Genomic DNA, 57671 nt, shown 5'->3' with positions numbered 1-57671 from the left:
TTCGAGCAGATGCGCTGTTTTACCACCAGGTGCTGCGCAGGCATCGACCACGACTTTGCCATCTAAATTTGGCAAGAGCGTTGCACACAGTTGGGCATGTTCATCCTGTACGGAAAATATGCCTTCATCAAAACCAGGCAAGTCTGGAATGTGCACATTTTGCAGCATCACAATACCAACTTCAGACACGGTGCAAGCTTCTGCAGCAATCTCTTGTTCGTGCAAAATTTCTAAATAGTCATCACGGCTAATTTGGCGTGTATTGACTCTTAAGGTTAGCGGCGCAGTTTGCTTTAACGTTTGCGTCAGTTGTTCTAATTGTTCAGGCCAATCTTTTTTTAGGCGTTTATACAACCAACTTGGCAAACCATGTGCTTGTGCCAAAGCCATTTGAAATTCCGATGTTTCACGTGAAACACGACGCAGAATCGCATTCACCACACCGCTGAGTGCTTGATAGCCCAATTGTTTGGCTGCAGTTACGGTTTCTGAAATTGCGGCATGACTGGCTACACGGGTGCAAAGCACTTGATATAAGCCAACATATAAACAGGTTTCAACGGTTTCATTGTTGAGTGGTTTTACCAACAGCGGCAAAGTAATGCTTTTTAGGGCATACCATTGTCGCAAGGTGCCCAAAACCAGCTCATGAAACAAGGCGCGGTCTCGTTCTGCGACTTTACTTAAATGTGCAGGTAAAACACTCGCCAATGACTGCCCTTGTTGTGCAGCCAATAGCGTACGGATGACTTGGGCACGCAAGTTCAAATGTGAGTTGCCTGATTCAGAATGGCTCATGCGAGAACTTGTCCTGTTTGAAGTTTTTGAGTTTGAATGATTTGCACAGGATTCAGGGGTTTAGCGCCTGGCCATTGCAACGAGCTTAAGCACACTGCTTGTTGATCGCCACAAGCGACGTGTACGCCTTGTTTGTCTAGTTTTAAAATTGTACCCGCAGCTTTGCCTTGTGCAGATTCATCCGATAATGCTGAACCCCAGACGCGCAAGTTTTGAGTGTCATCTAAAGGGATAAACGCCACAGGCCACGGATTAAAGGCACGGATATTACGGTCAATTTCGGCTGCAGTTTGTGACCAGTTAATTTGCGCTTCGGCTTTCGTCAGTTTGTGTGCGTAGACCGTCAAGGCTTCATCTTGCACTTCACGCGCAGCCAAATAGTCTTGCAATTTTTGCTCTGAAGCCAGTACTTCAACAATTGCTTTGGCACCTTGCTGCGCCAGTTTATCATGTAAAGTAGCAGAGGTGTCTGTGGCAGTAATTGGGCATAGGGTTTTATACATCATATCGCCTGTATCTAAGCCTGCAGCCATTTTCATAATGGTAATGCCTGTTTCGGTATCACCTGTGGCAATCGCACGCTGAATCGGCGCTGCACCACGCCAACGTGGCAATAACGAACCGTGAATATTCAAGCAGCCATATTTAGGAGTATCTAAAACCACTTGCGGCAAGATTAAACCATAGGCCGCAACCACCATCACATCGGCATTCAATGCAGCCAATTCTTGTTGGGCCGCCAGACCTTCTTCAGTAGATGATTTAAAATGCAAAGGTTGATAGACAGGAAGATCGTGTTGTAGTGCCAATTGCTTCACCGCAGATGCTGTGAGTTTTTGTCCGCGTCCTGCTTTACGGTCAGGCTGGGTGTAAACCGCGACAATCTCATGGTCGGTGTTCAGGAGTGCTGCCAAAGCGCTTGCAGCAAATTCAGGCGTACCTGCAAAAACGATTTTCAATGGAAATCAACCCATAGTTTTAGATGACGCGGCAATTATAACAAATTGCAGCCCAAAGGTCGGAACAGGTTGTAATAAATCCACCTTGTTGCTGTGCTGCCTAAATTATTATGATAAAAATTAGTAATGCAAAATTTAAAAATTATTCATGAAAGTTTTGTATTGAATTCAGTATGATCAGCAAACTGCTGTGGGTTTTCGTCACTTTTTATCCATCATAAAGTCGGTAAAGCAGCAGCCTTACTACCTCAAGCTGTAGTAAAATACAAAGATTCTTAAACTGTTTTGCAGTGATACAGATCTTGCAAACAGTATTATTTCGCCAGAATGAATTTCAGATTCATTTCAGCACAACCAAGTTGGAACTTTATAATGCCTGACTATCGTTCAAAAACATCGACACACGGAAGAAATATGGCTGGTGCACGCGGCTTATGGCGTGCAACGGGTATGAAAGACGAAGATTTCGGTAAGCCGATTATTGCGGTGGTCAACTCATTTACCCAATTTGTACCTGGCCATGTGCATTTAAAAGACCTCGGTCAAATGGTGGCAGAACAAATTCAGGCAGCAGGTGGTGTTGCCAAAGAATTTAACACCATTGCTGTTGATGACGGGATTGCCATGGGCCATGACGGCATGTTGTATTCATTGCCATCACGTGACTTGATTGCCGACTCGGTAGAATACATGGTCAACGCGCACTGTGCCGATGCTATGGTCTGTATCTCCAACTGTGACAAAATTACCCCAGGGATGCTGATGGCTGCCATGCGCCTAAACATTCCAGTGGTGTTTGTATCTGGCGGCCCAATGGAAGCAGGTAAAGTCAAAATTCGTGGTAATGAACATGCGATTGACTTGATTGATGCAATGATTGTGGCGGCAGATGACAACTATACCGACGAAGAAGTCGCTGAATACGAGCGCTCAGCATGCCCAACTTGTGGTTCATGCTCAGGGATGTTCACTGCCAACTCAATGAACTGCTTAACAGAAGCCTTAGGTTTATCTCTACCTGGCAACGGCTCAATTCTAGCAACTCACGCCAACCGTAAAAAACTGTTTGATAAAGCAGGTCAGTTGATTGTGGAATTGGCCAAACGCCATTATGAACAAGACGACTACAGCGTATTGCCACGTTCAATGGTTACTAAGGCATCGTATGAAAATGCCATGACACTAGACATTGCCATGGGCGGTTCAACCAACACCGTATTGCACTTATTGGCAGCTGCCAATGAAGCAGGTGTTGATTTCACCATGGATGATATTGACCGTTTATCACGCAAAGTACCTGTTTTGTGTAAAGTTGCACCTGCAAAACAAGACGTTCACATGGAGGATGTACACCGTGCAGGCGGCATCATGTCTATTTTAGGTGAGCTAGACCGTGCGGGCTTATTAGATACTTCAGTGGGCACAGTTCACGAAGCAACATTAAAAGATGCTTTAGACAAATGGGACATTATCCGTACTGAAAATGAAGAAGTGTATAGCTTCTACCGTTCTGCACCGGGCGGCGTACCAACTCAAACTGCGTTCTCACAAGACCGTTACTATTCACGTTTAGATGGTGACCGTGATAGTGGTGTAATCCGTAATGCAGAAAATGCGTTCTCTAAAGATGGTGGTTTGGCGGTACTTTACGGCAACATCGCTTTAGATGGCTGTATTGTGAAAACTGCAGGGGTAGATGATTCCATTCTAAAATTCAACGGTACGGCACGTGTTTTTGAAAGTCAGGATGCTGCAGTGGATGCGATCTTGGGCGGTAAAATTACAGCGGGTGATGTGGTGGTAATTCGCTACGAAGGCCCACGTGGTGGCCCAGGTATGCAAGAAATGTTGTATCCGACCAGCTATTTGAAATCTAAAGGTTTGGGCAAAGAATGTGCCTTACTGACTGATGGTCGTTTCTCTGGCGGTTCTTCAGGTCTTTCAATTGGTCACGTTTCTCCAGAAGCGGCTGAAGGTGGCGCAATTGGTTTGGTTGAAGATGGTGACCGTATCGAAATTGATATTCCAAACCGCAGCATTCATTTGGCAGTCGATGATGCAACCATGGCGGCACGTCGTGAAGCACAGGAAGCCAAAGGCTGGCATCCTGTAGAAGAGCGTCCACGTAAAATTTCAAAAGCCTTGAAAGCTTATGCGATGCACACTACCAGTGCGGCAAAAGGTGCGGTACGCGAAATCTAAGCACCCACTAGCGCATAAATATTAAATAAAAGAGCACTCCAAATATTGGGGTGCTTTTTTTCATGTGCATACTTGTGCCGGATGAAGCATCCAAATCACACGTGGTTTTTCTTGGGCATTTGGTTTTATATCGTGCCTGCTTTCTATACAATGAAATACAGAATAAATTAGATCCGTATGACTTGACAGATCTTGCAAGGAATCCGCTATGAGCAAACAGAATATTCGCGAACATTCAGCCGAAGTTTATGAAGGCATTGAAAATGCACCTGCACGTTCCATGATGCGCGCGGTCGGTTTTAAGGATGAAGATTTTAGCCGTCCATTCATTGGTATTGCATCGACTTGGGCCAATGTCACACCGTGTAATATGCACATTGACGGCTTGGCACGAGAAGCAGAAACAGGCGTGAATCAGGCGGGTGGTAAAGGTATTATTTTCAATACCATCACCATTTCAGACGGTATTTCTAACGGCACTGAAGGCATGAAATATTCACTGGTTTCACGTGAAATCATTGCCGACTCAATTGAAGCTGTGGTGGGGTGTCAGGCTTATGATGGTGTAATTGCCATTGGTGGCTGTGACAAAAACATGCCAGGCTGCATTATGGGACTGGCACGTTTAAACCGTCCAGGCTTGTTTGTGTATGGCGGCACTATCAAACCAGGTGCAGGACATACCGATATTATTTCGGTATTTGAAGCTGTGGGGCAGCATGCCAAAGGTGAAATTAACGAAATTCAGGTCAAGCAAATTGAAGAAGTGGCTTTGCCCGGTGCAGGCTCTTGTGGTGGGATGTACACCGCCAACTCAATGGCATCGGCCATCGAAGCCTTGGGCATGAGTTTGCCGGGTTCTTCGGCACAGGAAGCAGTATCTCAAGACAAATTGCAGGATTGCCAACGTGCAGGCGAAGCCGTTATGAATCTGTTGCGTTTGGACATTAAACCGCGTGACATTATGACCAAGTCTGCTTTTGAAAATGCCATTAAAGTGCTGATTGCTTTGGGTGGTTCAACCAATGGCGTACTGCATTTAATTGCTATGGCCCACTCAGCAGGGGTTGAACTCACGCTAGATGACTTTGTACGAATTGGTCAGGAAACACCTGTGGTGGCAGATGTACGCCCATCGGGTAAATATTTAATGTCTGAGCTGATTGCGATTGGCGGAATTCAACCGCTAATGAAACGTATGCTCGATGCAGGAATGTTAGATGGCTCGTGCTTAACCGTTACTGGTAAAACTTTGGCAGAAAACTTGGCCGATGTTGCTGACTACCCAGCCGATCAGCAGATTATTTTACCGTTTGATGCCCCAATTAAAAAAGATTCGCATTTGGTGGTGTTAAAAGGCAATTTATCGCCAACAGGGGCGGTGGCCAAAATTACAGGCAAAGAAGGTTTGTATTTTGAAGGCCCTGCACGTGTTTTTGAAGGCGAAATTGGTGCAATGCGCGGTATTTTGGATGGTGAAGTCCAAGAAGGCGAAGTGGTGGTGATTCGTGGTGAAGGCCCTAAAGGTGGCCCTGGTATGCCTGAAATGCTAAAACCAACTTCTGCCATTATTGGTAAAGGCTTAGGAAACTCAGTGGCTTTAATTACCGATGGGCGATTCTCAGGCGGCAGTCATGGTTTTGTGATTGGACATGTCACCCCAGAAGCCTATGAAGGTGGGCCAATTGGTCTGGTTAAAAATGGCGATAAAATTTCGATTAATGCCGAAACCCGTGAAATGACTTGGCATGTGTCGGAAGAAGAAATGGCCGCACGTAAAGCTGCATGGGTCAAACCAAAATCAAACTACACCCATGGTGCTTTGGCAAAATTTGCCAAACTGGCATCGGGGGCAGAGAAGGGTGCGGTTACCGATCTGAATTTAGAGGTCTAATTGATCAATTAGATGTGAATTGATATAAATCCTTGTGTAGTATTTAGGGACTAGCGCCATGGTTGTTTTTGTCCATAGACCCTAGACCACAAGGATTTTAATTGTAGAGGTTGATCTCATGTCACTGTTGCGCCGTTGGTTCGATCCGATTCGATCGAGTTGGTTTTATCAAAAACCTTCTCGGCAAGCGGTGTTGCCCACGGAACACGGACTGAGTGTGCATCTGCGTTTAGACGATGTTTACAGCTATTTGGCAGTGCAGCAACTGCCGCAGTTAGAAGACATTTTGGCAGAGGAATTAAAACCTTTAAAGGTGGTAATTTCCAGCCAAAGTGGTGATGCTCCCAATCAAATGTCGGCAGTGGAATGGCAAAACTATTGCATCAATGATGCACAGATTTTGGCCAAGCAACATCGTTTTAGTTTTCACGATACACCCGAACCACCGACTGCAGAAGCCTTGATGCAGGCCGAAGCCATTTTGCGGCATACCCCGCTACGTGGGCAGGACTTTTTGTATTTACTTGAAGATGTGTTCCACATGCTGTGGCAAAAACAGTCGGGTAAATTACGCACCTTATATGCCATGGCCAGCCGTCATCATCAGGTACAGGATTTTTCCGAACGGGTATTTGATGATGCACCTGTATTAGCCAGTTATTTTGAATTTGGCGGACGTAAATACCATGCGGTCGATGATTTATTGCGCTTAACTCGCCGTTTAAAACAACAAAAACTACTCACTGATAATCCTATTTTTTTGATTAATCACATTGAATGGCGTGAACATTTAATTAGTGATGCCGCAGAACTGAACGAAATTCAGGCGCTAGACCCAGAGCTGGATTTATATATTGCCTTGGAAGACCCGATTTCTTGGTTATTGCTGGCTTATATTAAGGAAGAATTGGCGGCCTATTATAATATTCATTTAAATGTGTATCCATTGTCCTATCATGGGCGTGACTGCTTTGACTGGGGACTAGCCACCCGATTGTCTAAACGTACCGATGTTGCGTTTACGCCGTTTTGCCGCCCGACTGAGCAGGCGACTTATCAAATGGCACAACTGTATTACAGTGCGCCTGAAGAACAGCGTGTCGATGCCATATATCGTATTTTGCAGGCGGTATGGACGAGGGGACAGGATTTATCCTTTAAAGCGCATTTTGAGCGTATGCAGCGTGAACTGGAGTTAGATCAACTGACCACAGCGGATGTGACTGAGTTGCTCAAAGAAAATGACATGTTGTGCGAGATGAAATCTCAGCCCGATTTTCCTGTGCTGGAATTGCGCATTGATGGGCAAAGTTATGTATTTAACAGCTTATATCGGGTGTGGATGATTGAAAGTATTTTCAGTAATGTGTTAGAAGAAAAGTATAAGAGTGAAATTGAAAACGAAACTGAAAGTGTAGCCCCAGCCCATGAACAATGAAAAAGTAAACTCATTACAACAAGCACGTGACAAGATTGATCAGATAGATGTGGCTTTAATTGAACTGATTGCATCACGTCAGTTTTATGTCGATCAAGCCATGCGCCATAAACAGACGGTGGAAGATGTGCAATCACCACAGCGAGTGAAAGAAGTCATTGAAAAAGTGCGTACTCTTGCGCTGCAACATGATGTTGATCCTGATATGGTTGAGCGTTTGTACCACGATATGATTCAGCACTTTATTCAACGTGAACTGAAAGAATTCCGCCCTTAAAAAGTTTTTAATGAGTTTGGCGTGATACTTCAAACTCAGCCAATCCTTTCCTTTACGCTGCAAAATTGCGGTGTCTGTATTTATTTTTAGCCTCGAAACAGTATTTTTAAAAATAATATGTTTATTTTTTCTATAGACAGCTTTTAGCGCAAAGCCTTGCCTGTCTTGGCTTTGCTGTTGCTTTTGAAAGCTATGGTAAAAAAAAGATTATGATTTTATTACATTTTTTAACATTGTAAGTTTGCATTATTCTGAAAAGTATATATATTGTATATACATCTTTTGCAAAGCAGTCTTTATTTTGGAGAGATCAGCAATGAACGAGCAAATCAAAAAAATAAAGACAGGCAAGAAAGATGGACAACTTTTAATTCGTATTAATAGTACTGAACGTGATGAATTTATTCGTTTATGTGAAGAACTTGATACTAGTGCTGCTCGTGAATTAAGAAAATTTATTCGTAGTTTTGTGAAACAACACAATGGCAACGAATAGCCTTACTAAGGAGTAATACCATGGCTAAGCAAGTTAAATCTTTGAAGCAACAAATCAAAGCACGTTTGAAAAAGATTTCAAAACATAAAGGCAAATTGAAGCAACTTAAGCAAGAGCTTAAAAAACAGAAATAAGCCAAGTAAAAGCATTATCTCTTAAAAACGGTTCATTCTAGACAGACCGTTTGAGGTAAAAAAAGACCGAACAATCACTGTTGTTCGGTCTTTTTGCATTGTTTCGGCATCTGCTTAGGTTCAAGCAGATGACCGCAAGTTCTGATTAAGAGGGATCACGCAAACTAAAGAACCAGTTCAGGAACAAGGCTGCAAAAGTTGCTGTCCCAATCCCGCCCAAGTTAAAGCTGCCCAATTGCAACGCAAAGTCACCCGTTCCTAAAATAATGGTCACGGCAGCCACCATCAGATTTTTGTTTTTAGAAAAATCGACTTTGTTTTCAATCCAGATTTTCGCGCCAGCAATGGTAATCAAACCAAATACCACAATCGAAGCGCCCGTTAAAATGGCGGTAGGAATGGTATGGATGATTGCCCCAAATTTTGGTGAAAGCCCCAGGAAAATTGCAAAGACCCCCGCCACCACAAAAATAATCGTGGAATACACGCGGGTAACAGCCATCACCCCAATGTTTTCACCATAGGTAGTCATACCCGGTGCACCGACACCACCTGCAAGGGTTGTGGCAACACCATCGGCTACAAAGGCTTTACCAATGTGTGGATCGAGGTTTTCACCAGTCATGGCACCTACTGCTTTAATGTGTCCCAAGTTCTCTGCCACCAAAATGAAGGCAATTGGGGCAATAATCAGCATGGCATTCACATCAAATACAGGCGCATGAAAGTCTGGTACGCCAAACCAAGCGGCTTGCTGAATCGGTGCGAAGTTAATTGGCGTACCCCAACCCATGACATTGGTGACTACAAAATAGATCAGATACGATATGAGCAAGCCAATCAGGAGCAAGAGGCGTTGCAGTAAACCTTTGGTAAATACGGCAATCATGCCCATACATAGCACAGTCACCAAGGCCATCCACATATTAAATGGATTGCCTGCAACCGCTTTGACTGTAACTGGGGCAAGGTTTAAACCAATGATCATTACCACGGCACCTGTCACCACAGGTGGCATCAATTTTTCAATCCAACGGGTGCCTGTAGCCATGACCAAAAAGCCAATCAGGGCATATAAAATACCGCAGGCAATAATCCCGCCTGCCGCGACCCCTATATTGGCATTTAAACCACCTGCTGCACCTGCATAGCCTGTGGCAGCAATCACTACCCCAATAAAGGCAAAGCTCGAACCTAAATAACTTGGCACGCGCCCACCTGTCATGAAAAAAAACAGAATGGTACAAATCCCTGACATTAAAATGGCAAGGTTCGGATCAAAGCCCATTAAGAAAGGTGCAAGTACCGTAGCACCAAACATGGCAAACGCGTGTTGTATCCCCAATACAACGGTTTGTGCAGGCGGTAGATACTCATTGGTCCCTACAGGACGTGCATCAATGCTGCCTTCATAAGGGCGCCATTTGGGAAACCAATTGGACATAAAGTGAGCACTCAAAAGCTAAATTGAGCACATCATACTCTTGTATTGCATAAATTTTTTAAAAATTTTGCGAGGAAACTGACCGGCTGCTTATTTTTAGGATTAAATTTTACTATGTGTTAAAAATTGCATTTAATATAAATAAGTAATTTTATTTATAAATTTAAAGAATGTATTGCTGCATTAGTGGGATGAAAACAGACTAAGAATAAATTTAATTGCACATAATTTAGGCTGGTTTTTTTGCCTCGTAACGCATGTCTTAGTCCATGTCTGCTTTCACGTTATTATGTCCACTGTGTTTGGCTTTATAAAGCATGAGCCTAAGTCATTTCTAAGAGAGAGCAGTAGCCACAAGCAGAGTACAGACTCTGCTTGTTGTGCTATTCGTAGAGGCTTAACCTGTATTGCGTAAGCCTGCTGCAATCCCTGCAATGCTTACCATGAGGGCATGATCGACAGGGGTATGTTCGGCATTCTGTTCTGCCAAATATAAACGACGACGTTTCATCAACTCTGCCTGTAGCAAATGCAGTGGCAATAAATACGGTTTACGCACCCGCATCGATTGATCTAGCACATCATTGCTGCTGAGCAATTGTGATTCGCCTTTGAGGGTCAATAAGGTGGTCACGGCATCACGCAGGCGTTGACGCAGTTGCTCACCGAGTTCTTTCAGGTCTTCGTCATCGGTCAGGTGTGACTCATAATACAATGCAATATTGCTGTCGGCTTTAGACAACACCATTTCCAACATATCAATTAAAGTCTGGAAATAAGGCCAATCGCTGAGCATTTCATCTAAAGTAGCTTTTTGTCCCTGATCAATTGTTTGATTAATTGCCGCGCCTGTCCCTAACCAAGCAGGTAGCATCAGCCGGATTTGCGTCCATGCAAACACCCACGGAATGGCACGTAGGGATTCAATTCCGCCGCTGACTTTACGTTTTGCGGGACGTGAACCGAGCGGCAACATCTGCAATTCTAGCTCTGGCGTAACGGTGCGTAAATATTTCACAAAATGGGGATTTTCACGCACAGTTTGACGGTAGACCTGTACCGAAAGTTCGGTCATGTTATGCATGAGCTCGCGCCATTCTGCCTTCGGCACAGGTGGTGGCATCAGCGTCGCTTCTAAGGTGGCAGCGGTATAGACTTCCAGATTTTGTAAGGCAACCCCTTCAAGTCCAAATTTAAAACGAATCATTTCGCCTTGTTCGGTCACGCGAATTGCACCTGAAATAGACCCTGGTGGCTGTGAGAACAGTGCTTGTTGAGTCGGTGCACCGCCACGGCTGATGGAACCACCACGACCATGAAATAAGGTTAGCTGCACAGCATGTTGCTGTGCTACCGCAGTCAGTTCTTCCTGAGCGCGGTATTGTGCCCAGTTAGCCGACATGAACCCTGCATCTTTGGCGGAGTCTGAGTAGCCAATCATGACCTCATGTTTACCCTGAATATGCTGTTTGTACCAATGCATATTAAATAGGGTATTCATGGTCTGGGCAGCCCCATCCAAGTCTTTCAGGGTTTCAAACAGCGGCACCACACGTAAAGGATGCTGAATGCCTGCTTCTTTTTGCAGTAATAACACCGCCAACACATCACTTGGATATTCCGCCATGGAAATAATATAAGCGCCCAAGCTTTCCTGCGGCTGTGCAGCCAAAGTGCGCATGGTGGCAAACACTTCTTGCACATCGGGATGTTGAATCAGGCTTTTTGCAGGTTCCTGCATGAATTTTGGCAATAATGGACGTTTGCTTTGCAGTTCTTGAAGTAAGAAGTTCTGACGCGCTTGTTCAGTCCATGTTTCAAAATTGCCTAAACCTAAATATTCGGTAATGGCAGAAATGGCTTGGCGATGACGTCCTGACTCTTGGCGAATATCCAGTTTTAGTAATTCAATACCAAAACAATTCACACGGTGTATTAAATCTAGCAATTTGCCGTTCGCAATGTCTGACAATTGACAAGCCGTCAGCGAGCGATAACACAGTAATAAAGGCTGTAACAACTCGTCTTTGTTTTTTATCACCAAGCTGTCATCAGCATCTTTGCCTTGTAATTTTGCTGCTAACCAGTCGCGGGTGGCTTTTAGGCGTTCACGGGTGTCGCGTAAATATTCACGGTACGGCTCTGCATGGGAATGTCCTAAAGCATCTAGCAATTCTGGGCTACATTGCTGAATGGAAAGTTCCCAACGCAGGTTTTCAATATCACGTAAATACAGTTCTGCTGCTTTCCAACGCGATAGCCACAATACTTCTTGGGTGACTTTATGGGTGACATTGGGGTTGCCATCGCGGTCACCGCCCATCCAAGAGGCGAAACGCACAGGCGCAACGTTCAGCGGCAGGCTTTGTCCACAGTGTTCCTGCACAATGCTGTCTAATTCACGTATGAATTTAGGCACTGCATTCCACAGGGTTTGTTCGATGGTGGTAAAGCCCCATTTGGCTTCATCGACGGGAGTTGGGCGATGTTGGCGAATTTCATCGGTTTGCCAAGCTGAGCTGATGAGCTGTTTTAAATCTGCCAAAACTGCCTGACGTTCACGTGGCGTCAGTTTTTGTTGATCCATTTTAGACAGGCAGTCATTAATATCGTCATATTTTTGAATTAGGGTACGACGGCTGACTTCAGTCGGATGCGCAGTTAAAACCAATTCAATTTTCAGTTCGCAGACTTGTTGAAAGAGTGTTTCTGCAGAAATTTGGTTGTCTTTAAACTTGATAAATAAGTGATCTAGCGGGTTTGGAGAAACGCCATTTTCATCAAATTCGCTTTGGCGACGGCTCCGCACCACATGATATTGCTCGGCAATGTTGGCAAAATTCAAAAAGTGGGTAAAGGCACGGGTGAGCGGTAAGATTTCATCATCTTCCAGACTTAAAAACAGTTGTTCGAGTTGTTTTTCAGCTTCGGCTTGTCCATCGCGCGCGCCTTTAGATAAGGCACGAATTTGTTCGACCTGATTAAACAAATCTTGTCCTGCGTGTAACTTGAGGGTTTCACCCAATAAGTTGCCAAGTAAGCGTACGTCATCGCGTAGAGGAGCATCAATTTGTTGAATCATTCGTTGTTCTCCATGTTCTGTGTTTTTCTACTCTGTTAAGACTATACCCCGATTTAGCTACAATCCAAGCGGGCTATCTACAAAAGTTGCATGGATTTTGTGCATCTGAAGTTATAGTGCCAAACGGCAGTATTTAGGAGAGAAATACAGGGCGGAGATGTGAGTCAGTTGATCATTCGTATATGTGTAAGGTGAGAGTTAGATCTCACATGGTGAGGCTGCGAAATTAGCTTGTTCAGCCATAACGCAGCATAAAAATACCAATTGCATCTTCAATAATCTTTTGAGATTGTGCAGCATCGGGCACGGCACGTACACCAAGCAAAACTTCATGGTGACGTAAACCATGCAGTAAGGAAACGATCAACTCAGTTTGCGTTTTTGGTTCATCGGCCTGAATAAACTGCAATGCAACGGCTTGGCGGAAGAAGTTTTCCCACATCGCGCGAAGTTTGGCATGTGAGGCATTGTAAAACTGTAATGCCAACGGATTTTGCTCAGAGGCGAGTTCCATCAATAAGTGTTCTAGCTTAATTGCCTCAGGCATATTCACCAAAGTTAAGGACAGTTCACAGGCTTGGTATAAAGCCTGCCGAAAATCGCTATTTGCGCTTAAGTGCAAGGGCTGTGCTTTGAGCAGACTTTCACAGGTTTCTTCAATGGCACAGGAAAATAGCGTGGCTTTGTCTTGAAAGTGGTTATACACCGTTAATTTGGTCACGCCTGCTTCACGTGCAATCTGATTCATACTAGAACCATGAAAGCCCAACTTTAAAAACAAATGTTTTGCCGACATTAAAATGCGTTGGCGTTTTTCTAAATCTTTTGGTCGTCCGACATGAATCTGCACACGCTCATCCTAATTTGCATCAGTACAACTGGAAAATGACGCTTCAGTTTTAATTAATGTACCCAGTGGTATATTAATTAAAAAATAATCAATTTAATATAGGGGTTTGCACGCACTTCATAAATGGCTTGCGCTGTAGGCTAAAACTGAGCAGATCAGGCATGAAACGCAGGGAATAGCGAGACTATTACCAAGTTTCATAACGCAATCTGAGAAAGTTTTAGCCACAGTCCTTTGGAACAAGCATATTTTTTACTGCTATTACGTTATGAGTCAGTTACTTAGAATGACTAAGTTTCCTGCCTCATGCCTTATATCAGCTAAAAATATGCGCTGTCGCAAACATAGACGAAGTGTCAGCAAACCCTACCGTATTCTGCCCTAAAAAAAACGTTTAAATAAGAGCAAACCTGATGAACACGACTCAGAATCTCATTGCCAGCCTGATGCTGCTGTGCTGTATCACCCTAATTGGATGCAGCAAGCAAAAAACCGAGGTTGAACAGGAAGTCCCTTTGGTGATGGTGACCCAGCCTAGCAGTTTACATCTTGAGCAAAAAAGCTATGCAGGCGAGGTGCAAGCTCGTCAGCAAACGGCTTTGGCATTTCGGGTTGCAGGGCAAGTTACACAGCGTTTTGCCGATGTGGGAGATCACGTCAAAGTTGGGCAAGTCTTAGCAAAACTGGATGTGCAAGATGCAGCATTGCAGCTCAATGCCGCGCGTGCGCAACTGGAAAGTGCGCAATCTGCTGCAAAAATTGCTAGCGATGAGTTACAGCGTTTTCAGCAATTATTACCCATGAATGCCGTCAGTCGCTCGCAATATGATGCAGTCAAAAACCAATATCAACATGCTATGGCACAGTTGAAACAGGCACAGTCCAATTATGCAGTCAGCAGTAATCAAACCGACTATAACCAGTTACGTGCCACAAAAAATGGTGTGATTACTGAACGCAATATTGAAGTTGGGCAGGTTTTAGCGGCAGGGCAGGTCGCTTATCAATTGGCGATTGATGGGGAGCGTGAAGTCGTGATTGGCGTGCCTGAACAAGCGGTGGGTGAAATTCGAGTCGGGCAAGAGGCAACGGTAAGTTTATGGTCACAACCCGATACCCGTTTTGCAGGTACGGTTCGAGAAATTTCCCCTGCGGCAGATCAGTCGCGTACTTTTAAAGTCAAAGTGGCTTTACGTGAAGGCAATGCACAGATTCAATTGGGGCAAAGTGCGCGGGTATTTCTGACTCGCCAAGCCAATCAGGGTTTATATGTGCCTTTATCTAGCGTATCGGCAACAGGGCAACAGGCTTTTGTTTTGGTTTTGCAGCCGGATTCAACCGTTCGCCAAATTCCCGTTACCTTGGGCGCTTATGGACGGGACAGCGTGCCTGTACTCAGGGGCTTGCAGCCGCAAGATTATGTGGTGATGGGTGGGGTACATTTACTGCGTGATCGACAAAAAATCCGCCCAATTAACCGTGACAATCAAGCTGTACAGGCGGTCAATCCAACCGCTCAGGCAGCTCCTGCTGCTACACAGACGGAGCGTTAAAATATGAATTTTAACTTATCCGAATGGGCGTTAAAAAATAAGGGTTTAGTGGTCTACTTGATGCTGTTGTTGGGCATTGTCGGGATTTTTTCCTACTCTAAACTGGCACAAAGTGAAGATCCGCCGTTTACCTTTAAAGTGATGGTGATTCAAACCTATTGGCCAGGAGCGAGTGCCAAAGAGGTATCCTTACAAGTCACTGACCGTATTGAAAAAGAATTGATGAGCACGGGCGATTATGAACGCATCATGGCCTATTCGCGTCCGGGCGAGTCCATGGTGACTTTTATTGCCAAAGATTCCATGCGTTCCAGCCAAATTCCAGATGTCTGGTATAAGGTGCGTAAAAAGGTCAATGACATTCGCCATGAATTGCCACAAGGGGTACAAGGCCCATTTTTTAATGATGAATTTGGCGACACTTTTGGTAATATTTATGTGCTGACAGGCGCAGACTATGATTACGCTACCCTCAAAGAATATGCCGACCGTTTGCAACTACAATTGCAGCGGGTCAAAGATGTGGCCAAAGTCAATTTGGTCGGTTTGCAAGACCAAAAAATCTGGATTGAGTTGTCTAATACCAAAGCCGCACAACTCGGCATTCCTGTTAGCGCGATTCAGCAAGCCTTACAACAACAAAACAGCATGGCAAGCGCAGGTTTTTTTGAAACCAATTCAGACCGTATTCAGGTACGTGTGAGTGGTGCATTGAACAGTGTTGATGAGCTGAAACAAATGCCACTGTTGGTGAATGGCACCACCATTCAACTGGGCGATGTTGCCGAGGTCTATCGTGGGTTTAGCGAACCTGCCCAACCACGTATGCGCTTTATGGGCGAAAACGGCATTGGCATTGCGGTGTCGATGCGTAAAGGCGGAGACATTTTGGCTTTGGGTAAAAATCTGGAAACAGAATTTGCCCGTTTGCAAAAAACTTTGCCTATAGGCATGCAACTGCAAAAAGTGTCTGATCAACCTGTAGCGGTAAAACACAGCGTCAATGAATTTATGAAAGTCTTGGCTGAGGCGGTGATTATCGTGCTTTTGGTCAGCTTCTTTTCATTGGGTTTTCGTACTGGCTTGGTGGTGGCATTTTCCATTCCACTGGTCTTGGCGATGACTTTTGCAGGTATGCATTTGTTTGATGTCGGGCTGCACAAAATTTCACTCGGTGCGCTTATTCTAGCGCTCGGATTATTGGTGGATGACGCGATTATCGCCATTGAAATGATGGCAATTAAGATGGAGCAAGGCTATAGCCGCTTGCAAGCGGCAGGTCATGCGTGGCGAACGACTGCTTTTCCTATGCTGACTGGGACATTGATTACCGCAGCAGGTTTTTTACCCATTGCCACAGCAGCCTCAAGTACAGGGGAATATACCCGTTCCATCTTCCAAGTGGTCACCATAGCTTTGGTGGTGTCCTGGTTTGCTGCCGTGCTATTCGTGCCTTATCTAGGCGATAAATTATTGCCAGATTTTCAGCGTCATGCACAGCGAGCGCCGTGGTATCAACGTCTTTGGGCGCGTTTAGGTAAACAAGCTGAGCCGCAGCCTGTGCTACAGCCAACAGGTGAATTACACGACCCTTATCAAACCCGCTTTTATCAAGTGTTTCGAAGTTGGGTCAATACCTGTGTGCGCTATCGTAAAACTGTCATTGCAGCGACCGTAGCCATTTTTGTCCTGTCGATTGCCATGTTTAAATTGGTACCGCAGCAATTCTTTCCGCCTTCCAATCGGGCAGAAATTTTAGTCGATTTAAAACTCGAAGAGGGTGCATCCTTAACAGCCACAGAAGCAGCCGTTAAAAAAGTTGAAAAGTTCTTGGCGCAACAACAAGGCATCGACAATTATGTAGCCTATGTTGGCACAGGCTCACCGCGTTTCTATTTACCCTTAGATCAGCAATTGCCGCAAGCCAGTTTTGCCCAATTTGTGGTGTTGGCATCGTCCTTAGAAGACCGCAATGAAATTCGTCGTAATTTATCAGAGCAAATTCGCTTGTTATTGCCAGAGGTGCGTACTCGCGTGTCATTATTGGAAAATGGCCCACCAGTGGGTTATCCATTGCAATTCCGCGTGTCAGGAGAAGACTTGGCACAAGTGCGACAATGGGCACAGCAAGTCGCAGCCACCATCAGTGCCAATCCAAACAGTACCAATGTGCATTTAGATTGGGGTGAGCCGAGCAAAGTCATTCAATTGCAGATTGATCAAGACCGTGCCCGTCAAATGGGGGTGTCGAGTCTGGATTTAGCTAACTTCCTTAATAGCTCTATCAGTGGCGCGGCTATTAACCAGTATCGTGAAAAACGTGAACTGATTGAAATCCGTTTACGTGGTGATCAAACCGAGCGCCTAGATGTCGCATCTTTAAGCAGTTTGGCTATACCGACTTCACGTGGAACATCGGTGCCGTTGGCGCAAATTGCACACATTGAATACCGTTTTGAAGAAGGCTTAATTTGGCATCGTAACCGCTTGCCGACCATTACCGTACGTGGTGATATTCGTAGCAATTTGCAACCTGCAACGGTGGTGGCAGAACTGTCTGAACCGATGGCGGCCCTGCGTGAAAAGTTGCCAAGTGGCTATTTAATTGAAGTGGGTGGCACGGTTGAAGAATCGGCACGTGGGCAAAAGTCAGTCAATGCAGGCATGCCATTTTTCCTTGCCGTGGTGATGACTTTGTTGATGATTCAGCTGCGTAGCATGTCCCGTGCATTCATCGTGTTTTTAACTGCACCGCTCGGCATTATTGGCGTGGTATTGTTCCTGTTGCTGTTTAACAAACCCTTTGGTTTTGTGGCGATGCTTGGCACGATTGCCTTATCGGGCATGATTATGCGCAATTCCCTGATTTTAATTGATCAGATTGAGCAGGATATTCGAGCAGGAGAGTTACAGTGGGATGCGATTATTAACGCCACGGTACGCCGTTGTCGTCCAATTGTACTGACCGCTTTGGCGGCAGTATTGGCCATGATTCCACTTTCTCGCAGTATTTTCTTTGGCCCGATGGCTGTGGCAATTATGGGTGGATTAATTGTCGCGACCTTATTAACTCTGTTCTTTTTACCTGCGTTATACGCCCAGTGGTTTAAAGTGAAAAAAAATCCACATAATCTGTAAAAGTGACATAATAACGGGTGCGAAACTTGGAAAATTTCAATATAGTAGCACCTTATATTTTTCAGCCTTTGCATACGTCACAGCATGCGCCAGATTAAAAAATAAAGCATGGCACAGATGGGGTTAAATCACATTATGAAGCAAGATAACTTGGTAAAGTTTCGCCGGTCTGTCGCGATCTCTTACGTGTTTATGTTTTTTGCTTTATTTACTGTGGTGAGTGGTGCATTGGCGTATTGGTATGCCCGTAAAGTGATTGTGGTCGATAGCACTGAAGTCTGGTTACAGGCACAGGCTTTATGGATCATGCGTAATGTGGTGATTTACAGTGTATTGGCATTGTTTGCTGCATTGTGGTTTATTCCATTGGCCTTTTTTCCTTGGGATGCCTTTTTATGGGTCAAAGCCTGCACCGTAGCAGGTGTGGTCTTTGCCGTGATTGCCTTCTTATTTTTAATCAATGCTTGGATTAAAGGGCTATCCAAATTTTTGAAAAATAAAGCCGTATTCTAAGGACTTTTCGCGTTTATTCAGCAGGCAGCTAAAATTTTTAACAGCTTTCCCTTGTAAAACTCAGTTTGACCCCAATTTCAGACTTCAGTTAAGTTTTAAATAGAATTCCGTGAGGAGCATCGCCAGACATGGCTAAACGTGATTATTATGAGGTTTTGGGCGTCTCTAAAACCGCTAGTGATGATGAAATTAAAAAAGCCTACCGTAAGTTGGCGATGAAATATCATCCAGACCGTAACCCGGACAATCCTGAAGCTGAAGAGAAGTTTAAAGAAGCTTCAGAAGCGTATGAAGTTCTGTCAGACAGCGAAAAACGCAGCATGTACGACCGTATGGGCCATCAAGCCTTTGAAGGTGGTATGGGCGGTGGTGCTGGCGGCTTCGGTGGTTTCAGTGCGGAAGATATTTTCAGCCAGTTTGGAGATATTTTCGGTGGAGCCTTTGGTGGGGGGGGGCGTGGCCAGCAACGTCAACGCCGTGGTTCAGACTTACGCTATGTGATGGAATTGACGCTTGAAGAAGCAGTCAAAGGCGTTAAGAAAACCATCACCTTTACAGCACCTGCGCCATGTGAAGCTTGTGATGGTAAAGGCTCGGAAAATCCAAATGATGTTGAAACCTGTCCAACCTGTCATGGTGCGGGTCAAGTACGCATGCAACAAGGGTTCTTCTCGGTACAGCAAACCTGTAGTACCTGTCGTGGTCAGGGCAAAATCATCAAGAATCCATGTAAAAAATGTCATGGTTCGGGGGTGTCAGACCGTCAACAAACTCTTGAAGTGACCATTCCTGCAGGGGTGGACAATGGCGACCGCGTACGCTTAACAGGTAAAGGTGAAGCGATTCGTGATGGTCAATCGGGAGATTTATACGTAGAAGTGGTGGTGCGTGAGCACGAAATCTTCCAGCGTGATGGTGCTGATCTGTATATGGATGTGCCTGTTAGCATTGCCGATGCTGCTTTAGGTAAGGAAATTGAAATTCCGACTCTAGATGGTCGCGTGAGCCTGAAAGTACCTGAGGGAACACAAACGGGTAAATTGTTCCGTTTGCGTGGTAAAGGGGTAAAACCTGTGCGTACCAGTATGCAGGGCGATTTACTCTGCCGTATTGTGGTGGAAACACCTGTGAATTTAACGGCACGTCAGCGTGAATTGTTAAAAGAGTTGCAGACGACGATGGAAGGTGAGGGCAGTCAGTCATCACCAAAGAAGAAGTCTTTCTTTGATCGTTTGTTTGATTAAGGAAACCTAGGTTAGGTATGTCAAAGCACGACCTCATCTAAACTCAAAAATAAAGGCGATCTTGAAGATCGCCTTTGTTGTATCTGCTGTACTCTTATTCGACTTCAGGTACATCAATCTCTAAAACATCCACCATTTCAGTCGTTGCTGTTTCAACGGTAGTTTGTGGTTGAACGGTTGCAACAACCCCATGTTCTGCTGCTGTTTCTTCTAGTTCAGGTGCATCGACTTCAACAGCAAGAGGTTCTTGTAGCGTCACGCTAATACGGACTTTAGACAGGCTTTCAAGCGTATCACCTTCTTGAAGTGCAGGCTCTGCAAATACGGATGCTGTGCTCATGCCCAACAATAATGCCAATACAATTTTCTTCGAATGCATGTAAATCCCCTTTAATTTTTGCAGTTGTTATCATTCGTGCAGGCTAGTCTGCGCATACAAGTTTGCAAATTTGTGAAATAAAATAAAAAATGAGTATTTTCAGATAAATTTTTAGCATCGCTTCGTTAAAAGTTTACCTGAGGTATGTAAAGTGACCATCAGCAGCCCAGTCAAAGTCGCTTTCCGATAAAAATAAACCCAGAAACTTGGCAGACAAACTTAGTCTAGGCAGCGAGTTTTGCTATAGTAAGCACAATTTAGAATCTATTTTAGGAATATGCTATGTCAGCAACTCCACGCATTGGTGTATTAGGCGCAGGCGGCCGTATGGGGCGCATCTTAATTCAAGCCGTTCAAGAAGCAGGCTACCAATTGGCAGCCGCAGTCGAACGCCCAGAAAGCAGTCTCTTGGGGGCAGATGCAGGAGAGCTGGCAGGTGTGGGTACACTCGGTGTGAAAGTCGTGGGCAGCCTAGAACAAGTATTAGCTGACTGTGATGTCGTAATCGACTTTACCGCACCAGCCGCCACAGCACAGCACTTAAAGCTTTGTCGTGAAGCAGGCGTGGCGATTGTGATTGGCACCACAGGCATGAATGATGAACAAAAAGCACTCTTAGAAGAATCGGCTCAACAGACGCCAGTGGTGTATGCCGCCAACTATTCAGTTGGGGTAAACGTATCTATTAAACTGTTGGAACTGGCAGCCAAAGTCTTTGGTGATAGTGTAGATATTGAAGTGATTGAAGCGCATCATCGTCATAAAGTCGATGCACCATCAGGCACGGCATTAATGATGGGTGAGGCTATTGCAGCAACCTTAGGTCGTGATTTAAAACACGATGCTGTTTACTGCCGCGAAGGACACACAGGGCCACGTGAACGTAAAAGTATTGGTTTCCAAACCATTCGTGGTGGCGACATTGTGGGTGAACATACTGCGATGTTTATTGCCGATGGCGAGCGTGTGGAAATTACCCACAAAGCCACCAACCGCATGAACTTTGCTGCAGGTGCTGTGCGTGCTGCAGCGTGGGTGGTGGGACGCGAAGCGCGTAAATACGATATGAAAGATGTTCTTGGATTTAACGAGATTCAGGTTTAAAAACTGCGCAGGAATCCGAAATAGATAAAAATGACTTGAACAATTTTCAATCTGCCGCTAAAACTAGGGTCTGATGTCATGGATGATGACGCATCAGACCCGATCTAAAACTAAAATAAGATGCAAAATAAAATGAAAAAATCTCTGCTGATGCTTGGGTTAAGCACCTGTATTTGTGCGGCCTCTGCACAAAATATTGAACATGCCAAACTGAGCATACATAAAAACAATATTAAAGTCTGGACCTTCCAACAGCAGTCTAGCCCTGTGTTTTTGTATAAGGCCGAAACCACCTTCAATGTACCTTTAGAAAAAGCTGCTGCCTTAATTTTAGATGTTGATCATGCCGTGAAATGGGTGCCTTATGTGGGCAGTGTCAAAGTCTTGTCACGTAATGACCAAAAAGGTGAGTTCTTGCTGTATATGGTGCTGGATTTTCCTTTTCCGCTAAAAGATCGTGATTTGGTGGTCAAAGGCAAAATGAGCAAAGATGCGCAAGGTATGGTTAGTATTAAAAATAAAGCCATTGAGGGGGGCTATCCCTTGAACCCAGATTATGTGCGTATTCAGGATTACGAAGGCGACTGGACATTTCAAAAACTAGGTAATCACAAAGTCAAAGTCAGTACCTATGGCTATGCTAACCCTGAAGGCTCGATTCCTTTAAGTTTTGTGAATATGTTTGTGCAACAGCAACCGTATCAAATGCTGCAAAAAATGAAAATTGAATTAAGCAAAAGCGGTAGTTATAAGGCGTTGCCTGAAATTTTGCGTTAAATAATGGAGTTGCGCTGAATTTTTAATTTTAGAAAAATGGATGAAATCGGTGTCGATCTCATCCACGAAGTATTTCGGTCTAGCGGGTAGAATTAATAAGAAAACAGCCCTTTTTCTAAAGGAAATTCAATGCCAATCGATGCACCACCATCATTGCCATGGACATCTGAATCGCTAATCCAGCCATTCAGTTTAAGTGGAATATCTGGGCGTAAATAGTGTGTCCAAGTCAAATCCAAAGCTTTTAACTGATCTTTTTCAGGGAAAGCTTGGTTAGTTGTGCGGTTTGATTCATTCAATTTGGCAAACAGCATACGTGCATTCACGCGGTTCATACGATCAAAACGAATATCACCACCGACTGAAATCATTTGTCCATCACCGCCGATAGCATGCGCTAAAGGATAGCCATGTTGGTAGAAACCGTCAGTATAGGTGCTGTGATTATAAGTAATACCTTGTGCTGTACCGTTGGTACGGGTGTCAGCCCATTCGGTATAGAGTTGGAACGGCATATTATGATAACTTGATGAATAATCTACCCCAGCCAAATACATTTTTTTTGAAGGTAAGCCGCCTGCTTCATCTTCACCAGCATATTGTGCATAAACACCCATTGGCACTTGTAGCAATGGCTGTAGGTTTAAGCGTGCATCAAAGCCTGCCACTTGGTTAGATGGGTTAGGAGTATCTCCATACACATTATCTTTACCAATCACCGCATCCCAGAATGAGTCAAAACTTTCTGGACGATTTTCACCCCCCCATTGAAAGGCACGTGATGCACCCAATTCCAAATAGGGTAGCGGTTGTGCAGTGACACGTAAACCAATCAATTTGGCATCGGGTACATCATCATAATCATGTAACTGACCTGCAAAGGCTTGATATTGCCATGGGCCAATCCATGATAACCATTTGTTGCTGAAAGCTTGTTGTTCAGCACGTTGCATAGTTACGCCGTAAACTGGGCGGCTAGCATCGCCACGAATTAAACTGCCGTCATGGGCAGGCCCCCAATAGGTTGGAATTTGCCCTGCAATGAGCCATTGATTCCAAAGTTTGGCTGCAATATAGGAACCTTCAACATTGACATCTTGATCGTTATCAATTTGTGGGTCTTTTTCTGCATTGACCCGAATTTTAGCATCCCAGTTTTGATTGCCTGCATTGAGTTCCAAGCCTGCTTGATATTGCGCTTTTTGTTGGTCGCCAAAGGCTTGTGGAATATTTTTTTGATCTGTTTCTGCAAAAAGCGAGGCTTTGAGCAGTTGGTTATTGGCATTTAAATGTGCCACCACTGCATCGATGACTTTTTGTTGATTGTTGTTGCTGACTTTGGCTTGAGAAAGTGCACGTTGAATTTCATCACCACTCATAGGCCAAGTTGACGTACTAATTTGAATGACGCCTTGCTGATTTAGCCAATTTAAATCGGTACGTAAGTTTTGGTCATTTAAGACAATGCCTTGGGCAAAGGTTAAGGATGAGCTTAATGCCAGTGTCGCCAGCAGCGCTTTGGGTGCAAACATGCTTATATATTCTCAGCGTTTATAAACTGTAAACAAGATAGGTTTTTGAGTGGATTTTTGCAATGTGAATTGTTGAGTATTGTTGTAAATTTCAACAGAAAATTCTTCTGTAAAAGGGGGGGAGGTGCACAAGTGGAACTTTGTGTGGAACTTTGTAATGAATGTTCCTCCCTTTTTAAAGGGAGGTTAGGAGGGATTATCAGCGTGTTGACTTAAAATCACATTTTCAATGGTTTGGATGACTGCATCGAGTTCATGCAAAATTTGTAAATTGTTAAATCTTAACACCGTTAAATTTAACTGTGTTAAAGCCTGATCACGTAATAAATCATACTTTAAGCCTTTTTCGTTCAAATGTTGGCTGCCATCGCATTCAATAATTAAACTTGCCGCAGGACAGTAAAAATCTACAATAAAATTCAGAATAGGCTTTTGCCGGTAAAACTGTAAGCCCAAGAGTTGTTTTTGACGCAGTCGTAACCAGAGTTTTTGTTCTGCTTCGGTCATATTGTTTCTTAACTGTCGTGCGTTATATTTTAAATTTTTGTTATAGGGTTGCATGGTTTTTTATTCTTTGTTTTAAAAAGTGGTTTATTTTTAATTAGCTTTCTTGTGACATACATAGCTCATCTTTTTAGATTTTTTTAATCCCCCTCCATCCCCCTTTTTCAAAGGGGGAAGCTAGCACGAGCATATAGCTCACCTTTTTCAAAGGGGAGGCTAGCACAAGCAGAGGCTTTGTAATGAAACATTCCTCCCTTTTTTAAAGGGAGGTTAGGAGGGATTTTAACGTTGGTGGCTTTTGCCTTATAGCTCATCTTTGACAGTGGAGGAAGCCTAGCACCAGCAAAAAGGTTAGATTGAATAAATCAATCCTCATTCTTATTGGCTTTATAGGCATAAGCATAGTTATAACCATAACTGCCACCCGCTTCACGTTGAATATCATTCAAAATAAAGCCGTTGACTTTCACGCCAGCTTGTTCAAAGCGGTTAACAGTCATTTCAAGCTCTTTCATTTGCGTCTTGGCATAACGTGCCACAACCAAATTCACACCCGCATATTGTGAAATAATAATCCCATCAGTGACGGCAAGAACTGGCGGGGTATCAATCAGAATATGGTCAAACTGACTCGACAAGTGCGTGAGCATGTCTGCAAATTTTTGCGTGCTTAACAATTCTGACGGATTAGCAGGGCTTTTGCCGCGACTGATGAAGCTTAAATTTTCAACTTCAGTATTGCGCACAACACTGCCTAACTCTTGTTGACCATTCAGGTATTCGGTTAAGCCAGGCTTAGGGTCGTAATTAAAGTATTTGTGCATATAACCGCGACGTAAATCGGCATCAATCAATAATACGCGCTTATCACTTTGCGCCAAAATGGTGGCTAGGTTGGTTGAAATAAACGATTTACCCAACTCTGGTGCAGGGCCAGAAATCATAATGATATTGTTTTTGGCACTGCTTAAAGCAAAGTGAATAGCAGTACGCATGCTGCGCAGGCTTTCAATGGCAATATCATCACTATTTTTAACCGCAAGAATAGGAATATTCTTTTTCTTTTTCAGAATGTTAATACGGCTTTCTTGCACAGGTGATCGTGGTACAGTGGCATAAACAGGTAAATCAAGTTCATTTTCAATTTGATTCGAGTCTTTAATACCTGAGCGCAACATATTACGGAGTAAGGCCAACAATGTACCCAGAAAACCACCTACAAAAATAGCAAGTACTAATGTGATGAGCTTTTTAGGTTTAATTGGTTTTACAGGTTCAATTGCCGTATCAATAATGCGCACATTACCAATTTCACCTGCTTTGGCAATTTTGAGTTGTTGGTAGCTATTCAATAACGCAGTGTATAACTCAGTATTTACCTTAACATCGCGGTACAGTTGTAAGTACAGTCGCTGGGTTTCAGGTAAACGCTTAATGGATTGAGTCATTTCTGAAGTTTTTTTGTTAATTTCAGAAAGTTGAGCGTTAATTGCTGACATTAATGGGTGGTCAGGCGTATATTTTGAAGAGAGTTCTGCTTGTTGCTGTTGTAGTTGGATTTTTAATTTTTCCAGCTCAACATTCTGCTTTAGCATTAGCTCCGCTTCTTGTGTTACATCAATTGTGTTGTATTGTTCTCGGAAACGGTTAAATTTAATTTCAGAGTCTTCGAGTTGTTGTTTTAACTCAGGCAGTTGCTTTTCAAGGAAGCTCAATGTTTGAGCCGATTCCAGTGATTTACGTTCAATATTTTGTGTTTGGTAAATATTTAAGATGTGGTTAAGTACTTGTGTGATATGTTCTTTATCTTCACCATTGTAGTTAAGACCAATCACACCAGAGTTTTTACCTCTTTCCGCTACGCCGTAATCTTTTTTAATCCATTGTACGGCTGAAGGCATAGATAATTTAGTGACTGAAAAATCATGCGATATAGGGTTTTTCGCATAAATTTGAATTTTCCATAAACCTTTCTGATCTAGGCTTTGATTGATCGCATTTAACTTGCCTTTAAACACTACATCTTTTTTATAAGACAGGCTAAAATCTTGTCCATTGATAAAGTTTAGTGTGAGTTTTTTATCTAGATAAAAGTTCGGCACATCAAAAGATTGAATAACAAATACATTTTTTTTATCTTGCCAAGTCACAACATTATTTTTATAGATAACTTTACTTTGAACTGTGTTGAGCAAGCGATACGTCAAGCTACTTTGTTCATCGGTGATACGAATATCTAGCTTTAAGTCTTGTATAGTTTGTCCGAGCACTTTGCGCGAGTTTAAGATTTCAATTTCCGCATCTGCAACTGACTTTCCACCCATTCCTCCAGGTAGTGCGCTTCCTAAATCCCCTAAAAGAGCTGCGGCACCAGCACCTTTAGCGTCCTCAACCTGAATCATAGCATCCGTTGAGTAGACATTTGGCGTTACTTTTAAGTAAAGGAGAGCGAAAACGAGGCTAAGGAGTGTACATAGAGCAATGAGCTTCCATTGCGACAGCAAAGAAAAGAATAATTCTTTTAAGTCAATGGTATCGTCTTGAGGTGTGCTATTCGAATTCATGAAATAAAACTGCTAAAAATTAAAAATGGGATTGCCAGTCAGAAACGTATTTTTGAATGTTGCGACAAGTTTCATCAAAAAAAGCTTGATCATGTTGATAAGGATCGGGCACATTTTGATTTTGCCAATGCCCCAAACGAAAAACCTTTCCTTTGGCAAAAGACCAAGTTTGCTCAAGATGTTTTTTTTGATTATTACTCATGACTAAAATTAAATCTGATTTTTTAATCATTTCGGCAGTAATTTGTCTGGCAATGTGTGGACGCATATCAATATTCAGCTGATCCATACAGTGTATAGCTTTTGCATCTGCCGAATGTCCAGACATTGCAGAGAGACCTGCAGACTCAATATTTAAATTGGGATGATTGTTTTTTAGGAAATATTCAGCCATTGGACTACGACATATATTTCCAATGCATACAACCAAAACATTTTGAATTTGCATGCTATTTACCTAACTGGTCAAATGTGTAAAGTGCACTCGAGAAAGGCACAATTTGATTCATGATACGTTGCCAGCGTGTGAGCCCCGTTGCATCGATATATACAATATCATTTTTTTGCATCTGAAATTGATTCGCTAAAGCCAAATTGCCTAAGCTGCTTAAGTTCAAATGATAAATTGTAGAGGTTTTAGTGCTTAAATCTGTGCGCATCACAAAAATACGTGCAGCACTAGCAGAATAAGGGTTAACACCTTCACTTTCACCCAATACATCACTTAAGGTCATGCCTTGATCACGTAAAGTAAGTGCCTGGCTTTTATTTGACTCACCCATAACGTATAGCTTTTGATTTTGTTTTGCATTTACAAAAATTGTGTCATTGGGCTGAATAAGTAAGTTGTGCAAAGACAACCCTTGCTTTTCTAATTCTACAGCATTTAAGTGATAGGTTTGCCCTTGTCGGATCAGTTGAATATTGGTGTTATCACCTGTTTCAGTATTTACGCCACCTGCTTGTCCCAAAGCTGTATAAACACTGATAGGTTGGTCGTTTAATGTGTACTGACCGCTACGCATGACTTGACCATTTACAAAATAGCGGCGTCCTTCATAAGAAAGAACGCGCACAACTACATCTGGGTGTTTTAAATAGCGCGAAAATTGTGAGCGTAAATATTGATTGGTTTCAGCCAGTGTTTTGCCAGCAACTTTGACTTGTCCAAGTAGAGGTAAGTATACATTGCCATTTGGGTCAATTGGATAGCCAGCCGCTTTGATATTACTAATATCTTGGATAGGTGGTGTAATCTCAGGGTAAGCCCAAAGCTGAATTGAAAGTACATCACCTGCAGTTAAACGGTAAATGTGTTGCTTATTGTTAAATAAATGATAGGTTGAATTTGCACTCTGAATATTATTGAGCAAGTGGCTAGGTAAATTGTCCTGTGTTAGCTGAACGACCGTTAGTTGGGCGCCTTGGTCTGTTTGATACGCACCTTGTGTAGGTAGGTCATAGGTTTGTAAGCCAGAGGTCACAGCACAGCCAGTGGCGGCAATGCCACATGCCATTAAAACAGCCAGTTGAAAGTGTCGCACTCGAGATTCCATTTTTAATTTATTAAAATATTTAAATCAATTCCCGCCATTTTACCGAACTTGTCAAATAGGTACATAGCAATTTGTAATCATTTTGCAGATTCTGTCAAATTCCTTGCGAAAAAAATGATAAAAATCGCAAATTGTGAATTTAATCTAAATTAAAAAAAGTTGAATAGTCACAAAAACTATACACTGATGCATCTTTCAACTAATTTGAGCACAAATCATAATAGAAATTTCATAAATTTCTGCTAGTATTCCCGCCGAAAGATTCATTCTTCATAAAATTCAGATATAAATTTAAAGGCGCTCAAATGCTACAGCTTTCAGACCTAAAAATTGCCATTATTGGTTTAGGCTATGTCGGGTTACCCCTAGCGGTTGAATTCGGTAAGCAGTTGCCTGTGGTGGGTTTTGATATTCAGCAAAAACGCATACAAGAATTACAAAGTGGGCAAGATCATACCTTAGAAGTGTCGTCAGAAGAACTTAAACAAGCGACACAATTGACTTATTCTGCTCATTTAGATGACCTACGCAGCTGCAATTTTTTTATTGTGACTGTCCCAACCCCAATTGATGAGTTTAAACAACCCGATTTGACTCCGCTCATTAAAGCCTCTACCAGTATTGGGAAAGTACTTAAAAAAGGCGATGTGGTGGTGTATGAGTCTACCGTGTACCCCGGTGCTACCGAAGAAGCCTGTATTCCAGTTTTGGAACAAGTGTCTGGATTAAAATTCAATCAGGATTTTTTTGCAGGCTATAGCCCAGAACGGATTAACCCAGGCGATAAGCTGCACCGTGTGACCAATATTTTAAAAATAACATCGGGTTCTACCCCGGAAGTTGCAGACTTTGTCGATGCAGTCTATCAACTGATTGTGACTGCAGGTACACATAAAGCACCGAGTATAAAAGTGGCTGAAGCAGCCAAGGTCATTGAAAATACCCAACGTGATGTGAACATTGCTTTAATTAATGAATTAGCCGTGATCTTTAATAAGTTGGGTATTGATACTGAAGCGGTTTTACAGGCTGCGGGAACTAAGTGGAATTTTCTACCTTTCCGTCCAGGTTTAGTCGGTGGGCACTGTATTGGGGTAGACCCGTATTATTTAACCCATAAAGCCCAATCTTTAGGCTTGCATCCAGAAATTATTTTAGCGGCACGTCGTTTAAATGACCGTATGGGTGAATATGTTGCAACACAATTGATTAAAGAGATGGTGAAGCAGCGTATACAAGTGGTCGGTTCAAAAATTTTAGTGATGGGCCTGAGTTTTAAAGAAAACTGTCCTGATATTCGCAATACTAAAATTGTAGATATGGTCAAAGCTTTAAAAGAATATGATTTAGATTTAGATATTTATGACCCTTGGGTGGATCCGTTAGATGCTGCCAAGGAATATGGTATAGACCCTGTTTCTAGTTTGGCGAACGGTAAATATGATGCCATTGTTTTAGCAGTTGCGCATGATCAGTTTAAACAGATGTCTATAGATGAATTTAAAGTAGTGGCAAAAGAAAAATATGTTTTATACGATTTAAAATACATTCTAAATCAGTTAGATGTGGATATTCGACTGTAAGTATGTATAAGTTAATTGTAAGATCAGCTAAAGATCCTAGAATAAAAAATTCTATTTGGATGATGTCGGAAAAGTTAATTTCTATATTTGGTTTAATTTTTGTCACATCATTTGTCGCGAAATATATTGGTCCTGAGAATTTTGGAAAACTTACATTTGTGACTTCAATTTTTGCAATTGTACAAACAATTGCATTGATGGGTACGGAAAATATTATTTTCCAAAAAACAGCTAAAAGCCGAAAATTTGGTGAGTATTTAATTTTTGCCTCAAAAAAAATTAGAGATTATATATATAAGGTATTTTGTGTTGTTATTTTAGTTGTTATTTATATCTATACAGATCGTCTAACATTTATTTTCGGTTTTGCAACAGGTATTGCAATTTATTTTGCTGTACACGATGTATATAGTATTTATTTCAATGCTATACTTGAATCAAAAATTAATGCATATTGTAATATAGTTGCGCTGATTATTTCACTATTAGTTAGATATTTAATAGTATTTTTCAAGCTTCCTATAGAGTTTTTAGCATTACCAATTGTTTTAATTACTTTTATTCCATTTGTCATTAGAAAGTATATTTATATAAAAAAAAGAATTATTATTAAACCTAATGAAAAATTAACAATCTGGCGTTATCGTAAATATACTTTTTTAATTGGTCGTAAATTAATTATTTATTCATTATCAGTTGCAATTTTTACTAAAACTTCACACATTATTCTTGGGCTCTATTCAAAAAGTGAGCTGGGAATATACATTGTAGCATCTACACTAGGTTTTAGTTATTATTTTATTTTGTATTCAATAATTTCATCTTTTTTTACTAATATTTATCAAGAGAATGATATTGATAAAGCAGATTTTTTGGTTGCTAGATTAAATTTACTAATACTGGTTATCTTTATTGTTTTTTATTTAATATTTAGCACTTTTGGTGATTTTATTATCGTTAAATTGTATGGGGAAGATTTCTTGGAAGCAAAAGAAATTCTAATGCTCATTGTTTTTGCATGCTTATTTTCTGGCATTTCTACAATTTCAGATAAATACATAATGAAATTTAACTCATATAATTATTTGAGAATTAAGACTAATATTTTAGTGCTCTTAAATTTTCTTTTATCATTCTACTTTATAAGTAGATTTGGTTTAAAAGGTGCAGCGATATCAATATTAATCACTGAGTTACTAGCAGCAACGGTATTGAATTACTTTTTTAAAAGTGGATTGATTTTTAAAAACCACATTCAATTGGTAAATGTTAATTTTTTTAAGAAGTTATTGGGTAGGGAAAATGTCAAATTTTAAGGATTTATCTTTAATAGTTCCATGTTACAATCAAGAAAAATATTTATTAAGGTTTTTTAATTCAATATTAAGATTAAATGTAAAGAATATAATAATTGAAATTATATTTGTAAATGATGGATCAAATGATAATACGGAAAAAATTATTAAATCTTATTTGGATCAAAATAATAATAATATATCCTATAGATATCTGAAGCAAGAAAATTCAGGCGTTTCGAGTGCAAGAAATTTAGGATTGGTTAGTGCACTAGGTGAGTATGTGTGGTTTGTAGATCCAGATGATGAAATTGGTTTTATTGATATAGACTTAGTAATCAATAGGATGAGGGAAGAAGATATTGAAATTCTTTTAATGGGTTATGATACTGTTAGAAGTCCGAGTTCTATATATTCAATTAGATATAATAACCTACAGTATTTTCCAAGTAAAGATTTTAAATATTTACTTACTAGCCACACAATTGAATCGGTTTGGAATAAGATTTTTAAAAAAAAATTGTTAATTGATCATGATATTAATTTTATGGAAAAAGTTAGTTTTGCTGAAGACTTCTTTTTTATAATAAAGGCATTTTCTGAATCAAATAAAATATTTTTTTCGAATATCAATTCATATTCATACTATATAAATTCGAATTCGTTAATGGGTAAATATCAGAATGACATAAAAAATTTAAGATATAAAATCTTTGAATGCTATATGAATTATTGTTTAATCCAGAAATTGGATTTTACAGGAATTACAGAAATATATATTAAGGATACATTTGTTAGTGTGGTTCTAAATTCGATGAAAAAAAAGGATAGTAATTTTTTTGATATATTTTTAGAATCTAGGGATACTATTAAACAATGTTTAAATGTTGTTGCTGAAAAGAAAATCAAGCAAAAAGCTTATGGTTGTAAAGATAAATTCTTTAAAATTATGTTTAATTTTAAAATGTATTCTTTATTAATTATATTTATAATGATTTTCTATTCAATTTAATGGTGATGTATGAACAAATATTCATTAATTTTTTTTGTGAATTCTGTATTTTGTTTTTCTTCCTTGATTCTTTATTTTTTTTCACCAGGGATATATGATTTTTATTATTGTTTATTGATAATGATATGTTATTTTGCTTTTAATTTATTTTTCTTTTTATTTGATGAAACTATTAAAAGAATTGGTATTGGATTTGAATTTTTTTTCTTTTTTGCATTTTTAATGGCAAATTTTATTTATCCAATTTTTTATTTTAATGACAATCCAAATGTTAGTTTGTTTTCATTTTCATTTAATGAAAATATTATTACTAAATCAACTAGTTTGGCTTTGGTTGGTTATAGTTTCTATATTTTAGGTGCAACAAATTATAAAAAAGTAAATTTATTGAGTAATTTAAATTTGAAAAATAATAATACATTGGGAGGGGGGTATATTGTACTTACTCTAATGTTTTATTTGATGTATGTTTTTTTTGGCGGTCTTGAACTCTTAACTGGAGTATATAAGGGTGAGGCTGATATTGAAGAAGTAAGCTTATCGTCATATACATATGTTATTTTTGAAATACTAATTCTAACATTAACTTGGTTGTTCTTTTTGTTGAATAATAGAGTTTTAAAAACAGCATCTATGATTTTAATTTTTTCTGTAATAGTTGGGATGCTTTTAACAGGATCTCGTAATCTATCTGTTGCGATATTACTTATTATCTTTTGTGGTCTTACTAGATATATAGTGAAAGTTCCTAAAATAATAGTTCTGATATTAATTTTTATTGGTGCTTCTATAATGTATTTTATTCAATTGCTTAGGTCTTTTGGGGGGAGAGGGGATGCTGATTTAGCAATAAATGCTTTTAATGAGTCAAGTGGTTTTTTTGATCCATTTTTAGATTTAATTATAAATAATAGAAATCTATATGTACTAGTGGATTTTGTAGATAATTTTAATTATGTATATTTTTATAATATTCTAACTTCTTTATTTGGATTTCTTCCTTCCACTCAAATTATTATTTCTCTATTTAATATACCATCTTATTTTTTCTCTGGAAAGTTTACAACTTTTTTGGAATTTGGGTCGAACTCTACATTTGGATTAGGCACCAATATGGTTGGAGAGGCATATTTATCTTTAGGTTTAGTAGGAGTAGTGCTTGTATTTTTTTTAATAGGAAGAGTAGTTAGATTCTTTAGAAATGGTTCCTTTACTAATTCTTATTACTCATTGGCATATTTTATTTTAATTAGTCAATCTGTTTTTATGGTTAGAATGGATTATCTTTTTTGGAGTAGAAAGCTTATATGGGCCCTTTTATTTTTCTTTCTGATATATCAATTTACAATTCTTTTAAATTTGCGGTTTAAGAAGTAAACTTATGAATATTTTATATTTAATACCAAGCCTTTCAAACTCTGGTGGTATGGAGCGTGTTTTAACAGATAAAGTTAACTATTTAATTAAATTAGGTAATTATAGTATTACTATTTTAACAACTGACATGAAAGCTACTGAAAGTCCATTTTATGAATTAGATGTTAATATTAAAGTAATTAATTTAGAGATTTTTTTTGATAGTATATTTAATCTCCCTCTTCTTAAAAAGAGAAAAGAAAGCAAAGTCCTATTAGAAATGTACGAAAGGAAACTTTCTAAATATATTTTAGACAATCAAGTGGATATTTGTATTTCTATGGGCGCAAAAGAACTCGAGTTTTTCTCAAAGCTTGATGTACCTGTTGTTAAAATTTTTGAATCTCATTTTAATCCAACAGTTAGAAGTAGTTTTATTGCTGTTCATAAAGGGAGTTCATTATTTTGGCGTATATTAGGAAAGTATAGAGATTGGCAATATCTACAGCAAACGAAAAACCTAGATCAGGTTGTGGTACTTACTAAAAATGCGCAAATAGAATGGAAAAAGACACATAATAATGTTTGCTTAATTAACAATCCTAGCCCTTTTGTCACTATTAGTGATAAAATTGATTTTACAGAATACAAAAGAGCTATTGCTATTGGACGTTTAGAAGATCAAAAAGGCTTTGATCTTCTAATAGAAAGTTGGCGTAACGTATACTCTAAATATCCAAATTGGAAACTTGATATTTTTGGTGAAGGATCAAAAAAAAATCTCCTCCAAAAGAAAATTAATGAAAATAATTTAGATCAAGTGATTACCCTCAAAGGCACAACACGAAATGTACAACAGGAACTGCTCACAAGTGATTTTTATGTAATGTCTTCCAGGTATGAAGGTTTACCAATGGTTCTTTTAGAAAGTATTTCAAATGGTCTTCCCATTGTCTCTTTTGACTGTCCTACAGGTCCGGCGGAAATTATTGAAAATAATGATTGTGGAATACTGGTATTGAATGGAAATATTAATGACTTAAGTGAAAAAATAATTAGTGTGATTGAGAATGTAGATTTAAGAAAAAAAATGTCCACTATCGCTATAGAAAAGTCAAAAAAATATTCAATTGAGTTGATTATGAGACAGTGGGAGCAATTATTTACTGAAATGCTTTCTAATAAAGCAAGGAGTAAATGAAAAGATGATTCTATTAGATGCCGTACATATAAACAATGGAGGTGGGTTGGTTCTCCTTAAGTATCTAATTGATTTTTTTGAAAATAAATCATTGGATGTTTTTTATTTACTCGATTCAAGAGTTGAGAGTTACTTTAATGAAATAGATGTGGGTAAAAAAGAGTTTATATCTAACTCTATTTTGGAGCGACACCTTTTTTATAAGAAAAATAAAGATAAATTTGATAAGGTTGTTTGTTTTGGTAATCTACCTCCTACAGTCAGATTGAATGCTAAAGTTTTAGTTTATTTCCATCAAACACTTTTTTTAAATTTTCCTAAAGATTTTTCTTTAAAAAATAGGTTTTTATATAAAATTAAACAATCTATTCTTAAATTTACTAAAAATAATGCTGATATTTGGCTGGTACAAAGTGAAAATATTAAGTCTGAATTTACGAAAAAATATTTGGGTGAGGGTGCTGGAAAAGTTATAAAACTGCCATTTTATCCTGAGTTGAATTTTTCTGGTTATAATGTGAATAGAGTTAAGCATAGTTTATTGTATGTTAGTAATAGCTCTCCTCATAAAAATCATTATAAGTTAATTGAGGCTTTTTGTTTGGCTTATGATGAAGTACATAAGGGGGAACTGACGGTCACTGTGCCAAGTACAGATTTAAATTTATGTTCATTTATTCAGAACAAAATAGATCTGGGCTACCCAGTCAAAAATGTTGGTTTTATAGATAGAGAAAAATTAACAGAACTTTATTTGAGTAGTGAGTATTTGATATTTCCTTCATTGGCTGAAAGTTTTGGATTGGGTCTTGCTGAAGCTATAGATGGGGGATGTAAAATAATAGCGTCAGATTTGAAATATACTTATGAAGTTTGTCAGCCTTCATTAGTTTTTAATCCTATTAGTATCAATTCTATGCAATCTGCCATAGTAACTGCTATTCAAATTGAATTACCTTACGCACAGAAATTAATTGAAAATGATCTTTCAAAGATTATGCAACTTTTAGTGGATTAAATGATGACTTTTGCAAACAAAACTCTTCTTATTACTGGCGGTACAGGTTCATTTGGTAATGCTGTTCTAAAACGCTTTTTAGAAACAGATATTAAAGAAATCCGTATCTTTAGTCGTGATGAAAAAAAGCAAGATGATATGCGTAAGAAATACCAATCGTCTAAACTGAAATTTTATATTGGTGATGTACGCGACTATAACAGCGTACTGAATGCAACACGTGGGGTAGACTATATTTACCATGCGGCTGCTTTAAAACAAGTTCCTTCTTGTGAATTTCACCCTATGGAAGCGGTAAAAACCAACGTTTTAGGTACAGAAAATGTGTTGGAAGCAGCCATTCAAAACCGCGTAAAACGTGTGGTGTGCTTAAGTACAGACAAAGCTGTTTATCCTATCAATGCTATGGGCATCTCCAAAGCCATGATGGAAAAAGTCATGGTAGCAAAATCACGTAACCTAGAAGAACTAGAAACAGTGATTTGCGGTACGCGTTATGGTAATGTGATGGCATCTCGTGGTTCAGTCATTCCATTGTTTGTAGATCAAATTCGCCAAGGTAAACCGCTTACCATAACAGACCCTAACATGACCCGCTTCATGATGACTTTGGAAGACGCGGTTGATCTAGTCTTATATGCGTTTGAACACGGTGAAAATGGTGATATTTTTGTACAAAAAGCACCTGCAGCAACCATTGAAGTTTTGGCTCAAGCATTAAAAGAACTACTTAAAGTAGAAGAACATCCTGTTTCTATTATGGGTACGCGTCATGGTGAAAAAGCCTATGAAGCCTTGCTTAGCCGTGAAGAAATGGTGGTTGCGATAGACCAAGGCTATTACTTCCGAGTGCCTGCAGATCAACGTGACCTCAACTATGAAAAATATGTAGAAGAGGGCGACTCAAAAATTTCTGAATTTGAAGATTATAACTCACATAATACCGACCGCTTAGATGTTGAAGGTATGAAGAAGTTATTATTAAAACTTGAATTCGTACGTGCTTTAACCCAAGGTCAGTATATAGATCCAGAGGCTTAAACATGAAAATTCTAGTCACAGGCTCTAACGGCTTTATTGCAAAAAACTTAATTCAATTTCTGTCTGAAAAATCTGAAATTGAAGTTTTAACATTTAACCGTAATTCTAGTTCAGCAGAATTAGAACAATCTGTACTTGCTGCGGACTGGATTGTGCATTTAGCAGGGATTAATCGTCCTTTAAATGAACAAGAATTTATAGATGGAAATATCACACTTACGCAAAAAATTGCAGATATTCTCAAACAATCAAAAAAGCAGACTCCAGTTATTCTTTCTTCATCGATTCAGGCAGAACGTGACAATGCCTATGGGCAGAGTAAGCTAGGTGGTGAGCAGGTATTATTAGAGTTGAATCAGCAACAGGGCAATGCAGTTTATATTTGCCGTTTAGCCAATGTATTTGGTAAATGGTCACGCCCAAATTATAACTCAGCTGTGGCAACCTTCTGTTACAACACCGCACATGATTTACCTATTCAAATTCATGATGAAAATGCCATGATTCGTCTGGTTTATGTAGATGATGTGGTGGAATCATTTTGGGACATTGTTCAAGGTACAGCACAGGTAGAACAAATTTTTGCAGTACAACCTGAGTATCAAATTAGTGTGGGAAATTTAGCAAAAACTTTAGAGGGTTTTAAGCAATCACGTGAAAGTTTAATTACAGATCGTGTAGGTACAGGCTTAACCCGTGCGTTATATTCGACTTATTTAAGTTTCTTGAAGCCTGAACAATTTGACTATAGCGTACCTAAATATGGTGACCAACGCGGTGTATTTGTAGAAATGCTAAAAACACCAGATGCAGGACAATTTTCTTACTTTACGGCTCACCCAGGTATTACCCGTGGTGGGCATTATCACCACACTAAAACAGAAAAGTTTTTGGTCATCAAAGGTAAGGCATTATTTAAGTTTAAGCATGTGGTGACAGGTGAGTTCTATGAGCTTGAAACTTGTGGGGATGAACCACGAATTGTAGAAACTGTACCTGGCTGGACGCATGACATTACCAATATTGGTGAAGATGAAATAGTCGTGATGTTATGGGCAAATGAAATTTTTGACCGTGAAAAACCTGATACTTATGCAATGCCATTAACCCATTAAAGAGTAAAAGTTGTGAAAAAATTAAAATTAATGACGGTGGTGGGCACACGCCCTGAAATTATTCGTTTATCGCGTGTGATGGCAGTATGTGATCAATATTTTGATCATGTTTTGGTACATACGGGGCAAAACTATGATTATGAGCTTAATGAAATTTTCTTTACTGATTTAGGTATTCGTAAACCCGATCATTTTTTAAATGCAGCGGGTGCAACGGGTGCAGAAACCATTGGTAATGTGATCATTGCTGTAGATAAAGTATTAGAGCAAGTTCAGCCAGAAGCGTTGTTGGTGTTAGGTGATACCAACAGCTGTATGGCAGTATTGCCTGCAAAACGTCGTAAAATTCCAACCTTCCATATGGAAGCAGGAAACCGTTGTTTTGATATGCGCGTACCTGAAGAAATTAACCGTCGTATTGTCGATCATACAGCGGATATTAATTTGACTTATAGCACGATTGCACGAGATTACTTATTAGCAGAAGGCTTACCAGCCGATCAGGTGATTAAAACAGGCAGTCCAATGTTTGAGGTGCTTCATCATTACAAGGCTAAAATTGAAGTATCGGACGTATTGGTGCGTTTAGGTTTAAAAGAGCATCAATATTTTATCGTGAGTGCTCATCGTGAAGAAAATATTAACTCAGATCAAAACTTTTTAGATTTGGTTCAAATGCTGAATGCAGTAGCTGAAAAATATCAATATCCAGTCATTGTATCTACCCATCCGCGTACCCGTAAGCGTATTGAAGAACTAAATATTGAGTTTCATCCCCTGATTCAATTGTTAAAGCCACTTGGATTTAGTGATTACAATAAGTTGCAGCTTTCTGCTAAAGCAACTTTATCTGACAGTGGCACGATTAATGAAGAATCTTCTATTTTGAATTTTCCAGCTCTGAATTTACGTCAGGCGCATGAGCGACCAGAAGGTATGGAAGAGGCTGCTGTGATGATGGTGGGCTTAACAGCAGAGCGTGTTCTGCAAGGCTTAGAGATTCTAGATCATCAACCACGTGGTGAGGAGAGATTATTGCGTTTGGTTGCAGATTATAGTATGCCAAATGTAGGTGAAAAGGTAGCGCGTATCATTTTAAGCTATACCGACTATGTGAACCGTGTGGTGTGGAAGAAGTACTAAGGTTCATATTGTGAAAAAAATAATAGTTGTTTCTGAATTTATTTTACCTGAGCAAAACTCTACAGGTTACTTCTGGTATAAAATTGTTCAAAAAATGGCACAAAGTGCGATTGCAGATAACATATCTGTAATCGCACCAGCAGATAAGCGATATACTGCAAATGAAATTGATAATAAGGTGAGATTAAATTTATTTGATTCGCCCACATACAATAAAAATAGTTTGATTTCTAGAGTTTGGGGACAGATTCAGCAAACATATTTATTTTATAAAAAGATTAAAGGTAATTTACATGCTGATACACAACTTGTATCAGGTACAAATCCACTATTTTTAATGGTGTTAATTTCTATATTAAAAATTTTGAGACCTTTTAAATGGTATCTTTTGGTTCATGATGTTTTTCCACAAAATCTTGTACCTGCAGGTATTTTAAAAGAAAAATCACTTCTTTATAAAATACTGAATACTTTGTTTAATCTTGTCTATGCTCAAGCAGACCATATAATTGTGATTGGTCGTGATATGGAAATGGTGTTACGCCAAAAAAACTATAAAAAAAATATTACAGTCATTCCTAATTGGGTTGATTTTAAAGAAATAGAGCTTCGAGATAAAAATGACTCAGAGTTGATTAAACAACTTAATTGGGAGAGGGAAGTTGTCTTTCAGTTTTTTGGAAATATTGGGCGTGTACAAGGAATTGATCATTTAATACAAGCAATTCGGTTAGTTAAACATCCTCAAGCAAAATTCTTATTTATTGGGGGGGGGAGTGCTGTTGAGGTAGTCAAATCCTACATTGAACATGATAAAAAACTTAATAATGTTGCTTATATAAATGAATTGCCAAGCAGTCAGCGTAGCTTGGGCTTGAGTTCTTGCGATATTGCAATTGTTACTCTGGCTGATGGAATGTTTGGGTTAGGTGTACCAAGTAAAGCATATTTTAGTATGGCAGCAAACCGACCAATTTTAGCAATTATGGATGAAAATACGGAAGTTGCATGTATGGTGAAAGAGCACAAAATTGGTTGGGTGGACTCATCAAATCAGCCACAACTATTGGCACAATTAATAGATGATATTTGTGCGCAAGCATTATTGAAAAATGTAGTTTCATCACGAATTATTTTAGAAAAATATTATCATCAAGATGTTTTACTTGAGAAGTTTGTAAATATTCTGAGATTAGATAATGAGTAGGATATTAATCACAGGTGGTAGTGGCTTTGTTGGTCAGGCTTTGATTCTTAATCTATTAAAGAAAAATTATTATCAAATTATTTCTTTAGTCAGATCATTCCAAGATGATCAGAAATTTGTTGAACAACTTATCGCGGCTAATATTTTTGAAGTAGACTTACCCGATAATCTAGATGTTATTATTCATTTAGCAGGTCGCGCCCATATTCTAAATGAACAAACAACAGACCCATTGTGCGAATTTCGCAAAGTGAATGTAGAAGGTACTTTGCAATTAGCACGTCAGGCTTTGGATAAAAAAGTAAAACGCTTTATATTTATGAGTTCTATCGGTGTGAATGGTTCTGTAACATTACATCAACCATTTACAGCAGATGCTTTACCACAACCTCATGCAGATTATGCGGTTTCTAAACTCGAAGCCGAACATGAACTTAAAAAACTATTTGCGGGATCAGACACAGAATTAGTTATTATTCGTCCTCCTTTAGTTTATGCTGCTCATGCACCAGGTAACTTTGCTCGACTACTCAAATTGGTTGCGAGCAATTTACCTTTACCTTTTGCAGGCACAAACAATAAACGCAGCTTTGTTGCACTTGAAAATTTGGTAGACTTTATTCAAACCTGTATTGAACATCCAAATGCAGCCAATCAAACATTTCTAGTCGCAGATCAAACTCCTATTTCTACACGTGAGCTAGTGCAATATTTAAAGCAGGGTATGGGAAAACCCGCACGTTTTATTTATATTCCGCAACTGCTTATGAAACTAGGCGCAGCATGTGTTGGTAAATCTAAACTTTATGAACAGCTGTTTGAATCGCTAGAAGTCGATACCACCAAAGCTCAAAAGCTGTTGGGTTGGACAGCGCCATTGAGTACCCAGCAAGCGATGCTGCAAGCGGGTCAAAATTATTTAAAAATGAAAGAGTAATTTACGCATGTCAATTTTTGCACTGAGCATCGTATTTTTTATACTGACATTACTATTCACAGGCTACATGCGTCATTATGCCATCAAAAAAAATATAATAGACAACCCTAATGAACGTAGCTCTCACAGTGTACCCACGCCCCGCGGTGGTGGGGTTGCAGTAGTGTGTAGCTACTTGTTGGCGCTCGCGGTGTTGATCTATAGCCAACAATTGACCGTACATATTGGTTTAACCCTGATAGCAGCGGGTTTTGTCATCGCTTTACTTGGTTTTTTAGATGACCATGGACATATTAACTCCATGCTGCGTTTAGCCGTACATTTTTTGGTGGCCATTGGCGTGGTGATCAGCTTGGGAGGCTTTAGCGAAGTTACAGCTTTTAATGGTCTGCAACTTGGCTTTATTGCCAATATCATTGCAGTATTATTTTTGGTATGGTTGCTCAATCTATACAACTTTATGGATGGCATTAACGGCATTGCCAGTGTCGAAGCCATTACTACTCTCGTTAGTATGGGCATTTTGTATTATGTACTGAATACCACATTAAACTCAGACATACTTTGGTTATTGGCAGCCTGTGTATTTGGCTTTTTACTGTGGAACTTTCCCAAGGCTAAAATTTTCATGGGCGATGCCTGTAGCGGATTTCTCGGCCTCACTTTGGGTATTTTGGCGCTCATCGCCCTCAAAGAAAACTTGGCACTGTTTTGTGCATGGATCATTTGCTTAGGTGTGTTTGTGGTCGATGCAACATATACCCTCATAAAGCGCGTGTTGAGCGGCTATAAAATGTATGATGCGCATCGAAGCCATAGCTATCAAATTTTATCGCGTAAATGCGGGAGTCATACGCCAGTGACTTTAGCGGTAGCAGCTGTTAATTTATTGTGGTTATTTCCTATCGCTTATATAACGGTTACACAACCATGGGCGTACCCTGAATTGGCAGTACTGATTGCCTATATACCATTGTTAATTGTGGCTATAAAATTCAAGGCAGGTCATCCAGATGCTTAATAAACCCAGATTGTTAATTTTAGGTGCAGGGGGATACGGTTTGGCCGTTGCAGAAGCTGCAGAACTGAGTGGACAATGGCAAGAGATTATGTTTGCCGATGATCGTTGGCCTGCAACACAGCATGTGGCGGAATATAACATTGTGACAAATATTGCCAATTTAAATCAGTTGCAGAATACGCATCTTCAAGCGATTGTGGCAGTAGGTAATAATACATTACGTCAGCAATGGCAACAGACCTTGCGAGCCTTGGGTATAGAATTGACTTCGGTGATTCATCCTAAAACAGTTGTGAGTCCAACAGCTCAAATCGGTCTAGGGGTTAGTGTGATGGCAGGGTGTATCATTAGTCGTAAAACTGTGATCAACGATGGTGTAATTTTAAATATTGGTACATTATTGGATCATGACGTTGTCATTGAGGAATTTGCTCATTTAAGCGTGGGGGTAAAAGTCGCAGGTGGTCAAACTATCGCTGCACATTCATTTTTAGAGGTTGGAACCTGTATTCTGCATTAAAGTAATACGGTGTTTTAAAATTCAAATATTAATAATAGTATATTTATGAAATCCATTATCGAACCTGCTGTAGAATCCCCCCGCTCAGTCAAACTTGCATTTTTAATGGTGCTGGACTTTTGTGTATTTCCTGTCTTGCTGTGGCTATGTTATGCCATTCGTCAGTTTGACCTAGGCGCAGAAGTGGTGCCCAACTTGGCTTTTGGTTCGGTATGGGCAAGTGTAATTGCCGTTGTATCGCTGTTTATTTTTGGGGTGTATCGCTTTATTGTGCGCACCTACAGCGAGCTGTTTATGGTCAAACTGGGGTTGGGTACTGCTTTGACTGTGGCAGGGTTGTATGCGCTGGCTTACTTTACCGATGCCTTTATTCCCACATCTATTCCGCTCATGTTCGGATTTCTCATGTTCGCATGGGTTTGGTTTAGCCGCGGTTTTATTCGCTTTATCGTGCGTTCTTATTTACAAGCCGATGTACAAAAAAAACGTGTGGCGATTTATGGTGCAGGCAATGCAGGACAGCAAATTGCAGCGGCACTCTACAATTCCGATGAACACTTACCCGTATTATTTATAGATGATGATCCGTCACTCACTGGGCAGCAGTTGGGCCGTTTAAAAGTCTATGATGCAGAAACAGCATTAAAAGTCATGCCGAAAAAGCATATTGATGAAATCTTGATTGCACTGCCTTCGGTCGGACGTATGCGTAAAAGCGAAATCGTCAAATTCTTAGAGCCTGCACATATTAAAATTACCGAAATTCCAGGACTGACCAAACTGGTCGATGGTGAAATTCGCGTATCGGATATTCAGGAAGTCGATATTATTGACTTGTTAGGGCGTGATCCTGTGCCGCCTGTACCCGAACTGTTGGCTAAAAATATTCAAGACAAAATAGTCTTGGTGACAGGCGCGGGGGGGTCCATTGGTTCTGAACTGTGTCGCCAAATTGTCAAAAATAAACCTAAAGCCTTGGTGATTTATGAACTGACCGAATTTGCGTTGTATAGCATTGACAAAGAATTACGATTAAATAGCGATGTCACGATTATCCCGATTTTAGGTTCAGTGCTCGATCAGGCCAAACTAGAGCGAGTGATGGAACAGTATAGAGTTCAAACCGTGTACCATGCGGCTGCTTACAAACACGTGCCTTTGGTAGAATGTAACCCTTTGGCAGGTTTGAAAAACAACGCCATTGGTACAGCATTTAGCTTAAATGCAGCGGTCAAAACAGGTGTAGAAACCTTTGTACTCATTTCTACCGATAAAGCCGTGCGTCCAACCAATGTCATGGGGGCGTCTAAACGTATGGCAGAATTGTATTGTCAGGCGATGGCAGAAGCGCAAGATCAGACCCAAATTAGCATTGTCCGTTTTGGGAATGTTTTGGGTTCATCGGGTTCGGTCGTGCCGCTGTTTAAACAGCAAATTGCCAAAGGTGGGCCTATTACCGTGACTCATCCTGAAGTCACTCGTTACTTTATGACCATCCCAGAAGCCTCGCAATTGGTGATTCAGGCGGGTGCTTTAGGTCAGGGGGGCGATGTCTTCCTGTTAGATATGGGGGAACCTGTACGCATTCAGGATTTAGCTCGCCAAATGATTGCACTGAGTGGTTTAAAAGTACGAGAAACAGGCAGTCAGGAAGGTGATATTGAAATTCACTATTCTGGCTTACGCCCAGGCGAAAAACTTTACGAAGAATTGTTGATTGATGCCGATAATACCGAAGTGACCCAGCACAGTCGGATTTTGCGTTCTTATGAAAAAATGTATCCGTTGGATGAATTACTGATGGTGTTTGAGCGTATGCATGACTTAACCGCAATTCAAAGTGATATCGACTGGGCTTTAGCTCAGCTTGAACACTATGTGGATGGTTATGCCCGTGGTACAGAAATTAAGGTGAACTAAATTTCAAAAACTAAGTTGAAGTAAGTCAGTTCAACTTGTTGATGAGTAAAATTTAACTAAAAAATTTGTGTGAAATTAGGTATCTAAGATGATTAAAAAAGCCATTTTACCCGTTGCAGGTTTAGGCACTCGTTTTTTACCTGCCAGTAAATCTATTCCCAAAGAAATGGTGACCGTGGTCGATCGTCCTGCGATTGAATATGTGGTGCGCGAAGCAGTGGCAGCAGGGATTGAGCAAATTATTTTGGTGACCCATTCCTCTAAGGCCTCCATTGAAAACTACTTTGACCGTAACTTTGAGTTAGAAACCACTTTGGAACAAAAACAAAAACTGGATTTGCTCAAAGAAATTACCGAAATTTTACCTGCACATGTCAGTGTCGTGAGTGTACGTCAGCCACAACCTTTAGGCTTAGGGCATGCAGTTTTATGTGCTAAATCTGTAGTAGGCAATGATGCTTTTGCGGTACTGTTACCCGATGTATTGGTTAAAGATGATGCGGCACAAAATGACTTGGCACGTATGATTCAGCGTTTTGAGCAAAGCCATGCCGCACAGATTATGGTCGAAGCAGTGCCAGATCATCTGGTCGATCAATACGGTATTGTCGATGTAGCTGCAGCACCTGCTGAAGGTGAAAGTACCGTGATGCAGGGCATTGTCGAAAAACCCGCAGTAGGCACGGCACCTTCTAATTTATCGGTGGTGGGGCGTTACGTTTTGCCTGCAGAAATTATGACTTTGCTGGAAAACACCCCTAAAGGGGCAGGTAATGAAATTCAATTGACCGATGCCATTGCCATGTTGCAGCAAAATAGTGTGGTGGAAGCTTACCGTATGCAAGGTCAGACTTTTGACTGTGGCAGTAAGTTGGGTTACTTAAAAGCAGTGTTGCATTATGGGCTCGATCATCCAAAACTAGGTGATGATTTTAAAACCTTGATTCAAGAATTAAAGATTGAATCTTAAAGGTGATTAAGGGGGGAGATTAGAAAATCTCTCCTAGCCTCCCTTTCTTACGCAAGAATTTAAAGCACTGCTTAAATTCTTGCTCAAGGAGGAACCTTGTGAAATAAACAGCATCAACCAATACACAGGAACCACATTTTGAAAGTCGCAGTCTTTGGGAAAACCCTCTATGCAGGCGTGATGTCTGCACTCTTGGCAGAATGTGGGCATCAAGTCTATTGGTGCGATATCTTTCAGGATGCTGCCCATCCACTAGAACAGCAACATCTCAGCTTTCAAGACCAAGCCTTGAGCCTGTTATTACAACAACAATGCAGCAAGGGCTTTTTACACTATTGTGAGTTTGCTGCATTGCCTTTAGATGTGGATGTCTATCTACTCAGTTTGAACCCGACTGAAGAAGCACACGCCTTAACCGTTTTGGGGCAGTTGCAACAACGTCCGATCATTCACCCTAAATTGATGATCAATGCCTCTACTTTGGGTTTAAATGGCACACAGCGCCTGCAAAAAATCTTGCCACAAGATGACTGGATTTATTTGCCCGACATGATTCAAGAGGGCAATGCCATTCAAAGTATGACCCGCGCACAGCAACTCACGGTGGGTTGTGAAAGTCCACGTGCGCAGGTCAAACTGCAAGAACTGTTGCGACCGTTATTTCCACGTGCACAGCAATATCTATTTATGCCCGTGTTGGATGCAGAATTTACCAAACTGAGTATTTCAGGCATGTTGGCGACCCGTATCAGTTATATCAATGACTTGGCAGTGGTGGCAGAAAAACTCGGGATTGATATTGAACATGTACGTCAAGGCATGGCGGCAGATAGCCGTATTGGTGCATCGTATATGTATCCTGGTGCGGGGTTTGGTGGTGAAAACTTTAGCCATGATATTCAGACTCTGGCCAGTACCGTATCCACCACAGGGGTGAAAAGTCAGCTGTTGGCGCAGGTATGGGACATTAACGAACAACAAAAAGAACTCTTGTTTAGAAAGTTGTGGAACTATTATCAGGGCGATTTAAACGGCAAAACCGTGGCGATTTGGGGCGCAGCCTTTAAAGAAAATACCGCACGGGTGCAACATTCTCCCATTCATGTGATGTTGCCTGCGTTGTGGGCGCAGGGTGTTACGGTCAAATTGCACGATCCACAAGCTTTGCCTGAAATTGCGGCACAGTATGGTCAGCGTGATGATCTGATTTTATGTACAGACCAATATCAAGCCGTCGAAGGTGCATCGGCATTATGTGTGTTGACCGCGTGGAAACAATATTGGAGTTTGGATTATCCAACTTTATTAAAGCAGATGCAGCATCCACTGATTTTGGATGGTCGCAATATTTATGATCCTGAATTTGTGAAGGCACAAGGTTTTGCTTATATGGGAGTCGGTCGCTAATGATTCGTAGCACAATGCCACAGACGCAAAGCTCGATTTCTCCAAATGACAATGCCTTGCCGCAGTTACAACAATTGCAGCAGCAGTTTCAGCAGCTGCATTTAAATCAGCTGTTTGCTCAAGATCCGCAGCGTTTTCAGCGTTTCTCGGTGGCTTTGGACAGTGTGCTGTTTGACTATAGCAAGCATCGGATTGATGCCAAGGTGTTGCAGACCCTGGTTCAGTTTGCACAGCAGAGTCAACTTGCTGAGTGGATTGGACGTTTATTTTCAACAGCAACTGACTCAGAGAAAATCAACTACACCGAACAGCGCGATGCGATGCATTGGGCCTTGCGTTTGCCTGCGACTAGAACAGCAGCAAGCGCTTCCGAACAGAGCGATGCCTACGCTGCATTGACTGAGCAAGTGCATACCCAGCTTGAGCGTATGTATGCCTTGGTGGAAAAAATTCATGCAGGTCAATACCGTGGTGCCACGGGTGAAGTGATTCAGGATGTGGTCAATATTGGTGTGGGCGGCTCAGATTTAGGCCCATTGATGGTGACCCAAGCCTTATCTGACTTTAAAGTGGCGACTGAAAAACCACTGAATGTACATTTTGTATCAACCATGGATGGTAGCCAACTGTCCGAATTGCTGCATCGTCTGCGTCCTGAAACCACTTTATTTATTATTTCATCCAAGTCTTTTGGTACGATTGATACCTTATCTAATGCGCAGACCGTGAAACAATGGCTAGAAAAGGCCTTGGGTACACATGCGCAAATTTTGAAACATCACTTTATTGGGGTATCCACCAAAGCCGATAAAATGACCGCTTGGGGCATTTGCCCTGAAAATCAGCTCTTGCTTTGGGATTGGGTGGGTGGTCGCTATTCGTTATGGTCGTGTATTGGCTTACCGATTGCCCTGACCATTGGCGTTGCGGGTTTTCAGCGGTTTTTAGCAGGTGCACATGCGGTTGATCAGCATTTTCAAACGGCTGCATTTGATCAGAACATCCCAGTGCTGATGGGCTTGCTGGGGGTATGGAATAATAATTTCCTGAATATTCAGACTCATGCGGTCTTGCCTTATGATGGACGTTTAAAATACTTCGCTTCGTATTTACAGCAATTAGAAATGGAATCGAATGGCAAGTCAATTCAGCGTAATGGTAAGGCTGTTAGCTTGGATACTTGCCCGATTGTTTGGGGTGAGGTCGGGCCGAATGCACAGCATGCGTTCTATCAATTGTTGCATCAAGGGACACATGCGGTCAGCTGTGATTTTATTGCCCCTGTGCAGCGTTATAATGCCAATCAATTTACCTATGCTGAAAATGCTGAGGCTTTGGTGGAGCAGCATCATTTGGCCTTGTCCAACTGCTTGGCACAGTCGCGGCTTTTGGCCTTTGGTAATCAGGCTTTAGATCAGCAGGAATTAGAGGGCTTAGCGGCATATAAGCAGTACAGTGGTAATCAGCCAAGTAGCAGTATTTTATTGCAAGAACTCAATCCGTATAGCTTGGGCATGTTGATTGCCCTGTATGAACATAAAGTTTTTGTGCAATCGGTGCTGTGGAATATCAATCCTTTTGACCAATGGGGTGTAGAAAAAGGCAAGGAAATTGCCAATCAGCTCTTGCCTATTTTAAATGGGCAGCAACAGGATTTATCGGCACTCGATGCATCGACTCAAGGTTTATTAAAAATTTTATTAGGAAAAATAGATGGCTAATGTTTTAGTAACAGGCGGTGCGGGCTATATTGGTTCACACACCTGTGTCGAGTTGCTGAATGCAGGGCACAGTGTGGTGGTGCTAGATAATTTGTCCAATAGCTCGGCAGAGTCATTGGCGCGGGTGCAGCAACTGACGGGCAAAACCTTGCAGTTTATTCAGGGTGATATTCGTGATGCTGCTGCTTTGGATGCTGTGTTTGCTGCACATCAAATTGATGCAGTGATTCATTTTGCAGGACTCAAAGCAGTGGGAGAAAGCCAACAAATTCCACTGAGCTATTTTGACAACAACATTGCAGGTTCAATTAGTCTGGTTCAGGCGATGCAACGTGCGCATGTGTTTAAACTGGTGTTTAGTTCATCGGCTACAGTATATGATGAAGCCAATATTTCGCCGTTACATGAAGAGATGCCAACGGGCATGCCAAGCAATAACTATGGCTATACCAAGCTGATTGTGGAACAGCTCTTACAAAAAGCAGCCCTTGCTGATGAGCGTTGGTCGATTGCATTATTGCGTTATTTTAACCCTGTGGGGGCACATAAAAGTGGCTGCATAGGCGAAGACCCACAAGGCATTCCAAATAATTTAATGCCTTATGTGACCCAAGTAGCGGTAGGGCGTCGTGAAAAACTGTCGATTTTTGGGCAGGATTATGCCACGCCAGATGGTACTGGTGTGCGAGATTATATTCATGTGGTCGATTTGGCCAATGCGCATTTATGTGCTTTGACTAACCGTTTGACTGCCCAGGGTTGCCGTGCTTGGAATATTGGTACGGGTAATGGGATTTCGGTGCTGCAAGTGAAGAATACTTTTGAACAGGTCAATGGTGTTCAGATTCCATTTGAGTTTGCACCACGTCGTGAAGGCGATGTGGCGACCTCTTTTGCAGATAATAGCCGCGCCGTGCAAGAACTGGGCTGGACACCACAATATGGCCTAGAAGATATGTTGGCCGATAGTTGGAACTGGCAAAAGCAGAATCCGAATGGTTATCGTCAAGATGAATGATTCTAGCCATACACTCAGCCACAAGGTTTAGAGCATAAAAAAGGGAGTCAGTTTTGACTCCCTTTTTTATATTGCTTTGATTTTCAGATTAAGCTTGAATCAATTGCGTCAACTCATCCACATAGTCCTGCATTGGGCGTGGGTTTTGATCACGACGGCTTTCAATATTTAAGCGCAATAATGGCTCAGTATTTGAAGCACGTACATTAAAACGCCATGACCCAAAATCCAGACTGACGCCATCGGTTTGGTCAATTGTTGGGTTTTGGCTAGCATAATGCTCAAAGATTTTTTGGATGGTGGCTTGAGTATCGGCCACTTTAAAGTTAATTTCGCCAGAACAGGGGAACTTGGCAATCATTTCTTCGACTAGACTGGATAGTGCTTGTCCTGTTTCAGACAATACCGAAACTGCCAATAACCATGGAATCATACCGCTGTCACAATAGGCGAAATCACGGAAATAGTGGTGTGCACTCATTTCACCGCCGTAAACGGCATTGTGCTCACGCATTACATCTTTAATAAAGGCATGTCCAGATTTAGATTGAATCGCTTCACCCTGATATTGCGCGACTACATCAAAGGTATTCCAGACCAAACGCGGGTCATGCACAATTTTTTCGCCTGCTTGTTTGAGCAAAAACGCCTGTGCCAATAAGCCAACAATATAATAACCTTCAATAAACTGGCCTTTTTCATCGAACAAGAAACAGCGGTCAAAGTCACCATCCCACGCAATGCCCATGTCGGCTTGATGCTCTAATACGGTATTGCGGGTGCTATCACGGTTTTCCACTAAAATTGGGTTCGGGATACCATTGGGGAAAGTACCATCGGCATCATTGTGAATTTTGACAAACTCAACAGGGATATTCAGAGCTTTGAATTTTTGCTCAATCGCATCGACCACATGTCCTGCAGCGCCATTGCCTGCATTCATGACCAGTTTCATTGGGCGAATTTTGCTAGGCTCGATATAAGTCATTAAATGGTCAATAAATTGAGGCAAAATATTGTAGCTTTGAGTGCTACCTTTGTGCTCAACTGGGGTAAATTCGCCCGATTCTGCCAAAGCCTGAATGTCTTTTAGGCCGGTATCGGCACTAATCGGGCGCGCATTTTCGCGTACCAACTTCATGCCGTTGTAGTCCATCGGGTTATGACTGGCGGTTACTTCAATGCCACCTTGCACATCTAAATGAAAAGCCGCGAAATAGACTTCTTCTGTGCCTGTCATTCCCAAGTCGAGCACATTGACCCCTGCATCATTTAAACCACGAATGGTGGCCTGCTTTAAGCCTTCGCTGCTAAGGCGAATATCGCAGCCAATTACAACGGTTTTAGGTTGGTAAATTTGTCCGTAAGCACGACCAATTTTATAGGCAATCTCTTCATTGAGTTCTGTGCCCAATTTTCCGCGAATGTCATAGGCTTTAAAACAGGTTAATGTGCTCATGTATTGTCCTAAATATTTGGAAAAATCGTATTGCTGCCTATGATAATCGAACTATGTGCAATGTGCTGTATAGAATGGAAGATCAATTGCTTGAAGATGTTTCAGGTCAAAGACTATGGATGAGAAAAGATGTTGTGATGGGCAAAGGTGTTTTTCATGAGTAAGAAGTTGGTTAAAATACGGCTCAGACTTATGTGTTCGATATGATTGAAGATGGAATTACAGAAAAGTACTTTAGAGCCAGAGCAGAAACTTTCTGCGCCACAGAAAAAATTTCAGAAATTATGCCAAAAAATTGAGCAGGAACAGCTACGTTTGAATGAATGGCAGACCGCACAAGCCGATATTCAGGCACGTGCCAGCCGTGAAATTTTACCGACTTATGCGCAATTGCGTGAAGTTATATTTCAGCAAATTCAACAATTGCTTCAGCAAAAACAACAAAAAGTGACGGCAGCCCAGCAAACTAAGCTGGATCAAAAAATTGAGCAACTCAGTTTACAACTTTTGGATTCGCAGCAGATGTCTACCGAACAAGTTCAGTTTTTAACAGAATTGCTGAACAGTTATGGGCATCATATTGAATTGCTAGACACAGATGATGTGGATTTAAGATCTGAAGCTAAAACAGCAACAGAGTCAGAAGACGAAAATGTTGAACAATGTGAACAAAATAGTTTTGAACATGATGAGTCTGAACAAGAGCGCTTGGCACAGCTCAAGCTAGAAAGTTTGAAGCATTTTCTTTGTGAAGAATATGACCTAGATCTAGATTTTTTTGATTTTCAGCATGATCCATTAGATTTAGATGACTTTATAAAAAAATTTGAACAAAAAATGGAAGAACAAGAGGAGCTGGATTTTTTAAGTCAGTTGAGTAGTGCGCAAAAAGCTTTTGCCGAACAGCAAATTGCCCGTGAAAAAGCCAAAGCAGCAAAAAAACAGCAACAGCGTGAAGAAGCCAAGAAACTAGCAAATCAGTCCATTAAAGCGATTTACTTAAAAATTACAGCGTGGATTCACCCAGATCGTGAGCAAGATGAGCAGAAAAAACAAGAAAAAACCGTATTGATGCAGCAAGCCAATCAGGCTTATGAAGCCAATGATTTATTGACATTGTTAAATTTGCAAATTCAGTTGGGTCAGCAGCATAATTTGTCTTTCGCCAATCAACAATTAAAAGCGTATAACCTGCTTTTAGAAGAACAGTTAGAAACTTTGCAAATGCAAGTAGATGACATTATTTACTCTTTTAATTGGAGTCAGTTTTTATATTCTAACCGTAAAATTAAAGTGCAGGATTTGTATCGAAAATATGAGCAAGACTATCGACATGTTCAACAAAAATTAGCTCGAGCGCAAGAGATACTGGAAAAATATCAAGACCTTAAACAATTAAAGCAATTGATGCGCAGTCAATATGTGTGGGAAATGCATGCTGTGATGATGTAGACATATTGAGGTTTGGGGCTGGAATAAGGTGAAGCTTGGGCTTGCAATAGCGATATTAGCAGTGATGACAAAGATTCATTGATTAGCAAGTCTTTGTAATATATTTTGACGTGTAGCAGTGCTGAATAGATTGACAGAATGAGGTAAACTAAATTCCTAAGTTTTCACTTAAATTTGAATGGCTTAGAGAGGTTTGGCTTTGAATGTTTATGCAAAAAAGTAGTCTTTATTTACAATATTCCTTTTGAGTGAATCCAAGTTATGCTCAGGTTGGGCCGTTCGGCTACTATCTCCAAGTGAAAGAGGACTCCACCCGTCAGTCAGGGTGGAGAGGTGAATTTCACAAATTTCAACCTTGTTGATTCTGAATATATTGTTTGATTATTTCCAAAGGCGCACCACCACAAGACCCTGCAAAATATGATCTTGACCATAAAACAGGTTTTGTATAATTCCCTCTCAAGTCTAAAAACTCATTTCGCATTCTTCTACTTGTTACAGACTTTAAATTATTAACCAATTTGCTTAACTGTACCGTTGGTGGATACTGAATAAGCATGTGAACATGGTCGGATTCACCATTACATTCCTTTAATTCAGCATCAAAATCTTTACATATTTCAGTTGCACACTCATTGAAATATTTATGATGCAACTCACCTAGTATTTTTTTTCGATATTTCGTTATAAAAACTAAATGAACATGAAGATTAAAGGCTGAATGTCGGTTTTTATATATCTCACTCATTGAAAAAATATACCTAAAATGTTAGAATCAGCACCATATTAACAGATACACACTCATTAATGAAAATCAACAAAGCGTATAAATTTAGGCTTGAGCCTAATGTCGAGCAAGAGGTTATTTTAAATAATCTCGTTGGCTCTGCACGCTTTGTTTGGAATCAAATATTAGCAATTTCATTTGAAATGTTTGCTCAAAATAAACACATTAATGCGGTGAATCTAGTAAAAAAGATAACAGCACTGAAAAAGAATCCTCAGTTTAGCTTTTTAGATGGAAATTCCAATGCTGTGTCACTTCAACAAAAAGTTCGTGATCTTGCATCAGCATGGGGGAAGTTTTTCAACCCTAAAGAACATGCTCGACTAAAAGAAAAAAAGCGCAAACCTAAGAAACCTAAATTTTTTAAATTGGCTGATGGTACTGAGGTTCAGTTGCGCCCACTTATGCCTAGATTTAAGAAAAAATCAGACGGTTATGATTCCATTCGCCTTGTACAATTCGATAAATACTGTTGGGTTAAAGGAAATAAACTCAAACTCCCTAATGGCGTAGGTGTTATTAAATTCAGGAAGTCGCAAGAGATTCTAGGCAAAATAAAAAATGTGACGATCAGTAAGGTGTCAGGACGTTGGTACGTTTCATTCTGTACTGAAACAGAACTTACTGAAATGCCGATCCACCCATCAAAATCAGCGATTGGTGTTGATCTTGGTGTTAAGAAATTAATCACTACCTCAAATGGTCAGGTCTTTGACCCGATCAATAGCTTTAAAACCAATCAGATTAAATTAGCTAGACTTCAACGGAAGCAGAGAAAGAAAGTTAAATTTAGTCAAAATTGGAAAAAACTGAATTTTAAAATCAATAAACTACATCATCACATTGCCAATATTCGTCATGACTACTTGCAAAAAATCACTACAACGCTCAGCAAAAACCACGCAATGATTGCTGTTGAGGATTTAAAAGTAGCAAATATGTCGAAGTCAGCAAGTGGCACAATCGAAAATCAAGGAAAGAATGTAAAAGCTAAGTCAGGCTTAAACAAATCAATCCTAGATCAAGGTTGGGGCATGCTCGTTAGTATGTTGGAATATAAGCAACAATGGCGAGGTGGATTACTTGTAAAAGTTGATCCGAAGTACACAAGTCAAACCTGCTGTGAATGTGGTCATGTAGCAAAAGAAAACCGACAAACTCAAGCTAAATTTGAGTGTGTCGGATGCGGTTATGTTGCGAATGCGGATTTAAACGCATCTCGTAATATATTGTCGGCAGGACATGCCGTTTTGTCTGTGGAGGGTGGATGCGGTAAAGGTCGCCCTAAGAAGCAGAAAGCAAGCGAAATCCGTGAGGAAGTCGCCTAAGAGCTTTGCTTTTAGAATCCCCCACTTGAGTGAAAACGAAAGTGGTGGGAGTATGTCAAACCAGCAGCAGGGCTTAGGCTGGTTACAGTTTTTAAGGGAAACCCAGCATGGCGGGATTCTGGCAGATGATATGGGCTTGGGGAAAACAGCACAAACTTTAGCCCATTTACTCATGGAAAAGCAGGCTGGATATTTGCGGGACAGACCCGCCTTAATTGTTGCACCCACATCGCTGATGCATAACTGGTTCAAAGAAGCGGAGAAATTTACCCCAGAGCTCAAGGTATTGCTGCTACAGGGGCCCGATCGCCATCAGTATTTTGAGCAGATTCCGCACTATGATATTGTGTTAACCACCTATCCGCTTCTGGCGAGAGATGAAGAGCAACTAAAGCAATATGAATATCATCAACTCATTTTGGATGAGGCGCAGAATATCAAAAATCCGCGCGCCAAAGCTGCACAGGTAGTACGGCAATTAACAGCGCGACATCGTCTATGTCTAACCGGTACACCTATGGAAAATCATTTGGGTGAGCTGTGGGCACTATTTTATTTCCTGATGCCAGGATTTTTATATTCACAAGAAATTTTTAATAAAAAGTACCGTCATCCGATTGAAAAGCGCGGTGATGAGCAGTTAAGACAAAAGTTGGTCAACCGGATTAAGCCCTTCATTTTACGTCGCTTGAAAACTGACGTAGCCAAAGAGTTGCCAGAAAAAACCACGATTGAAGTCAATATTGATATGAATGACCAGCAATCCAAGTTATATGAGGCTGTTCGTGCCACGATGCAGGCAAGCATTCAGAAAATTGTGGCAGAAAAAGGCTTTAAACGTAGTCAAATTCAAATTTTAGATGCCTTACTGAAGCTACGTCAGGTGTGCTGCCATCCTAGCTTACTAAAGCTGGATTCAGTGAAAATTGGGCAGGCGCATTCTGCCAAACTTGAACAGTTGATGGATATGGTCGTTCCAATGGTGGAAGAGGGGCGAAAAATTCTTATCTTCTCTCAGTTTACCTCAATGTTGGAACTGATTGAACAACAGTTTCATCACGCAGAAATTGGCTATGTGAAGCTGACTGGAAAGACCAAAAAGCGAGATGAAGTCATTACAGCGTTTCAGTCTGGACAAGTGCCGGTATTTTTAATCAGTCTGAAAGCAGGAGGGGTCGGTTTGAATCTAACTGCCGCAGATACGGTCATTCACTATGATCCATGGTGGAACCCTGCTGCTGAAGATCAAGCTTCAGATCGTGCATGGCGGATTGGACAGGACAAGCCGGTATTTGTCTATAAGCTGATTACTAATAAAAGCATAGAAGAAAAAATTCTTGCCTTACAGCAAAATAAAGCAGAACTGGCACACTCTATTCTAAGTACAGATCATGAAGGCGAAGCGAAACTGACGGAAAATGACGTGATGAACTTGTTTGAGAAATTTTAGTTTGGTTTCAGATTACCCTAATCATCTGTAAGTATCTGAAAGTCCGGATGCAATTTTTTCCAATGTTCTCTTAATTTTTCTTTATGAACAGAAATCATAGGTAAGTCTAGTAATAGCACTGGCCATACCGACCGTGCTTTGTCCATGATCGCGTGAAGTTGTTTTTCAATAACACGCCATGGAACACCGACTTTTTCAGCCCATTGTTCAAAGTGTTTCATCTCAGCTAAATACCAATCTTTATTTTTGGCAAGATTTAAGGCGAAATGACGCTCATTTTCAATATATACACTTGTCATCAATATATCGTATGCAGGGGATAATCTTGGCGTTGTTTTATCGTGATAAATCATACTCCAGTTCTTTAAGTGTGCATCTCCATTGGCGAGCAAAATGTTGACAAGTAAGCGGCTGGCAAATTGCTGAATATCAAAAATTTTGTTATCTGAAAATTGATAAATGATCTTTCCTATCTGCTCATAATTTGTGGTGCTGTATTTCTGATGTGGATATGCGCCGAAGATCTGAGCAAAATCTTCGATGTGAATAAGGTCTGTAGTATCAGCAGTACTCTGTCTATCAAATCTTTTGATTGCGAAAGCATATTGCTCTTGGGGTAAATTTAATGGTGGAAGGTCTTGTAAAAGGGCCATATCCACCAAGCGAATCTCAGGGACATCTATTCCGACCGTTTTGGCAAGGGTCATCATAGAATATTCATTTAGCGGAACAAAAGCATGTCTGGAAGAAGGAGTTTTGATAATCCAGTCCCCGAGTAGAGTCGTTTCCGTTGCCTGTGCTAGTGTAAAACGCCCATCTTTGGCTTTCATGGAAAACTTCATTTGGACGCCGGCCAAGGAAAACTTATTATCTGTTCGAATCTCTTGCTTTAAAATTTGATCTGGATTCGAGATCTGCAGTTTGAATTTTATTTCATCTGGAATTTCTTCTGGATCTAATGGAGTCGCAATCAGTGCTCCAGGTAAATCATGACCTAAATCTGCCAATAACTGAAATTCATTGTCTATATGTACTTTGAGGCTTTGTGCAATCAGTTCACGTAATGCCCCTTCTGGTAGCAAGTTTGATAGCAAGGGGTGTAAGCGCTGATGTGTAACATAGGTCTTTTCTAAAATTTTATCCGCTTGTCAACGGCATTCTAAAATTGACCCCTTTTACCTTACAAATGGCAAAGTAAAATTGACCCCTTTGATCTCGTATTAAGTTTCAACCTGGGGCTGAATCCCAATTCTTTTTTTATCCTTCAAACGA

Annotated in this window: 44 protein-coding genes and 2 pseudogenes (1 of these 46 running past the window's edge); 32 read left to right on the top strand and 14 right to left on the bottom strand. The window is 40.6% G+C overall.

The window, feature by feature from the left end; all coding sequences use genetic code 11:
- Positions 1-798: the 5' portion of a 16S rRNA (cytosine(967)-C(5))-methyltransferase RsmB gene (gene rsmB, locus HYG89_RS11060; RefSeq protein WP_178867491.1), read on the bottom strand. The gene continues 510 nt to the left of window position 1, outside the view; only the first 798 of its 1308 coding nucleotides appear in the window; it begins with the start codon at positions 796-798; its stop codon lies beyond the left edge, outside the window.
- Positions 795-1757, bottom strand: a complete 963-nt coding sequence (gene fmt / locus HYG89_RS11055) for a methionyl-tRNA formyltransferase (protein WP_178867489.1) — start codon at positions 1755-1757, stop codon at positions 795-797. Before fmt ends, rsmB begins: the two co-directional genes overlap by 4 nt.
- Before the next feature lie 372 nt (positions 1758-2129).
- Here fmt and ilvD (HYG89_RS11050) point away from each other — a divergent pair, with 372 nt between their 5' ends.
- From ilvD (HYG89_RS11050) to HYG89_RS11030, 5 genes are all read left to right on the top strand, one after another.
- Entirely contained in the window at positions 2130-3959 is a 1830-nt protein-coding gene (gene ilvD / locus HYG89_RS11050) for a dihydroxy-acid dehydratase (RefSeq protein ID WP_178867487.1), read from the top strand.
- A gap of 208 nt (positions 3960-4167) precedes the next feature.
- Positions 4168-5853, top strand: coding sequence for a dihydroxy-acid dehydratase (gene ilvD, locus HYG89_RS11045; protein ID WP_178867485.1), 1686 nt, complete (start codon positions 4168-4170; stop codon positions 5851-5853).
- Positions 5854-5971: 118 nt separating this feature from the next.
- Complete coding sequence (locus HYG89_RS11040) at positions 5972-7291, top strand: hypothetical protein (RefSeq protein WP_178867483.1); 1320 nt, start codon at positions 5972-5974, stop codon at positions 7289-7291.
- On the top strand, positions 7281-7568 hold the full coding sequence (locus tag HYG89_RS11035; protein ID WP_168541878.1) for a chorismate mutase: 288 nt from the start codon (positions 7281-7283) through the stop codon (positions 7566-7568). The genes HYG89_RS11040 and HYG89_RS11035 overlap by 11 nt, the downstream gene beginning before the upstream one ends.
- 316 nt (positions 7569-7884) lie before the next feature.
- The gene (locus HYG89_RS11030; RefSeq protein WP_004970356.1) at positions 7885-8064 is read left to right on the top strand and encodes a hypothetical protein; all 180 of its coding nucleotides are present in this window, start codon (positions 7885-7887) and stop codon (positions 8062-8064) included.
- A gap of 279 nt (positions 8065-8343) precedes the next feature.
- Here HYG89_RS11030 and HYG89_RS11025 read toward each other — a convergent pair whose 3' ends face one another.
- From HYG89_RS11025 to HYG89_RS11015, 3 genes are all read right to left on the bottom strand, one after another.
- A complete protein-coding gene (locus tag HYG89_RS11025) occupies positions 8344-9642 on the bottom strand; it encodes a solute carrier family 23 protein (protein ID WP_004970352.1) in 1299 nt (432 codons plus the stop codon).
- 397 nt (positions 9643-10039) lie between these two features.
- Positions 10040-12724, bottom strand: coding sequence for a phosphoenolpyruvate carboxylase (gene ppc / locus HYG89_RS11020; protein ID WP_178867481.1), 2685 nt, complete (start codon positions 12722-12724; stop codon positions 10040-10042).
- Between the two features lie 235 nt (positions 12725-12959).
- On the bottom strand, positions 12960-13574 hold the full coding sequence (locus HYG89_RS11015) for a TetR/AcrR family transcriptional regulator (RefSeq protein WP_178867479.1): 615 nt from the start codon (positions 13572-13574) through the stop codon (positions 12960-12962).
- Positions 13575-13987: 413 nt separating this feature from the next.
- Here HYG89_RS11015 and HYG89_RS11010 point away from each other — a divergent pair, with 413 nt between their 5' ends.
- The 4 genes from HYG89_RS11010 (at position 13988) to dnaJ (ending at position 20022) form a co-directional block, all read left to right on the top strand.
- On the top strand, positions 13988-15127 hold the full coding sequence (locus tag HYG89_RS11010) for an efflux RND transporter periplasmic adaptor subunit (RefSeq protein ID WP_178867477.1): 1140 nt from the start codon (positions 13988-13990) through the stop codon (positions 15125-15127).
- Between the two features lie 3 nt (positions 15128-15130).
- Positions 15131-18265, top strand: coding sequence for an efflux RND transporter permease subunit (locus tag HYG89_RS11005; protein ID WP_178867475.1), 3135 nt, complete (start codon positions 15131-15133; stop codon positions 18263-18265).
- 135 nt (positions 18266-18400) lie between these two features.
- Positions 18401-18778 (top strand): hypothetical protein, encoded by a 378-nt coding sequence (locus HYG89_RS11000; protein ID WP_026438412.1) that lies wholly within the window; start codon positions 18401-18403, stop codon positions 18776-18778.
- 128 nt (positions 18779-18906) lie between these two features.
- Complete coding sequence (gene dnaJ / locus HYG89_RS10995; protein ID WP_004970338.1) at positions 18907-20022, top strand: molecular chaperone DnaJ; 1116 nt, start codon at positions 18907-18909, stop codon at positions 20020-20022.
- Between the two features lie 94 nt (positions 20023-20116).
- Here the strand turns inward: dnaJ and HYG89_RS10990 are convergent, their stop codons facing one another.
- The gene (locus HYG89_RS10990; protein ID WP_136143547.1) at positions 20117-20401 is read right to left on the bottom strand and encodes a hypothetical protein; all 285 of its coding nucleotides are present in this window, start codon (positions 20399-20401) and stop codon (positions 20117-20119) included.
- 282 nt (positions 20402-20683) lie between these two features.
- Between HYG89_RS10990 and dapB the strand changes: the two genes are divergently transcribed.
- Together dapB and HYG89_RS10980 are read left to right on the top strand one after the other, a co-directional pair.
- Positions 20684-21505 (top strand): 4-hydroxy-tetrahydrodipicolinate reductase, encoded by an 822-nt coding sequence (dapB, locus tag HYG89_RS10985; RefSeq protein ID WP_178867473.1) that lies wholly within the window; start codon positions 20684-20686, stop codon positions 21503-21505.
- 132 nt (positions 21506-21637) lie between these two features.
- Entirely contained in the window at positions 21638-22282 is a 645-nt protein-coding gene (locus HYG89_RS10980; protein ID WP_178867471.1) for an START domain-containing protein, read from the top strand.
- 92 nt (positions 22283-22374) lie between these two features.
- On the opposite strand, the gene HYG89_RS10975 is transcribed toward HYG89_RS10980, so the two are convergent.
- The 5 genes from HYG89_RS10975 to HYG89_RS10955 all read right to left on the bottom strand — a co-directional run bounded on the left by HYG89_RS10975 (position 22375) and on the right by HYG89_RS10955 (position 28399).
- On the bottom strand, positions 22375-23814 hold the full coding sequence (locus HYG89_RS10975; protein WP_178867469.1) for a capsule assembly Wzi family protein: 1440 nt from the start codon (positions 23812-23814) through the stop codon (positions 22375-22377).
- Positions 23815-24000: 186 nt separating this feature from the next.
- Entirely contained in the window at positions 24001-24375 is a 375-nt protein-coding gene (locus HYG89_RS10970; RefSeq protein ID WP_178867467.1) for an endonuclease domain-containing protein, read from the bottom strand.
- Positions 24376-24683: 308 nt separating this feature from the next.
- Complete coding sequence (locus HYG89_RS10965) at positions 24684-26882, bottom strand: polysaccharide biosynthesis tyrosine autokinase (RefSeq protein ID WP_178867465.1); 2199 nt, start codon at positions 26880-26882, stop codon at positions 24684-24686.
- A 19-nt stretch (positions 26883-26901) separates the two neighbouring features.
- Entirely contained in the window at positions 26902-27330 is a 429-nt protein-coding gene (locus HYG89_RS10960) for a low molecular weight protein-tyrosine-phosphatase (RefSeq protein WP_004680161.1), read from the bottom strand.
- Between the two features lies 1 nt (position 27331).
- Positions 27332-28399 carry a polysaccharide biosynthesis/export family protein gene (locus tag HYG89_RS10955; protein WP_035363606.1) on the bottom strand — a complete coding sequence of 356 codons (1068 nt, stop codon included), beginning with the start codon at positions 28397-28399 and terminating at the stop codon, positions 27332-27334.
- Positions 28400-28743: 344 nt separating this feature from the next.
- Between HYG89_RS10955 and tviB the strand changes: the two genes are divergently transcribed.
- The 18 genes from tviB to galE all read left to right on the top strand — a co-directional run bounded on the left by tviB (position 28744) and on the right by galE (position 49923).
- Positions 28744-30021: a Vi polysaccharide biosynthesis UDP-N-acetylglucosamine C-6 dehydrogenase TviB gene (gene tviB, locus HYG89_RS10950; protein ID WP_178867463.1), complete on the top strand. Its 1278-nt coding sequence runs from the start codon at positions 28744-28746 to the stop codon at positions 30019-30021.
- Positions 30022-30023: 2 nt separating this feature from the next.
- Positions 30024-31337, top strand: a complete 1314-nt coding sequence (locus HYG89_RS10945; RefSeq protein ID WP_256734003.1) for an oligosaccharide flippase family protein — start codon at positions 30024-30026, stop codon at positions 31335-31337.
- Complete coding sequence (locus tag HYG89_RS10940) at positions 31324-32328, top strand: glycosyltransferase (protein WP_178867461.1); 1005 nt, start codon at positions 31324-31326, stop codon at positions 32326-32328. Before HYG89_RS10945 ends, HYG89_RS10940 begins: the two co-directional genes overlap by 14 nt.
- Before the next feature lie 9 nt (positions 32329-32337).
- Positions 32338-33705, top strand: a complete 1368-nt coding sequence (locus tag HYG89_RS10935; RefSeq protein ID WP_178867459.1) for an O-antigen polymerase — start codon at positions 32338-32340, stop codon at positions 33703-33705.
- 4 nt (positions 33706-33709) lie between these two features.
- On the top strand, positions 33710-34885 hold the full coding sequence (locus HYG89_RS10930; protein WP_178867457.1) for a glycosyltransferase family 4 protein: 1176 nt from the start codon (positions 33710-33712) through the stop codon (positions 34883-34885).
- A gap of 4 nt (positions 34886-34889) precedes the next feature.
- Complete coding sequence (locus HYG89_RS10925; RefSeq protein WP_178867455.1) at positions 34890-35903, top strand: glycosyltransferase; 1014 nt, start codon at positions 34890-34892, stop codon at positions 35901-35903.
- Between the two features lie 3 nt (positions 35904-35906).
- Positions 35907-36944: a polysaccharide biosynthesis protein gene (locus HYG89_RS10920; protein WP_178867496.1), complete on the top strand. Its 1038-nt coding sequence runs from the start codon at positions 35907-35909 to the stop codon at positions 36942-36944.
- Positions 36945-36946: 2 nt separating this feature from the next.
- Positions 36947-38059 carry an NAD-dependent epimerase/dehydratase family protein gene (locus tag HYG89_RS10915; RefSeq protein ID WP_178867454.1) on the top strand — a complete coding sequence of 371 codons (1113 nt, stop codon included), beginning with the start codon at positions 36947-36949 and terminating at the stop codon, positions 38057-38059.
- Positions 38060-38071: 12 nt separating this feature from the next.
- On the top strand, positions 38072-39202 hold the full coding sequence (gene wecB / locus HYG89_RS10910) for a non-hydrolyzing UDP-N-acetylglucosamine 2-epimerase (protein ID WP_168415287.1): 1131 nt from the start codon (positions 38072-38074) through the stop codon (positions 39200-39202).
- Positions 39203-39212: 10 nt separating this feature from the next.
- Complete coding sequence (locus tag HYG89_RS16065; RefSeq protein WP_136143562.1) at positions 39213-40409, top strand: glycosyltransferase family 4 protein; 1197 nt, start codon at positions 39213-39215, stop codon at positions 40407-40409.
- Positions 40402-41346, top strand: coding sequence for an NAD-dependent epimerase/dehydratase family protein (locus HYG89_RS10900; RefSeq protein ID WP_178867453.1), 945 nt, complete (start codon positions 40402-40404; stop codon positions 41344-41346). The genes HYG89_RS16065 and HYG89_RS10900 overlap by 8 nt, the downstream gene beginning before the upstream one ends.
- A gap of 7 nt (positions 41347-41353) precedes the next feature.
- Positions 41354-42367 carry a glycosyltransferase family 4 protein gene (locus HYG89_RS10895; protein ID WP_178867452.1) on the top strand — a complete coding sequence of 338 codons (1014 nt, stop codon included), beginning with the start codon at positions 41354-41356 and terminating at the stop codon, positions 42365-42367.
- Positions 42360-42887 (top strand): acetyltransferase, encoded by a 528-nt coding sequence (locus tag HYG89_RS10890; RefSeq protein ID WP_178867451.1) that lies wholly within the window; start codon positions 42360-42362, stop codon positions 42885-42887. Before HYG89_RS10895 ends, HYG89_RS10890 begins: the two co-directional genes overlap by 8 nt.
- A gap of 45 nt (positions 42888-42932) precedes the next feature.
- A complete protein-coding gene (locus tag HYG89_RS10885; RefSeq protein ID WP_178867450.1) occupies positions 42933-44807 on the top strand; it encodes a nucleoside-diphosphate sugar epimerase/dehydratase in 1875 nt (624 codons plus the stop codon).
- A gap of 88 nt (positions 44808-44895) precedes the next feature.
- On the top strand, positions 44896-45777 hold the full coding sequence (gene galU / locus HYG89_RS10880) for a UTP--glucose-1-phosphate uridylyltransferase GalU (RefSeq protein ID WP_178867449.1): 882 nt from the start codon (positions 44896-44898) through the stop codon (positions 45775-45777).
- A gap of 138 nt (positions 45778-45915) precedes the next feature.
- Entirely contained in the window at positions 45916-47184 is a 1269-nt protein-coding gene (locus HYG89_RS10875; RefSeq protein ID WP_178867448.1) for a nucleotide sugar dehydrogenase, read from the top strand.
- Between the two features lie 14 nt (positions 47185-47198).
- Positions 47199-48905 carry a glucose-6-phosphate isomerase gene (gene pgi, locus HYG89_RS10870; RefSeq protein ID WP_178867495.1) on the top strand — a complete coding sequence of 569 codons (1707 nt, stop codon included), beginning with the start codon at positions 47199-47201 and terminating at the stop codon, positions 48903-48905.
- The gene (gene galE / locus HYG89_RS10865) at positions 48898-49923 is read left to right on the top strand and encodes a UDP-glucose 4-epimerase GalE (RefSeq protein WP_178867446.1); all 1026 of its coding nucleotides are present in this window, start codon (positions 48898-48900) and stop codon (positions 49921-49923) included. The genes pgi and galE overlap by 8 nt, the downstream gene beginning before the upstream one ends.
- A gap of 88 nt (positions 49924-50011) precedes the next feature.
- On the opposite strand, the gene HYG89_RS10860 is transcribed toward galE, so the two are convergent.
- Positions 50012-51382: a phosphomannomutase CpsG gene (locus HYG89_RS10860; protein ID WP_178867445.1), complete on the bottom strand. Its 1371-nt coding sequence runs from the start codon at positions 51380-51382 to the stop codon at positions 50012-50014.
- A 213-nt stretch (positions 51383-51595) separates the two neighbouring features.
- Between HYG89_RS10860 and HYG89_RS10855 the strand changes: the two genes are divergently transcribed.
- Positions 51596-52834 (top strand): hypothetical protein, encoded by a 1239-nt coding sequence (locus HYG89_RS10855; protein ID WP_178867443.1) that lies wholly within the window; start codon positions 51596-51598, stop codon positions 52832-52834.
- Positions 52835-53183: 349 nt separating this feature from the next.
- Here the strand turns inward: HYG89_RS10855 and tnpA are convergent, their stop codons facing one another.
- Complete coding sequence (gene tnpA, locus HYG89_RS10850) at positions 53184-53582, bottom strand: IS200/IS605 family transposase (RefSeq protein WP_004970281.1); 399 nt, start codon at positions 53580-53582, stop codon at positions 53184-53186.
- A 59-nt stretch (positions 53583-53641) separates the two neighbouring features.
- On the opposite strand from tnpA, the gene HYG89_RS10845 reads away from it, so the two are divergent.
- Entirely contained in the window at positions 53642-54949 is a 1308-nt protein-coding gene (locus HYG89_RS10845) for an RNA-guided endonuclease TnpB family protein (RefSeq protein WP_178867441.1), read from the top strand.
- Positions 54950-55010: 61 nt separating this feature from the next.
- A pseudogene (locus HYG89_RS10840) lies at positions 55011-56399 on the top strand (DEAD/DEAH box helicase); the annotation flags it as partial.
- A gap of 17 nt (positions 56400-56416) precedes the next feature.
- On the opposite strand, the pseudogene HYG89_RS10835 reads toward HYG89_RS10840, so the two are convergent.
- Positions 56417-57547, bottom strand: a pseudogene (locus HYG89_RS10835) (type II toxin-antitoxin system HipA family toxin); the annotation flags it as partial.
- Between the last annotated feature and the right edge of the window lie 124 nt (positions 57548-57671).

Origin of the sequence: Acinetobacter sp. SwsAc5 (assembly GCF_013391485.1) — a bacterium.
In the GTDB taxonomy this organism is placed as follows: domain Bacteria; phylum Pseudomonadota; class Gammaproteobacteria; order Pseudomonadales; family Moraxellaceae; genus Acinetobacter; species Acinetobacter towneri.
Note: the sequence above shows the minus strand (reverse complement) of the source record. Positions and strands in the feature narration are given on the sequence as shown.

Bases quoted from the DNA above. Each gene is read 5' to 3' on its own strand.
- HYG89_RS11030 (WP_004970356.1), top strand. From the start codon at position 7,885: ATGAACGAGCAAATCAAAAAAATAAAGACAGGCAAGAAAGATGGACAA.
- HYG89_RS10935 (WP_178867459.1), top strand. From the start codon at position 32,338: ATGAACAAATATTCATTAATTTTTTTTGTGAATTCTGTATTTTGTTTT.
- dapB (WP_178867473.1), top strand. From the start codon at position 20,684: ATGTCAGCAACTCCACGCATTGGTGTATTAGGCGCAGGCGGCCGTATG.
- HYG89_RS10970 (WP_178867467.1), bottom strand. From the start codon at position 24,375: ATGCAACCCTATAACAAAAATTTAAAATATAACGCACGACAGTTAAGA.
- HYG89_RS10945 (WP_256734003.1), top strand. From the start codon at position 30,024: ATGTATAAGTTAATTGTAAGATCAGCTAAAGATCCTAGAATAAAAAAT.
- HYG89_RS10860 (WP_178867445.1), bottom strand. From the start codon at position 51,382: ATGAGCACATTAACCTGTTTTAAAGCCTATGACATTCGCGGAAAATTG.
- HYG89_RS10890 (WP_178867451.1), top strand. From the start codon at position 42,360: ATGCTTAATAAACCCAGATTGTTAATTTTAGGTGCAGGGGGATACGGT.
- HYG89_RS11040 (WP_178867483.1), top strand. From the start codon at position 5,972: ATGTCACTGTTGCGCCGTTGGTTCGATCCGATTCGATCGAGTTGGTTT.
- HYG89_RS10965 (WP_178867465.1), bottom strand. From the start codon at position 26,882: ATGAATTCGAATAGCACACCTCAAGACGATACCATTGACTTAAAAGAA.
- tviB (WP_178867463.1), top strand. From the start codon at position 28,744: ATGCTACAGCTTTCAGACCTAAAAATTGCCATTATTGGTTTAGGCTAT.
- HYG89_RS10925 (WP_178867455.1), top strand. From the start codon at position 34,890: ATGATTCTATTAGATGCCGTACATATAAACAATGGAGGTGGGTTGGTT.
- HYG89_RS10980 (WP_178867471.1), top strand. From the start codon at position 21,638: ATGAAAAAATCTCTGCTGATGCTTGGGTTAAGCACCTGTATTTGTGCG.
- HYG89_RS10855 (WP_178867443.1), top strand. From the start codon at position 51,596: ATGGAATTACAGAAAAGTACTTTAGAGCCAGAGCAGAAACTTTCTGCG.
- tnpA (WP_004970281.1), bottom strand. From the start codon at position 53,582: ATGAGTGAGATATATAAAAACCGACATTCAGCCTTTAATCTTCATGTT.
- HYG89_RS10960 (WP_004680161.1), bottom strand. From the start codon at position 27,330: ATGCAAATTCAAAATGTTTTGGTTGTATGCATTGGAAATATATGTCGT.
- HYG89_RS10845 (WP_178867441.1), top strand. From the start codon at position 53,642: ATGAAAATCAACAAAGCGTATAAATTTAGGCTTGAGCCTAATGTCGAG.
- ilvD (WP_178867485.1), top strand. From the start codon at position 4,168: ATGAGCAAACAGAATATTCGCGAACATTCAGCCGAAGTTTATGAAGGC.
- HYG89_RS11035 (WP_168541878.1), top strand. From the start codon at position 7,281: ATGAACAATGAAAAAGTAAACTCATTACAACAAGCACGTGACAAGATT.
- HYG89_RS10955 (WP_035363606.1), bottom strand. From the start codon at position 28,399: ATGGCATGTGGCATTGCCGCCACTGGCTGTGCTGTGACCTCTGGCTTA.
- ilvD (WP_178867487.1), top strand. From the start codon at position 2,130: ATGCCTGACTATCGTTCAAAAACATCGACACACGGAAGAAATATGGCT.
- HYG89_RS11005 (WP_178867475.1), top strand. From the start codon at position 15,131: ATGAATTTTAACTTATCCGAATGGGCGTTAAAAAATAAGGGTTTAGTG.
- HYG89_RS10900 (WP_178867453.1), top strand. From the start codon at position 40,402: ATGAGTAGGATATTAATCACAGGTGGTAGTGGCTTTGTTGGTCAGGCT.
- galU (WP_178867449.1), top strand. From the start codon at position 44,896: ATGATTAAAAAAGCCATTTTACCCGTTGCAGGTTTAGGCACTCGTTTT.
- HYG89_RS10915 (WP_178867454.1), top strand. From the start codon at position 36,947: ATGAAAATTCTAGTCACAGGCTCTAACGGCTTTATTGCAAAAAACTTA.
- HYG89_RS11000 (WP_026438412.1), top strand. From the start codon at position 18,401: ATGAAGCAAGATAACTTGGTAAAGTTTCGCCGGTCTGTCGCGATCTCT.
- HYG89_RS11010 (WP_178867477.1), top strand. From the start codon at position 13,988: ATGAACACGACTCAGAATCTCATTGCCAGCCTGATGCTGCTGTGCTGT.
- HYG89_RS10930 (WP_178867457.1), top strand. From the start codon at position 33,710: ATGAATATTTTATATTTAATACCAAGCCTTTCAAACTCTGGTGGTATG.
- dnaJ (WP_004970338.1), top strand. From the start codon at position 18,907: ATGGCTAAACGTGATTATTATGAGGTTTTGGGCGTCTCTAAAACCGCT.
- HYG89_RS10975 (WP_178867469.1), bottom strand. From the start codon at position 23,814: ATGTTTGCACCCAAAGCGCTGCTGGCGACACTGGCATTAAGCTCATCC.
- pgi (WP_178867495.1), top strand. From the start codon at position 47,199: ATGCCACAGACGCAAAGCTCGATTTCTCCAAATGACAATGCCTTGCCG.
- HYG89_RS11025 (WP_004970352.1), bottom strand. From the start codon at position 9,642: ATGTCCAATTGGTTTCCCAAATGGCGCCCTTATGAAGGCAGCATTGAT.
- ppc (WP_178867481.1), bottom strand. From the start codon at position 12,724: ATGATTCAACAAATTGATGCTCCTCTACGCGATGACGTACGCTTACTT.
- HYG89_RS10990 (WP_136143547.1), bottom strand. From the start codon at position 20,401: ATGCATTCGAAGAAAATTGTATTGGCATTATTGTTGGGCATGAGCACA.
- galE (WP_178867446.1), top strand. From the start codon at position 48,898: ATGGCTAATGTTTTAGTAACAGGCGGTGCGGGCTATATTGGTTCACAC.
- HYG89_RS10885 (WP_178867450.1), top strand. From the start codon at position 42,933: ATGAAATCCATTATCGAACCTGCTGTAGAATCCCCCCGCTCAGTCAAA.
- HYG89_RS10920 (WP_178867496.1), top strand. From the start codon at position 35,907: ATGACTTTTGCAAACAAAACTCTTCTTATTACTGGCGGTACAGGTTCA.
- HYG89_RS10895 (WP_178867452.1), top strand. From the start codon at position 41,354: ATGTCAATTTTTGCACTGAGCATCGTATTTTTTATACTGACATTACTA.
- HYG89_RS10940 (WP_178867461.1), top strand. From the start codon at position 31,324: ATGTCAAATTTTAAGGATTTATCTTTAATAGTTCCATGTTACAATCAA.